General features: G+C 68.9%; 47 protein-coding genes, 1 pseudogene and 1 riboswitch (2 of these 49 running past the window's edge). Of the genes and pseudogenes, 27 read left to right on the top strand and 21 right to left on the bottom strand.

What is annotated here, in order from left to right:
• From ACZ32T_RS25095 to ACZ32T_RS25070, 6 genes are all read left to right on the top strand, one after another.
• Positions 1-408, top strand: partial view of a zinc-dependent alcohol dehydrogenase family protein gene (locus tag ACZ32T_RS25095; RefSeq protein WP_467369153.1) — the end only. It extends 609 nt beyond the left edge of the window; only the last 408 of its 1,017 coding nucleotides appear in the window; the start codon falls outside the window, past its left edge; its stop codon occupies positions 406-408.
• A 24-nt stretch (positions 409-432) separates the two neighbouring features.
• The gene (locus ACZ32T_RS25090) at positions 433-843 is read left to right on the top strand and encodes a (R)-mandelonitrile lyase (RefSeq protein ID WP_467264910.1); all 411 of its coding nucleotides are present in this window, start codon (positions 433-435) and stop codon (positions 841-843) included.
• A gap of 74 nt (positions 844-917) precedes the next feature.
• A complete protein-coding gene (locus ACZ32T_RS25085) occupies positions 918-1,601 on the top strand; it encodes an SDR family NAD(P)-dependent oxidoreductase (protein WP_467264912.1) in 684 nt (227 codons plus the stop codon).
• The gene (locus ACZ32T_RS25080) at positions 1,598-2,140 is read left to right on the top strand and encodes a cyclophilin-like fold protein (RefSeq protein ID WP_467369151.1); all 543 of its coding nucleotides are present in this window, start codon (positions 1,598-1,600) and stop codon (positions 2,138-2,140) included. The genes ACZ32T_RS25085 and ACZ32T_RS25080 overlap by 4 nt, the downstream gene beginning before the upstream one ends.
• Positions 2,141-2,184: 44 nt before the next feature.
• On the top strand, positions 2,185-3,441 hold the full coding sequence (locus ACZ32T_RS25075) for an MFS transporter (RefSeq protein ID WP_467369149.1): 1,257 nt from the start codon (positions 2,185-2,187) through the stop codon (positions 3,439-3,441).
• Positions 3,442-3,478: 37 nt separating this feature from the next.
• On the top strand, positions 3,479-4,249 hold the full coding sequence (locus ACZ32T_RS25070; RefSeq protein WP_467369146.1) for an SDR family NAD(P)-dependent oxidoreductase: 771 nt from the start codon (positions 3,479-3,481) through the stop codon (positions 4,247-4,249).
• A 640-nt stretch (positions 4,250-4,889) separates the two neighbouring features.
• Here the strand turns inward: ACZ32T_RS25070 and ACZ32T_RS25065 are convergent.
• A complete protein-coding gene (locus ACZ32T_RS25065; protein WP_467264920.1) occupies positions 4,890-6,281 on the bottom strand; it encodes a uracil-xanthine permease family protein in 1,392 nt (463 codons plus the stop codon).
• A gap of 141 nt (positions 6,282-6,422) precedes the next feature.
• A complete protein-coding gene (locus ACZ32T_RS25060; protein WP_467264922.1) occupies positions 6,423-7,652 on the bottom strand; it encodes an MFS transporter in 1,230 nt (409 codons plus the stop codon).
• A gap of 142 nt (positions 7,653-7,794) precedes the next feature.
• Between ACZ32T_RS25060 and ACZ32T_RS25055 the strand changes: the two genes are divergently transcribed.
• Entirely contained in the window at positions 7,795-8,994 is a 1,200-nt protein-coding gene (locus ACZ32T_RS25055; RefSeq protein ID WP_467369144.1) for an ROK family transcriptional regulator, read from the top strand.
• Between the two features lie 48 nt (positions 8,995-9,042).
• Here the strand turns inward: ACZ32T_RS25055 and ACZ32T_RS25050 are convergent, their stop codons facing one another.
• The 9 genes from ACZ32T_RS25050 to ACZ32T_RS25010 form a co-directional block, all read right to left on the bottom strand.
• Positions 9,043-11,193 (bottom strand): UvrD-helicase domain-containing protein, encoded by a 2,151-nt coding sequence (locus ACZ32T_RS25050; RefSeq protein WP_467369141.1) that lies wholly within the window; start codon positions 11,191-11,193, stop codon positions 9,043-9,045.
• A 46-nt stretch (positions 11,194-11,239) separates the two neighbouring features.
• Positions 11,240-12,769, bottom strand: a complete 1,530-nt coding sequence (locus ACZ32T_RS25045) for a serine/threonine-protein kinase (protein WP_467369367.1) — start codon at positions 12,767-12,769, stop codon at positions 11,240-11,242.
• Between the two features lie 350 nt (positions 12,770-13,119).
• Positions 13,120-13,524, bottom strand: coding sequence for a hypothetical protein (locus tag ACZ32T_RS25040; RefSeq protein ID WP_467369139.1), 405 nt, complete (start codon positions 13,522-13,524; stop codon positions 13,120-13,122).
• Between the two features lie 20 nt (positions 13,525-13,544).
• On the bottom strand, positions 13,545-18,233 hold the full coding sequence (locus ACZ32T_RS25035) for a putative T7SS-secreted protein (RefSeq protein ID WP_467369137.1): 4,689 nt from the start codon (positions 18,231-18,233) through the stop codon (positions 13,545-13,547).
• Positions 18,233-18,880: a hypothetical protein gene (locus ACZ32T_RS25030; RefSeq protein WP_467369135.1), complete on the bottom strand. Its 648-nt coding sequence runs from the start codon at positions 18,878-18,880 to the stop codon at positions 18,233-18,235. The genes ACZ32T_RS25035 and ACZ32T_RS25030 overlap by 1 nt, the downstream gene beginning before the upstream one ends.
• The gene (locus tag ACZ32T_RS25025) at positions 18,877-19,371 is read right to left on the bottom strand and encodes an SseB family protein (RefSeq protein ID WP_467369133.1); all 495 of its coding nucleotides are present in this window, start codon (positions 19,369-19,371) and stop codon (positions 18,877-18,879) included. Before ACZ32T_RS25025 ends, ACZ32T_RS25030 begins: the two co-directional genes overlap by 4 nt.
• Before the next feature lie 47 nt (positions 19,372-19,418).
• Entirely contained in the window at positions 19,419-19,913 is a 495-nt protein-coding gene (locus ACZ32T_RS25020; protein WP_467369131.1) for an ATP-binding protein, read from the bottom strand.
• Between the two features lie 131 nt (positions 19,914-20,044).
• Entirely contained in the window at positions 20,045-21,814 is a 1,770-nt protein-coding gene (locus ACZ32T_RS25015) for a hypothetical protein (RefSeq protein ID WP_467369130.1), read from the bottom strand.
• 114 nt (positions 21,815-21,928) lie between these two features.
• Positions 21,929-22,927: a MarR family transcriptional regulator gene (locus ACZ32T_RS25010; protein WP_467369128.1), complete on the bottom strand. Its 999-nt coding sequence runs from the start codon at positions 22,925-22,927 to the stop codon at positions 21,929-21,931.
• 549 nt (positions 22,928-23,476) lie between these two features.
• Here ACZ32T_RS25010 and ACZ32T_RS25005 point away from each other — a divergent pair.
• Together ACZ32T_RS25005 and ACZ32T_RS25000 are read left to right on the top strand one after the other, a co-directional pair.
• Entirely contained in the window at positions 23,477-24,343 is an 867-nt protein-coding gene (locus ACZ32T_RS25005; protein WP_467369126.1) for a helix-turn-helix domain-containing protein, read from the top strand.
• Positions 24,340-24,597 (top strand): DUF397 domain-containing protein, encoded by a 258-nt coding sequence (locus tag ACZ32T_RS25000; protein WP_467369124.1) that lies wholly within the window; start codon positions 24,340-24,342, stop codon positions 24,595-24,597. Before ACZ32T_RS25005 ends, ACZ32T_RS25000 begins: the two co-directional genes overlap by 4 nt.
• A 73-nt stretch (positions 24,598-24,670) precedes the next feature.
• On the opposite strand, the gene ACZ32T_RS24995 is transcribed toward ACZ32T_RS25000, so the two are convergent.
• From ACZ32T_RS24995 to ACZ32T_RS24980, 4 genes are all read right to left on the bottom strand, one after another.
• On the bottom strand, positions 24,671-27,853 hold the full coding sequence (locus tag ACZ32T_RS24995) for a type I restriction endonuclease subunit R (RefSeq protein WP_467369122.1): 3,183 nt from the start codon (positions 27,851-27,853) through the stop codon (positions 24,671-24,673).
• Positions 27,850-29,079 carry a restriction endonuclease subunit S gene (locus tag ACZ32T_RS24990; RefSeq protein WP_467369365.1) on the bottom strand — a complete coding sequence of 410 codons (1,230 nt, stop codon included), beginning with the start codon at positions 29,077-29,079 and terminating at the stop codon, positions 27,850-27,852. Before ACZ32T_RS24990 ends, ACZ32T_RS24995 begins: the two co-directional genes overlap by 4 nt.
• 65 nt (positions 29,080-29,144) lie before the next feature.
• Positions 29,145-31,262 carry a type I restriction-modification system subunit M gene (locus ACZ32T_RS24985; RefSeq protein WP_467369120.1) on the bottom strand — a complete coding sequence of 706 codons (2,118 nt, stop codon included), beginning with the start codon at positions 31,260-31,262 and terminating at the stop codon, positions 29,145-29,147.
• Positions 31,263-31,358: 96 nt separating this feature from the next.
• Positions 31,359-33,515, bottom strand: coding sequence for an N-6 DNA methylase (locus tag ACZ32T_RS24980; protein WP_467369117.1), 2,157 nt, complete (start codon positions 33,513-33,515; stop codon positions 31,359-31,361).
• Positions 33,516-33,695: 180 nt separating this feature from the next.
• On the opposite strand from ACZ32T_RS24980, the gene ACZ32T_RS24975 reads away from it, so the two are divergent.
• The 6 genes from ACZ32T_RS24975 (at position 33,696) to ACZ32T_RS24950 (ending at position 40,601) form a co-directional block, all read left to right on the top strand.
• Positions 33,696-34,922, top strand: a complete 1,227-nt coding sequence (locus ACZ32T_RS24975; RefSeq protein WP_467369115.1) for a DNA sulfur modification protein DndB — start codon at positions 33,696-33,698, stop codon at positions 34,920-34,922.
• Between the two features lie 86 nt (positions 34,923-35,008).
• Positions 35,009-35,635: a hypothetical protein gene (locus ACZ32T_RS24970; RefSeq protein WP_467369111.1), complete on the top strand. Its 627-nt coding sequence runs from the start codon at positions 35,009-35,011 to the stop codon at positions 35,633-35,635.
• Complete coding sequence (locus ACZ32T_RS24965) at positions 35,625-35,960, top strand: hypothetical protein (RefSeq protein WP_467369109.1); 336 nt, start codon at positions 35,625-35,627, stop codon at positions 35,958-35,960. The genes ACZ32T_RS24970 and ACZ32T_RS24965 overlap by 11 nt, the downstream gene beginning before the upstream one ends.
• A gap of 190 nt (positions 35,961-36,150) precedes the next feature.
• Positions 36,151-37,830, top strand: coding sequence for a hypothetical protein (locus ACZ32T_RS24960; protein WP_467369107.1), 1,680 nt, complete (start codon positions 36,151-36,153; stop codon positions 37,828-37,830).
• Between the two features lie 60 nt (positions 37,831-37,890).
• A complete protein-coding gene (locus tag ACZ32T_RS24955; protein WP_467369105.1) occupies positions 37,891-38,538 on the top strand; it encodes a hypothetical protein in 648 nt (215 codons plus the stop codon).
• Positions 38,535-40,601: an Hsp70 family protein gene (locus tag ACZ32T_RS24950; RefSeq protein ID WP_467369102.1), complete on the top strand. Its 2,067-nt coding sequence runs from the start codon at positions 38,535-38,537 to the stop codon at positions 40,599-40,601. The genes ACZ32T_RS24955 and ACZ32T_RS24950 overlap by 4 nt, the downstream gene beginning before the upstream one ends.
• A gap of 132 nt (positions 40,602-40,733) precedes the next feature.
• Here the strand turns inward: ACZ32T_RS24950 and ACZ32T_RS24945 are convergent, their stop codons facing one another.
• Positions 40,734-41,285 (bottom strand): HNH endonuclease family protein, encoded by a 552-nt coding sequence (locus ACZ32T_RS24945; RefSeq protein WP_467369363.1) that lies wholly within the window; start codon positions 41,283-41,285, stop codon positions 40,734-40,736.
• Between the two features lie 441 nt (positions 41,286-41,726).
• Positions 41,727-42,341: pseudogene (locus ACZ32T_RS24940) on the bottom strand (DUF262 domain-containing protein); the annotation flags it as partial.
• A 310-nt stretch (positions 42,342-42,651) separates the two neighbouring features.
• A riboswitch (FMN riboswitch) is annotated at positions 42,652-42,782 on the top strand.
• 160 nt (positions 42,783-42,942) lie between these two features.
• Between ACZ32T_RS24940 and ribD the strand changes: the two are divergent.
• From ribD to ACZ32T_RS24890, 10 genes are all read left to right on the top strand, one after another.
• Complete coding sequence (gene ribD / locus ACZ32T_RS24935; RefSeq protein ID WP_467369100.1) at positions 42,943-44,043, top strand: bifunctional diaminohydroxyphosphoribosylaminopyrimidine deaminase/5-amino-6-(5-phosphoribosylamino)uracil reductase RibD; 1,101 nt, start codon at positions 42,943-42,945, stop codon at positions 44,041-44,043.
• Positions 44,044-44,664 (top strand): riboflavin synthase, encoded by a 621-nt coding sequence (locus ACZ32T_RS24930; protein ID WP_467264944.1) that lies wholly within the window; start codon positions 44,044-44,046, stop codon positions 44,662-44,664.
• On the top strand, positions 44,661-45,305 hold the full coding sequence (locus ACZ32T_RS24925) for a nicotinamide mononucleotide transporter family protein (protein WP_467369098.1): 645 nt from the start codon (positions 44,661-44,663) through the stop codon (positions 45,303-45,305). The genes ACZ32T_RS24930 and ACZ32T_RS24925 overlap by 4 nt, the downstream gene beginning before the upstream one ends.
• Positions 45,302-46,588, top strand: coding sequence for a bifunctional 3,4-dihydroxy-2-butanone-4-phosphate synthase/GTP cyclohydrolase II (locus ACZ32T_RS24920; RefSeq protein ID WP_467264947.1), 1,287 nt, complete (start codon positions 45,302-45,304; stop codon positions 46,586-46,588). The genes ACZ32T_RS24925 and ACZ32T_RS24920 overlap by 4 nt, the downstream gene beginning before the upstream one ends.
• Before the next feature lie 25 nt (positions 46,589-46,613).
• Positions 46,614-47,099 (top strand): 6,7-dimethyl-8-ribityllumazine synthase, encoded by a 486-nt coding sequence (gene ribH / locus ACZ32T_RS24915; protein ID WP_356712634.1) that lies wholly within the window; start codon positions 46,614-46,616, stop codon positions 47,097-47,099.
• Between the two features lie 35 nt (positions 47,100-47,134).
• Positions 47,135-47,407 carry a phosphoribosyl-ATP diphosphatase gene (locus ACZ32T_RS24910; RefSeq protein WP_031097852.1) on the top strand — a complete coding sequence of 91 codons (273 nt, stop codon included), beginning with the start codon at positions 47,135-47,137 and terminating at the stop codon, positions 47,405-47,407.
• Positions 47,408-47,461: 54 nt separating this feature from the next.
• Positions 47,462-48,310 (top strand): ATP phosphoribosyltransferase, encoded by an 849-nt coding sequence (gene hisG, locus ACZ32T_RS24905; RefSeq protein ID WP_104790454.1) that lies wholly within the window; start codon positions 47,462-47,464, stop codon positions 48,308-48,310.
• Between the two features lie 40 nt (positions 48,311-48,350).
• Positions 48,351-48,830 (top strand): PH domain-containing protein, encoded by a 480-nt coding sequence (locus ACZ32T_RS24900; protein WP_467264950.1) that lies wholly within the window; start codon positions 48,351-48,353, stop codon positions 48,828-48,830.
• Positions 48,831-49,017: 187 nt separating this feature from the next.
• The gene (locus tag ACZ32T_RS24895; protein ID WP_467264952.1) at positions 49,018-50,385 is read left to right on the top strand and encodes a hemolysin family protein; all 1,368 of its coding nucleotides are present in this window, start codon (positions 49,018-49,020) and stop codon (positions 50,383-50,385) included.
• Positions 50,382-51,467, top strand: a complete 1,086-nt coding sequence (locus tag ACZ32T_RS24890) for a hemolysin family protein (RefSeq protein WP_467264954.1) — start codon at positions 50,382-50,384, stop codon at positions 51,465-51,467. The genes ACZ32T_RS24895 and ACZ32T_RS24890 overlap by 4 nt, the downstream gene beginning before the upstream one ends.
• Before the next feature lie 45 nt (positions 51,468-51,512).
• Here the strand turns inward: ACZ32T_RS24890 and ACZ32T_RS24885 are convergent, their stop codons facing one another.
• Together ACZ32T_RS24885 and ACZ32T_RS24880 are read right to left on the bottom strand one after the other, a co-directional pair.
• The gene (locus tag ACZ32T_RS24885; RefSeq protein ID WP_467369096.1) at positions 51,513-53,420 is read right to left on the bottom strand and encodes an AAA family ATPase; all 1,908 of its coding nucleotides are present in this window, start codon (positions 53,418-53,420) and stop codon (positions 51,513-51,515) included.
• A gap of 367 nt (positions 53,421-53,787) precedes the next feature.
• Positions 53,788-54,402 carry a uridine kinase family protein gene (locus ACZ32T_RS24880; protein WP_467369094.1) on the bottom strand — a complete coding sequence of 205 codons (615 nt, stop codon included), beginning with the start codon at positions 54,400-54,402 and terminating at the stop codon, positions 53,788-53,790.
• 185 nt (positions 54,403-54,587) lie between these two features.
• Between ACZ32T_RS24880 and ACZ32T_RS24875 the strand changes: the two genes are divergently transcribed.
• Positions 54,588-55,949, top strand: coding sequence for a peptidase C39 family protein (locus ACZ32T_RS24875; protein WP_467369092.1), 1,362 nt, complete (start codon positions 54,588-54,590; stop codon positions 55,947-55,949).
• A 114-nt stretch (positions 55,950-56,063) separates the two neighbouring features.
• Here the strand turns inward: ACZ32T_RS24875 and ACZ32T_RS24870 are convergent, their stop codons facing one another.
• A complete protein-coding gene (locus tag ACZ32T_RS24870) occupies positions 56,064-56,474 on the bottom strand; it encodes a hypothetical protein (RefSeq protein WP_467264962.1) in 411 nt (136 codons plus the stop codon).
• 247 nt (positions 56,475-56,721) lie between these two features.
• Between ACZ32T_RS24870 and ACZ32T_RS24865 the strand changes: the two genes are divergently transcribed.
• On the top strand, positions 56,722-57,306 hold the full coding sequence (locus tag ACZ32T_RS24865) for a TerD family protein (protein ID WP_467264964.1): 585 nt from the start codon (positions 56,722-56,724) through the stop codon (positions 57,304-57,306).
• A gap of 100 nt (positions 57,307-57,406) precedes the next feature.
• Here ACZ32T_RS24865 and ACZ32T_RS24860 read toward each other — a convergent pair whose 3' ends face one another.
• Positions 57,407-57,671 carry the final stretch of a cytochrome P450 family protein gene (locus tag ACZ32T_RS24860; protein ID WP_467369361.1) on the bottom strand. 854 nt of this gene lie beyond the right edge of the window, so the window shows 265 of its 1,119 coding nt (coding positions 855-1,119); the start codon falls outside the window, past its right edge; its stop codon occupies positions 57,407-57,409.

The following is a 57,671-nucleotide window of genomic DNA, read 5'->3' as shown; positions in this document are numbered from 1 at the left end:
CGTGAGTTCGGCGCCACCGACATCGTCACCGAGCGCGGTGAGGAAGGTGTCGCCCGGATCAAGGAGCTGACCGGCGGGATCGGTGCCGACGCGGTCCTGGAGTGCGTCGGCACCGCTCAGGCCATGAGCCAGGCCCTGCACTCCGCCCGGCCCGGCGGCAACGTCGGCTTCGTCGGCGTCCCCCACGAGGTCGCCGTCGACGGACAGGAACTGTTCTTCTCCCACGTCGGCCTGCGCGGCGGCCCCGCCCCCGTACGCCGCTACCTCCCCGACCTGATCGACCGCGTCCTTCAGGGCCGGATCGACCCGGGCAAGGTCTTCGACCTCACCCTGCCCCTGGAGCAGGTAGCCGAGGGCTACAAGGCCATGGACGAGCGCCGGGCGATCAAAACCCTCCTCAAGCCCTGACCCCCTACCGCACAAGGAGCAACCGTGCAGATCACCCGCAGCTCGATCGACACCGTCAAGGGCCCGGCAGACTGGTTCACCGGCGACGTCTACATCGACCCCGTCGCCGCCGCGCCCGCCCCGTCCCGGGTCACCGCGTCCATGGTTCACTTCATGCCCGGCGCCCGCACCCACTGGCACCGCCACCCCTTGGGCCAGACCGTCTTCGTCACCGAAGGCGTCGGCCTGTGCCAGCGCCGCGGCGGCCCGGTGGAAGTCATCCGGCCCGGTGACCGCGTCCTGTTCGAAGCCGACGAGGAGCACTGGCACGGCGCCGCCCCGAACCGGCTCATGGTCCACCTGGCCATCAACGAGGGCGACGACACCCACGACATCGTGCACTGGCTGAACCCCGTCACCGACGAGGAATACACCGCAACCCCGGCCACCGGCTGAACCCCGGCGCACACCGCTCTTTCCCCCGGCCTTCATGCGGCCCACCCCCACCCACGTCGTTGAGGAGAACTCCCGTGACCACCTTCGCTCTCGTCGGTGCCGGCCCCGGTCTGGGGCTGGCTGCCGCCCGTCGCTTCGGCCAAGCGGGCCACCGCGTCGCCCTCCTCTCGCGCAGCGCCCAGCACCAGGACACTCTGGTAGCTGAACTGGCCAGGGACAACATCCACGCCCGCGGCTTCGCCGCCGACGTCCTGGACCCCGCCTCCCTCACCGCAGCCCTGCAAGAGGCCGCGGACACGCTGGGGCCCGTCGAGATCCTCCAGTTCAGCCCGGTACCCCGCAGCGACTTCATGAAGCCGGTCCTGGACACCACCGCGGCCGACCTGGACGACCCGCTGGCCTTCTCCGTCAAGGGACCGCTCACCTGCGTGAACACCGTTCTGCCCGGTATGCGGGAGCTCGGGCGGGGCACGCTGCTGTTCGTCAACGGCGGCAGCGCGGTACGCCCGAAGGCCGGCGTGGCCGGGACCTCGATCGCGTTCGCCGCCGAGAGCGCGTACGCGCAGATGCTCCACACCACACTCGCCGACGAGAACATCCACGTCGCGCAGCTCATCGTCCCCGGCGCGATCAGCCCCGACTCCGCGACCTCCAGCCCCGAGAAGCTGGCGGAGTCGCTGTACGGCCTGCACACCGACCGCAAGGGCTTCCGCCACTACGCCGAGCCCATGCCCGACCCGCTGTACGGCACCCCATGACCTTCACCCTCCGCCGCGCCCTGACAACCACCGCCACCGTTGGCGCGCTGCTGCCGGCCGCGACCGCCTGCTCCGACGACTCGTCCGCCGAGCAGGCCCCCACCGCCTCCGTCTCGTCGTCCGCCCCGGCGTCCGGAGAACCGCCGACCACGGCGCCCGCGAGCCCGTCCGGATCAGACAGGAGTACTCCGGTGGACATCCGCGTCACCATCGACGGCCAGGAGGTCGAGGCGACCTTGAACGACAGCCCCGCCGCCCGTGACCTGGCCTCCCTCCTTCCGCTCACCCTGGATCTGGAGGACTTCCACGGGACCGAGCGGATCGCGGACCCGCCGAGGAAGCTGACCACCGAGAACGCCCCGGAACCGCAGGCGCCGAAGACCGGGGACCTCACCTACTACGCCCCCTGGGGCAACCTCGCCATCTTCTACAAGGACGGCCCCTCCGCCTCCGAGGACCTGCTGGTCCTCGGCCACATCGACGCCGACTCCGATCTGCTGTCCGGGGCCGACCGGATCACCATCGAGGCCGCCTCCTGACCTCCCCCAGCACCACCCCTCCTCGTACGGGAAGAAGTTTTCGCATGCCCTCCGCCACCGGGTCCGCCCCCGGCAAGCTGCCCTTCGTCGTCCGGGTGCTCGCCACCGGCACGTTCCTGATGGGCACCACCGAGTTCGTCATCGCCGGACTGCTACCCGAGATGGCCGCAGACCTGAACGTCAGCGTGTCCCGCGCCGGTCTGCTGATCACCGCGTTCGCCGTCGGGATGATCGTCGGCGGGCCCACGATGGCCATGGCCACCCTGCGCCTGCCCCGGCGCCACACCCTCATCGGCGCCCTCGCCGTCTTCGCCCTCGGGCACGCGGTCGCCGCGCTAAGCACCTCCTTCACCGTCGTGCTCACCGCCCGGGTCGTGACCGCGCTGGCCACCGGCGCGTTCTGGGCCGTCGGCTTCGTCATCGCCACCACCACGGCGGGCCCGGCCCGGTCCACGCGGGCGGTCGGCGTCATGATGGGCGGCCTCACCCTGGCCAACGTCATCGGTGTGCCGATCGGCTCGTTCGTCGGCCACTACACCGGCTGGCGCGGCCCGTTCTGGGCGCTGGCCGTCCTCGCCGCCCTGGCCGCCGCGTTCGTCGGCCGGTCCATTCCCCGTACCGAGCAGCGGGCCGAGGTGTCGGTGCGCGCCGAGGTCCGGGCCCTTCGCCAGGGGAGGCTGTGGCTCGCGCTCGGCGCCGCGGTGCTGATCATGGGCGGGGTCCTGGCGACGTACACGTACATCACGCCGCTGCTGACCGACCGGGCGGGCATCCCGGCCGGTGCCGTGCCGCTGGTGCTGATCGCCTTCGGGATCGGTGCGCTGGGCGGCACCGCGATCGGTGGCCGTCTCGGGGACCACCGCCCGATGGTCACGACGATCACCGCGTCGGCGGCGACCTCCCTCATCCTGCTGGCCCTGATTCCCGCCTCCGACAGCCCGGTGGCCGCTGTGGTCCTGGTGTTCGGTATGGCGCTGGCCGGGTTCACCGTCAACCCGGTCGTCACCTCTCTCGCCGTCCGCTTCGCAGGCGACGCCCCCACCCTCACCTCGGCACTGACCACCTCCGGCTACAACACCGGCATCGCCGCCGGCTCCCTCGCAGCGGGCCACGCGCTGGACTCCTCGCTCGGCCTGACCGGCCCGGCCCTGGTCGGCGCGGTCTTCGCCGCGCTCACCCTGCTGCCCCTCATCGCCCTTGCACTGCGCGGCACCACCGGCCCCTCCCGGATCGTCGCCCACCACACCACCGACACCGGACACCCGCCAACCGTGGACGCCACCGCGACGTCCGCGCGCTGAGCTTCACGCCCGTACACCTTCGTTGGGAGCCACCGTCATGAACCCCGCGTACGACTTCACCGGTCAGGTCGCCTTCGTCACCGGCGCCTCATCCGGCATGGGCCTGGCCACCGCCCGCGCCTTCGCCGAAGCCGGGGCCGCCGTCGCCCTCGCCGACATCGACGAGGACGCCGTCAACGCCGCCCTCGAGCAGCTCACCGACGACGGGCACCAGGTCCTCGCCCTGGTCTGCGATGTCACCGACGAGGATCAGGTCGCCGCCGCCGCCGTCGACCGCACCGTGGAGACGTTCGGGCGGCTCGACATGGCCTACAACAACGCCGGGATCATGCCCCCGCCCACCGACGCCGCCGACGAGAGCGCCGAGCAGTTCGACCGCGTCCAGGGCATCAACCTCCGGGGCATCTGGGCAAGCGTGAAGCACGAACTGCGCCACATGCGCACCCAGGGCAGCGGCACGATCGTCAACTGCTCCTCCCTCGGCGGCCTGGTCGGCAATCCCGGCCGCGCCGCCTACCACGCGTCCAAGCACGGCGTCATCGGCCTCACCAAGAGCGTCGCCCTCGAATACGGCTCCCGAGGCGTCCGGATCAACGCCGTCTGCCCCGGCACCATCAGCACCCCCATGGTCGACGCCATGGTCGAAGGCGGAGAACTCGACCGCTCCCAGGCCGAAGGGGGCCAGGCCATCGACCGGCTCGGCACCGCCGACGAGATCGCCCAGGCCGTCCTCTGGCTCTGCAGCGACGGCGCCAGCTACGTCACCGGCATCGCCCTGCCCGTCGACGGCGGCTACGTCGCCCAATAGCCACCCCGCCATCCCGCCGCATGCCCCGCAGCCGACTACCTCGTCGAACAGGGCAGGGCGACAACCTCAACCCCGACAAGTGGCTCGGCTAATGGGGGAGCTGGAAATCGTCGTGGGTCTCCACCCACTCCGGCGGCGCCAGAGTCTCCGCCTGCCGGACAAGGTCGCGGACGAACTCGGCATCTCCCGGCTTCAGGTACGGTCCCGCCGCGGCCAGGTGCCGTTCGGCCTTGTCGACAGTCGGGCCACTGTCGGCGGGGGCGGGGCCCTGCGTGGCTCAGCCGGACCGTTTGGGATCAAGATTCGCGAAGCCCTCGGTCGTACCCCGGGTCGCCGGATTCGGCGAGCGGCGGCCACGGTCCTGGGCCTGGTTGCTGTCATCGCCACCGGCGTGGACGGGGGACACCCCCCGGAGGACCCCCCTCTTGCCCCGTGGCCGGACACATCGGTGCTCTGGGCCGGACTGGCACTGTTCACCCTGATCGTGACCGCCACGGTCATCAGGGTCAGGCGCCGGACCACCGGCGCGACCCGGCCCAATAACTCTGAGGAGCCCTTGCCCGGCAGCGTTCCCCACCTCCGGGACCCGTGAAGTCCGCCGGGGACCGCGATCCCCGGCGGTACCACCGGCACCGACCCGTCAGTCCTTCCCGACCGGCGGGTCCTCGTCGTACTGGGACGTGCCCGAGTCCAGCAGGGGTTCCTGGGTCTTGAGGTGCGCGGGGGCGAACGCCCGGAGCGCGTGGTAGCCGGTGATCACGACGAGCGTGCCGAGCGCGATGCCGCTCAGCTCGAAGTTGTCGGTGATCTTCAGACTGACACCGCCGACGCCGATGATGATGCCCGCCGCGGCCGGTACGAGGTTGAGGGGGTTGCGCAGGTCGACCTTGGCGTTCAGCCAGATCTGGGCGCCCAGCAGGCCGATCATGCCGTACAGGATCACGGTGATGCCACCGAGCACCCCGCCGGGGATCGCGGCGACGACCGCGCCGAACTTGGGGCAGAGCCCGAACAGCAGCGCGAAGAACGCCGCCGCCCAGTAGGCCGCGGTGGAGTAGACCCGGGTCGCCGCCATCACACCGATGTTCTCGGAGTACGTGGTGTTGGGCGGACCGCCGACGGCCGTGGACAGCATCGAGGCGGCACCGTCCGCGGCGATCGCGGTGCCCAGCTTGTCGTCGAGCGAGTCGCCGGTCATCTCGCCGACGGCCTTCACATGCCCGGCGTTCTCGGCGATCAGGGCGATGACGACCGGCAGCGCGACCAGGATCGCGGACCACTCGAAGCTCGGCGCGTGGAAGGACGGCAGCCCGATCCAGTCCGCGTCCGCCACGGCCGACAGGTCCAGCCGCCAGTGGTCGACGGCCTCCGCGCCGCCGGCCGGGGAGTGGATCTTCCCGAAGACCAGGTCGAGCACCCAGGACAGCACATAGCCGAAGACGAGCCCGAGGAAGATGGCGATACGCGAGAAGAACCCCCGCAGACAGACCACGGCCAGCCCGGTGAACAGCATCACCAGCAGGGCCGTCCACTGGTCCTGCGGCCAGTACGTCGACGCGGTGACGGGTGCCAAATTGAAGCCGATGAGCATCACGACGGCGCCGGTCACCACCGGAGGCATCGCCGCGTGGATGATCCGCGCGCCGAACCGCTGCACCACGAGCCCCACCAGGAACAGCACGGCACCGACCACCAGGACCGCACCGGTGACGGTGGCACTGCTGCCGCCGCTGGCCCGGATGGTGGCCGCCACGCCCACGAAGGAGAGCGAGCACCCCAGATAGCTGGGCACCCTGCCCTTCGTCGCCAGCAGGAAGATGGCCGTGGCGACACCGGACATCATGATGGCGAGGTTCGGGTCGAGGCCCATCAGAACGGGCGCGACGAAGGACGCGCCGAACATGGCCACCACGTGCTGGGCGCCGAGCCCGAACGTACGGGGCCAGGAGAGCCGCTCGTCGGGGCGCACCACCGCGCCCGGTGCGGGCGTCTTTCCGTCGCCGTGCAAGGTCCAGCGCACGCCGAGGCCCATGGTCGCTCCCTGATTGGTGTGTGCGGTGCGCCCTGGGGGTCCACCCGCGGAAAAGATCAGGGCCATGGTAGTGCCGAGCCGGCGCGGCCTCGCGCTCGGCCCCGCCGCAGGTGGAGGCTGTCGCTCCGCGCCGCCCGGCTGTCAGCCGCCCGCCGGGCTCCTGTCCGGCGCCGGCCGCGTAACGCCGCCCTCCGCGACCTTGCGGTCACCGGCCCGCAGCACCCCGGCCCCCAAAACCAGGCCGAACGCCAGCACCGTGACCAGGCCGAACGACACGAGCAGCGAGGTCGCCTCCGCCAGTGAGCCGATCGCGGACGGGGCGATGAGGCCGGAGGTGTACGTGATGGTGGCGACGCCGGCGATGGCCCGGCTCGGGTTCGTGCCGCTGCGCCCGGCCGCGGCGAACGCCAGCGGTACGACGACCGCCACGCCGAGGCCCAGCAGCCCGAAGCCGGTGAGCGCCAGGGCGGCGCCGGGCGACAGGACCACGAGCAGCCCGCCGACTGTGGCCAGCGCGCCTCCGACCCGTACGGTTCTTACCGCACCGAAACGGTCGACGACCCTGTCGCCGGCGATCCGGGCGATGGCCATCATGAGGGCGAAGGCGGTGGTCGACGCCGCGGCGAGTCCGGCGGAGCTGCCCATGACGTCCCGGAGGTAGACCGCCGACCAGTCCATGCTGGCCCCCTCGGCGAACACCGCGCAGAAGCCCACCGCCCCGATGACCAGCGCCGACTTCGGCGGCAGGGTGAAGCGCGGCGGCGGCTCCTCGTCGGGAGAACTGCGCAGGTCCAGAACCCCCTGGCAGGCGGCCAGACCGAGCGCCGTCAGCACCAGCGCGGCCAGGGTGTGGTGCAGCCGGGCGTCGGCCCCGATGTGCGCCGCGACCGTGCCCGCCGCCGAACCGATCAGGGCGCCCACGCTCCACATGCCGTGCAGCCCGGACATGATCGACTTGTCGAGCCGGTTCTCCACCTCGACGCCCAGCGCGTTCATCGCGACGTCCGACATCCCGGCCGTGGCGCCGTACACGAACAGCGCGAGGCAGAGCGTCAGCAGGTTCGGGGCGAGCGCGGGCAGGATGAGCGCCAGCGTCCACAGCGCCAGCAGCCCCCGCAGAGCCGTCCGTGCTCCGAACCGGTGGCTGACGCTGCCGGCCAGCGGCATGGCCAGCGAGGCTCCGATGGCCGGGAAGGCGAGTGCCAAACCGAGCTGACCCGCACTCACCGAGGCGTGGTCCTGGATCCACGGGACCCGGGTCGCGAAGCTGCCGGTCACCGCCCCGTGCACGGCGAAGACGGCGCCGACCGCGTATCTGGCCCGCCTTATCTGCTCCATGCCGAAGACCGGGACCGCTTGATCCTTTGTCATACGCCGTGCCCTCCCCTGGAAATAGCGGCCCGCCGGTGCCCCCGGCGGCGCGTCTCGCGGTGCGCAGCGTAAACTATCAGGAACCCTGCCTGATAAATAACCCCACGGCGTCGGCCGCTCAGTGATCTGGAAGGATCCCGGCATGCCCGCATCCCCGAGCACCGCCCGGGCCATCAACGACCGGCTCGCCCTGCGACTTCTCCAGCAGGACGGCCCGCTGACGGCTACTCAGCTGAAGACCCTGACCGGCCTGTCCCGCCCCACCGTCGCCGATCTGGTGGACCGGCTCCAGGACGCCGGCCTGGTCAGGGTCGTCGGGGAGAGCGGCTCCGACCGCCGTGGCCCCAACGCCCGGCTGTACGGGATCGTCGCCGACCGCGCGCACCTGGCCGCCCTCGACGTACGCACGGACAGCGTCGCCGTGGCCGTCGCGGACCTGCTCGGCGTCACGCTCGCCGAGGCCACGCTGCCGATCGGCGGCGACACGGGGACGCGGCCCGCCGTCGAGCGTGCCGTGGCGATGCTGGAGCGCACCGCACGTACCGCGGGCACGGCCCCGCTGCACAGCGTCGGCATCGGCGCCCCCGGCCTGATCGACCCGGTCACCGGCGAGCTGAGGAACACCGCCGGACTCCCCGCCTGGCACGGCGGTCTGGTCAGGGAGCTCCAGCAGCGGCTCTCCGCCACCGTCCTCGTGGAGAACGAGACCAACCTCGCCGCCGTCGCGGAACACCGCGACGGAGCCGCCCGGGACCGCGACACCTTCGTGCTGCTCTGGCTGGGCAACGGCATCGGCGCCGCCGTGATGCTGGACGGGAAGCTGCGCCGCGGTGCCTCGGGCGGAGCGGGGGAGATCGGTTTCCTCCCGGTGCCCGGCACATCGGGGGTCCCCTCGGCGGTCAACTGCGACGGAGGCTTTCACTCCCTGGTGGGCTCCGCCGCCGTCTGCCGGCTGGCCGCGGAGCACGGCATCACGACGTGGGGCCCTGTGGAGGACGGCGCGCAGGAGCAGGATCCCGCCGCCGCGTCCGCCGTCCGGGCCGCGCTGCGCGCGGGCGACGGGAAGGCCGAGGCCTTCCTGGCGGCGCTCGCCGACCGCCTCGCACTGGGAGCCGCCGCCGTCGTCTCCGTCCTCGACCCCGGCTGCATCGTCCTGGCCGGCGAGGTCGGCCGCGCCGGCGGCGACGCGCTCGCCGCGCGGGTGGAGGAACGGCTGGCCCGGATGTCACCGCTGCGTACGGAGGTCAGGGCGGGGACGCTCGGCGGCGGCGCGGTCCTGCGCGGAGCACTGTTCGCGGCGCGCGACGCGGCGCAGGACGCGCTGTTCGGCGTGGGGGGATGAACGCCGGGCGGGTGGGGGACACGTCCGGGTCAGACCCGCAACGGGTCCTCAGCTCGGGTGCCCGACGGCCCCCGTCTCCACCAGGAACTCGCTCGGCTCACCCCACCACGACACGTACAGACTGTCCCGCGCGCGGGTGCAGGCGACGAAGAGCAGACAGCGCTCAGCCAGAACGTCGGCCTCGTGCTGAAGCCGGTCCACGTCCGCCGGAGTCACGGCCCTCGGATACGGCAGAGCGCCGCTGCCCACGCCTATGACGGCGACGCACCGGAACTCCAGACCCTTGAACGCGTGCATGGTGCCGACCTGGACGGCGGCCGGGTCGGAGGCGGCATCGCCCCGCAGACGCGCGGCGCGGATCCCCGCCGCCGTGAGCCGTTCGACCGCCTTGTCGCAACTCTTGTTGAACCGGGAGCCGATCCCGATCTCACCCGGCTCGATCCCACTGTCGAGCCACGCTTGCACCCGCGCGACGAGGGCGTCGAGTTCGGCGGCCTCCGAGCTTCCGCCGTACGTCTCGGGTCCGTTGCCGTGCAGGGCCGACCGATAGCCGAGCAGCGTCTCGTTGCGGGCATCGTCCGCCAGTTGCTCGAAGGGCCGGCCGACGAGGAGGGCGGTCGACCAGCTGAGGATCTCGTGGGTCGACCGGTAGTTCTTGCGCATCTTCGTGGACCGACCGGAGACCCGGACGCCGACCGCCTTCAGCGACACCTTCGTGTCGTAGATGCGCTGGTGGGGGTCGCCCGCGATGAAGAGGTCGTCCGGCCGGGCCGGAGCCGCCGCGCGCAGCAGCCGCCACTGGGCGGGGTGCAGATCCTGTGCCTCGTCGACGACCACGTGCCGGAAGCGGGGGCCGACGCTCTCCAGCAGATCGGCGGCTTCCGCACACGTGCCCAGGTAGGTGCGCAGCCCGTCCGCGGTGAGCCGCTCGCGGAACTCCACGATCGTGCGCCAGACGAGCCTGCGGGAGGACGCCGGCAACGCACTGCCGCGCCCCCGCCGCTCACACCCCTCGTACTCCTCCAGGGACCGCAGGTTCTGCGCGAGAACCACGTGCTTGTACTCCTGGGCGAGGAACTGCGCGGTGCCGGTGAAACCGCTCGCCTGTGCTGCCTGCTCCCACCTGGCTTCCTCCTCACCGCCCCGCAACGGCCGCCGTGACGTCGACACGACCCTCCCCGCGAACGCGTCGACGGTCATGATGTCGACGCGGTCACGCAGCACCTCGTCCTCGACCAGTGCGGCCAGCCCGGTTCGCAGCGCGGCCACCAGCGTGTTGGTGTACGTCGTGAGCAGGATCCGGTCCCCGTCGCGCAGATACCCCAGCAGGTGGCGTACCCGGTGCAGGGCGACGACCGTCTTGCCGGTGCCCGGACCGCCGGTGACCTGGGCGGGGCCCGAGTAGGAGGGCCGGTAGGCGACCTTGTGCTGTGACGGGTGGAGGAAGACCCGCCAGGCGGCGAACGGCTTGGCGAGGATCTCGCGGAGCTCCTCGGACGCGGTGACGAGAGCGATACGGGCCCGGGTGCGCCGGATGGCGGTGGCGAAGTCCTCGGTGTCCACGGGCGGGTCGCCGGCGGACACGGCGGACATACTGACGGACACGACGTCGCGCCACACCTCCTCCACGCTGAAGCCCGCCGCCAGGTATTCCAGGACCTCGCGCTGGTCCTGAGGGAAGTACGGGGCGAAGATTTCCAGTTGTTCCGCGTCGGTGAGGGCGCGGGCCTGGCGGAGCGTGGTCCCGTCGATACCGAGTGCCGTCATGTCACCGTCGGACACGTGCGCGAACAGGCGCTGATGGGGAGCCGGGGCGATGCGCTCGTACGCCGGGGTCAGCTCGTCGAGCATCGCGATGTCCCGGATCTCCACGGCCCGGGTCACCGTGTTGATGCTGGCCTTCTGCTTGATCGCCCACGCGATCGCCTTGTCGTGCGGCATCACCCGCAGCAGGACGTAGGTGTCCCCGCTGTCCGGCGCGAGGACGACACCGCGCGTGCCCTGATCGATGCGGATGGTCCTGATGTGCGGGTCGCGGGCCCGCTTGAGCGTTTCCAGCTTCAGCCCCTGGTCCTTGAAGAGCTGGTCCAGGGTGAGACGTTCGAACTTCTCCCAGGCGTCGAACACTCCCTGTTTGACGCTTCCCTGGAGCTTGCTGAGCTGTGCGCAGAAGTCGATGTCGAACGCGAGGTGGGGCATGGGCGGACTCTCCGGGGAAGCGGTTGACGTCGGAGGGGTTGGAGGGTCAGGCGGCCGGTCCGTCGAGATCGAGCTCGATCAGGGCAAGGGCATCGGCGACTTCCTGCGACAGCTCGTCCGCGGGCCCGTAGACCAGACACAGGTCCTCGTGGAGGGGAGCGAGGATCAACTGCGCCTCAGGTGCCTCGCCCTGGGCCAGCAACAGCATGCCGATGTCCCGGCGCAGCTCGACCGCCTCGTCGCTCACGTCTCCGTCTACGGCCCGGACGACGTCCAGGACCGCCCGCAGCGCCACCAGCGCGTCGGTCGCCTGGCCCAGCTCGGCGCGGCACCGAGCAGCCTGGGCCCGGCACGCACGGGCCTGCGCACTGCTGGGGCCACCGGTACGCGCGTACGCGTCGGCCAGGGCGTCGAACTCGGGCAGGGCCGCCCGGTAGTCGCCGCCGAGCAGCTGGATCGCGGCGCGTTGGGTACGGAGCTCCAGTACCTTCCCGCTCTCAGCACCGAGCGCACGCGCGGCCGGCTCGATGACCTCGCTCAGAACCTCGGCGGCCTGGGCGAACCGCTCCTCGTCCAGCAGCGCGTCGGAGTGCGCGTACGCCTCCGCGATCTCCTCGCGCAACTGCGCGGGCACGGCGACGGCGGCCGGCTGTGTGGCCGCCGGATCGACCGTGGTGGGCACGGGCCGCCCTGCACCGGCGCGGGCACGTGGCGCGTACGGCTGACGGAAGATCGCGGTCGGATCCGGCGCTCCCTGCGGTCCTGCCTCACCGGGAGCGGGCCCCGTGCCGGGCGCGGGCAGGAAGTACCGAAGCCGCTCGTACACCTCCTGCACATCGGCGGGTCGCGCCTCCGGAGCCTTGAGTAGCAGGTGCAGGACCAGCGCCTCCAGAGACTCCGGCACATCCGGTCGCAACAGGCGCAACGGGGTCGGAGCGGCGTTCACATGCTGGTACATCACCAGGTACTCGCTGTCGGCGGTGAACAGGGCCCGTCCGCTGAGCAGTTCGTACAACACGCAGCCCAGCGCGTACAGATCGGTCTGAGGACTGATGCGCCCGCCGCGGACCTGCTCCGGTGCCATGTACTGGTAGGTGCCGATGGGGCTGCCGGTCGCGGTGAGCTTGGTGACGTCCGTGCGCAGGATCGCCGCGATTCCGAAGTCGAGGACCTTCACCGTCCCGTCCCGGGCGACCAGGATGTTGGACGGCTTGAGGTCGCGGTGGATCACCGGCACGTCGTGGGCGTGTGACAGCACGGTGGCGACCTGCGCGGCGACGGCGACCGCCCAGCTGACGGGCAGCGGATGATCCGGGTGGATGTACGCGGACAGGGGGATGCCGTCGACGAGCTCCATGACGAGGAAGAGCCGCTCGAAGGTGTCGTCCAGCACCGCGTCGTACACCTGCGGCACGCCGGGGTGCTGGATGCGCGCGGTGATGCGCGCCTCGCGCTTGAACCGCTTGGCGAACTCCTCGGCCAGCTGCGGTGAACCGGCGACGGCCTGCCGCCGGACCACCTTCACGGCGACGGGCCGGTCCAGCACGGCGTCGAAACCACGCCATACGTCTCCCATACCGCCGCTGTTGAGCTCCTCCAGGAGCTCGTACCGTCCGGCGATCGGTTGGTCCGGCACCTTGCCCCCGTGTGTGCGTGTACTGAGGGCCGACGCGTGTTGGCGCGTGGACCCGACGTGGTGGGGCCAAGTCTCTCCGTGCGGCAATCTCCAGTCCAGCGAAGCTGGGGGAGCGAGTGAGGGGGCGTCACTTTCCGGTCACCGGAGGCGGATCGCCGGGCGCGCTCCGTTCCGGTCCGCTGAGGCCGGCACCGCATCTCGCGTTACAGCTGCCTCGTGATCATCCGAACGTGCTTCGTGAGTCTGGGGCCCGCAAGTTCATACGATTCGTAGCCCGATTGTCAAGTTCCCTATTCAGGTTGAATCTCTTTTCGGGTAGTGGGGGCCTCGGAGAGTGTCTGGAAGATTTTTTCAAGGTCTCCAGCGGTTTTTGCACAGAACCCCTGGTCGGACTGTCTGATCAAGTCCATTGCCTGGTTGAAGTTCTGACCATCAGGCCCGGCCTCCTGGATCAATCGCGAGGGGACGATCATCCAGTTCCTGGTCGACTTGAACGTCCACTCGACCTGCTTTGGGGTTTCTCGAACGGCCGATTCGAAGATCTTTTTCAACTGTTCATCAGGTTCGGCATAGCGCCACCCAATAAATGCTACTTGAAGGTATCCATAGACGGGGTGACGCTCTGTCGGCGACCTGAACCACACCACGTCACCGAATCGACTCAGTACCTGTTTTGCCCGCTCGTTGCGCTTCATGTCTGCCTTACCTGCAGTCCTCAACGCCGACCCCACGGGGGCGGCATCTTGTAATCTCCATTATTTCGAATTATTTTCTCCCCGTCGTTTGTCAGTCGCAGCGCTCGTTCGTAATCCCCAAGGGGGATAGGGTTGTTGCTGAGGGTTGGGTCGTAGATATAACGTCCGTCTGTGTATACCTCATGGAAGAGGTAGTCCTCGATATTGGCGCCGCCGCGTTCAGGGATCCTGATGTCGCTGCCTGAGTAAGTTGTGTAGTGCACTATCCTGCCTTCGCCATCTGCTCTTCGAGATATGAAGGAAGCGATATCAGAGCAGTCGATCTCCGGGCCACTGGGTGCCGCTCTCATTGCGTCGGTGAGGTTTCCGCTGGGTGGGTGGGAAGGATTTGGTTCTCGGAAGTCGTAAGGCCCACGAGGGCATGGTGACAGCCCTAGAGGGTCTGTCCACGTATGGGGATTGTGAACGTAGGTGCTGGGGTTTGGTGCAGGCGACAGACCGAGTGGATCAGCGCTGAAGTACCGCGCTGTCTCGGGATCATAATAGCGGTGGAAATTATAGTGCAGCCCTGTTTCCGAGTCGAAGTATTGGCCCGGGAAGCGCAGCGGCATGTATGAGGTGCTGGAGGCTGCCCAGGTGGTCGCTCCCCACAGGGTGGCACGCGTCCGCCATGCGATACACCCTTGCTCGTCGATGAGTTCGCTCGGCGTGCCGACAAGGTCGGTGACGATTGCGAAGAAGCGCTCGTTTATCTCGCTCTGAGGTGTGTCCTTGTTCAGTATGCGTTCCGTCTGGGCAACTGGACGCGTGTCGTGATAGTCCCAGGTCAGCGCGACTGGGTGAGGGAGTGTCGCAGAGTGTGTCACCTGCTCGCACAAAATGGGGCCGTCCCAGGTGAACTCCACCCTTTCCGCTATGCCGTCAGAGGTAAACCGCTGTTTTCCTACACGTCGCCCCAGAGGGTCATAGAGGTAGCGCCAAAGAGTTCCGTCAGGGGTTGCCACGGCGGCGAGGCGGTCTTCGGTGCCCCACTGGAAGCGCCAGATATCCGGTTTGCGGGAAATTCGCTGCTTTCTGCGCAACACAACGCGTCCTTGTGCGTCGTGCTCATAGGTAACATTTCCTGCCCGTGTGATGCGAGTACCGCTGTAGGCGCGAGGCCCTGTGGCTTCCTGCCCGGGATGCGAGGTTGGCCAGACCGCACTGATCTGGTTACCCACATCGTCATACGCGTACCGTTCTGTCCACGTGCCCGCGAGTACCGTGGTCACCCGGCCCGCAATGTCGAGGCCGAAGGTGCGGGTGCCGTTGAGATCGTCGTACACACTCGTAAGATGCCCATCGGTGCGATAGCCGTAAGCGCGGCGCTGGATGAAATTGCCTTCTGGGCCAGTCACGGATTGGCTGGTGACTCGACCTGTAATGTCGAAGGCATTCTGCAGGGATAGTGATGTGCCGACCCGCCGGACGAGTTCCTGACCAGCTGAATCATATTCGAACTGAAACGTGCGTCCTGCAGTAGTCAGTTCACTGCAACGGCTGGATAGGTCATAATTCCACGTACTGATCGCACCGCTCGGTGTGACACGTCCTGTTCTGCGGCCGAGATCGTCGTAAGTAAACTCAAGTGTCCTGCCGTTGACAGTTTCTGACTTTAGTCGGCCATATCGATCACGCAGTCGCATCAATGTCGCATCTGGGCTGGTAGCCAAAGCGAGTTCATCAAATATGTCGTATTCGAATGTGGTGACTGCGTCAGGTGCCGTCTTGCGGAGCACTTGGCCAAGCGCGTTGCGCTCGTACTCCACAGTCTGACCAATACCATCGGTACGTAATTTGAGATGGCCTGCGTGGTCGTACGTGTAACTCAGCGTGCGGTTATCGAAGTCAGTCTCGCCCACGAGCCGGCCGGCCGGGTCGTAGTCGTAAGTCCAGGACTGCCCGTGTGGGTTGGTAACCCGTGTCAGACGAAGCCCGGCGTCGTGACTGAACTCGAATCTGACACCATCCGGACCGGTTCGGGCCACCTGCAGATCGAAGTCCGTGTATTCGAAATGGGTTGTCTCGTCGGTCGACGTGGTGTGAGAAATGCAGTTGTTCTCGCCATCGTATATCCAGGACTGAGTGCTATTGTCCGGGGCGACGTGGCGGGCAAGCTTCCCCTCGACTGTCCATTCAAAGCGGGTGATTGCGCCGAGAGAGTCGGTGACTGCGGACAGGCGGCCGAAGGCGTCTCGGACGTATCGGATCCTGGCGCCTGCCCCATCGGTGAACTCAACGGGAAGCCCAGCGGGGTTGCAGCGGATCCACGAGGTGCAGCCTAGGGCATCCGTTGCAGATATGAGATGACCCGAGTCGTTGTATGAGAACCGGGTCGTCGAGCCTGCAGAATCTGTTGTCGAGACACGATTTCCCCGTGCATCGTAGGCATGACGCAGAACGGTGCCGTCTGTTCGACGTACAAGAACGGGCAGGCTCAGTGCGTTCAACTCCACCGTTGTCCTGCGCCCGTCAGGTCGCTCCAGGGCAACAGGCCGACCTTGCGCGTCGTATGAGTAACGGGTGACGAGTCCGAGTGGGTCGGTGACGGACAGCAGTCGGTGGTATCGGTCGTGTTCGTAGCGGGTGACCGCGCCGAGAGCGTTGACCTTGGCGACGACCTGCGCGCGGTCGTTGATCACATACCGGGTGGTGTGGCCAAAGCTGTCCGTCATGGATGTCATGCGCAGACCGGTGTCGGGGTCGGTGTTGTCCCAGGCAAAGTGGGCCTCGAGGTGACCATTGGTGCCGGTCTGGTAGACGCAGCGGTCGTGTTCGTCGTAGACGTACTCGTACCGGCTGCCGTTGGTGTCCGTCCACGCTGTTATGCGACCCAGTTCGTCGCAGTCGAAGCGTAGGGGCTTGCCCGATGAGTTGGTGACTGCGGTGAGGTGACCGTCGGTGTAGCCGTAGCGGAGGATCTCCTGGTCGGTGCCGTCAGGGGCGGCGCCTGCCAAGTGCAGGGCGGTGACCCTGCCTTCGTGCGTGGTCAGTTTCAGGTGGTAGCCGCCGTGGTGCACGATCGAGGTCGGAGCGCCTGTCTCGTCGTGCTCGAAGGCGATCCAGCGGCCGTTTCGGTCGTCGATCTGGGCCAGGAGCGCCAGATCCCCGGTGGGCTGGTCGACGAAGTGTCGGACCTGGCCGGTTTCCGGGTCGGTGATGGTGTAGCCGTCACTCACCCGGTCCAGAGGCCAGCGTCGGCCGTGCGTGGGCATGACGGGCGCGCCGGGCGCCGGGTGCGGGTAGGCGAGGAGGCTGCCCTCGTTGCAGCTGAAGACCACACCTTCCGCGTCGATCTCCAGGCGCTGGTCGACCGTGCTCGACCAGCCGGTGCCGAACCAGCGGCCGGCGCGGTGCGAGGAGTCGAAGACGCGCTCGAAGACCAGGGGCAGCGATCCCGGCAGCACGATGTCCGTCTGGGGGAGCAGCATGCGCCCGGTGGCGACGTCGATGGGGTCCCCATTGCACTTGACCTTGCTGCATTGCTGCCCATTGGAGTCGGGGTTCCCCTCGTGGCCTTGGCGGTTAGGGCCCCTGGGGGATTCGGGGAGGTCCTTCATCCCGGCCCGCAGGCCGCCCTTGATGAGTCCCCCACCCTTGGTGCCGAGCAGCTCAGGCAGGAGCCGGCCGATGAATTCCGAGGGGTCTCCCTTGGCCGCGTCCCAGGCGTTCTTCAGTGCGCGGTCGGGGTTGGCGGCGGTGGAGACGAGGCCGGCGAGCGTCATGTTGACGCCCTTGTAGTACTCGGCCGGGTGTGTCAGGTTGTACGGGTCGGTCGGGTTGACCGAGCGGACGAAGTTCACCAGTCCCGCGGAGGCCTTTATGGCACCGCCGCCGACATGCGCCAGCTCGATGGACTGGCCGATTCCGTAGTCGATGAGTTCCTGCTTGGCCCGGTCCAGGCCGGTGGGCTCTTTCGGAGCGTGGGCCATCGCTGCCGTGATCGCGCCCTTGGCCGTTTCGGCTGCGTCGTTACGTGCCTGCCGGGCGCGCTGAAGGATCTCCTGAGCGTGCCGGCGCTTGGCCGTGCCCGGGTCGGAGAAGGTGCCGGGGTGCGGGAGGGGGTGGTCGGTGTTGCGGACCGCGTTGTACGCCTCCGCCTTCTCCTTGAAAGCGGCAGCAGCAGTCTCGTAGTCCTGCTTGCCCTCCTTGTAGAGGGCGATCGCCTCACCGGCCTTGGCCTGCGCGCTGGTGACCGTCCCGGCGTACGTCTCCAGAGCCTTGGCCGCGTCCTCGAACGCGTTCGCCGCGCGCAGCCAGTCGGTGGGCAGCGTCTGGAACTTGGCGCGGAAGGCGTCGGCGGCCTCGCCCTTCCAGTGGCCGGAGTCGAGCTTCTTCATCCCGCCGCCGACGAGATCGAACGCCTTCTGGAAGTCGCGGAGGTTCTTCACCGCCGCGCTGATCTTCTCCGGCGTGCCATGGATCAGCTCGTTCGCTTCCTCGGTCTGACCGAGTTGCTGCTCCCCGACATCCGCACCCAGCGAGGACGCCGTCTCATCGCCCCAGTCCTCGACGTTGTCGGCCCACTCATCGGCACCGACCTTCTCCAGCCCCGAGCCGACGATGTCGGTGCCCTTGTCGATGCCCTCGCCGACGACCTCCTTGCCCTTGTCAACGAGATTGCCCGCACCGTCGTAAAGGGCGTCGCCCCACTTCCCCCAGTCGACCATCAGCGACTCTCCCCCCACCGCGGCTGGTCAGCCTGGTCGATCGTCTCCTGCGAAGGATCCAGGTGCTCCTTCAGCCGCTCATCCACCTCCGAACGCAACGACGGGTCCACCATCCCGTTGCGCTCCATGGAGTCGAGCGCGGCGTCCTCCACGTCGTAGGCGGTGTCCTTCCAGGTCTGGTTCACCTCGTCCTGGGCCTGGCTCATCGACTCCAAGCTCCAGTCCGGGTTGTCGTACGCGGACTGGGTGCTGATCGCGTCCCAGCTCATGCCCTTGACCTCGTCCTCGGTCGCATGCGGATTCCCGTTCAGGGAGTTCACACCGATCTTGATCGAGTCCTTGACGTACTGCTCCTGCTCCGCATACGAACCCGCCGACAGCCCCACCCCCAGGGCGAAGCCGTTCCCCTTCTGCGTCAGGGCCCGCACACCCCACTCCCAGCGGTTGCAGAACGTCTCGAACTCCGACGTCAGCCCGCCATGCCCCAACTCCAGGCCCGACAACGCCAGACCCGAGAACCCTCGGCCCGTCGACGCCTCCCCGATCATGCCGAGCTCCTTCAGCTCCGCATGCGCCAGATCGATCCCCTTCGCGATCTCCGCCAACGCCTCCGGCGGCACCTGAAGATTCGCGTTCTCCCCGCTCACTGCATCCCCCCGAGATCCACCGCGACCGCGTCGGGCACGATGCCCGCCACCGGCGGGAACAACATCCCGTCCGCACTACCCGCATCCAGCGCCACCCCCGCCGGCCCCGGCAACAACGGCACCATCACATCCAGCAACCGCGCCCCCAGAACGGCCTGATACGTCCACTCCCGCCCGGCCTCCCCACGAGCCAACGCGAATCGGGCCAACGCCTCCTCGTCCGAGAAGGCACAGATCCAGCGCACACCGTTCTGCTCCGCCGACCACAGATCCCCGGCCTCATCCAGCGGCACCAGCACCGCCGTACGCCGGAATTCACCCAGCAGCACTGCAAACTCGCGGCGGGCCGTACGCAACTGCTCCTGGCCGTCCTCCACCGACGTCGCAGCGGGTGCCCGCTCGGGCGGCGGCGGCCCCGAAAGATCGTCCAAGTCCGCCAGCCGTGATCGTCGGCGCTGCTGCTCCGGTATCCCGTCCCCACCCGTGGTCATGCGTGGGATCATCACACGCACCGATTTTCGAGTGCAACGTAAATCGCCTACTGGCCGGAATTCTGCTGCCTGGGGCACGGGGCGACTTCCAGGACCGCCCATACCGTCTTGCCTGGACCGTCAGCGCAGGGATACCAGCCCCAGCGGTCGGCCAGGGCGGCGACCAACAGGAGGCCACGGCCGCCCTCCTGATCGAGTGAGGCCGGGTTCGCCGGGGTGGGAAGGCGCTCGCCCCGGGTGTCGGTGACCTCGACACGGATGGCCGTGCCCTCGGCGGACAGGCGGAGCCGGAAGTCGCGTCCGGATACGTGACCGTGGCGTACGGCGTTGCTGCTGAGCTCGGCGACGATCAGCAGCAACGCATCGTGTGCGTCGCTCCCGTACGGGACACCCCAGGCGTCGAGGCGCTCGCCGGCCAGGCGCCGGGCGAGCCGGGCTCCCCGCGGCGTGGAGCTGAAACGCATCGTGAAGTGGTGCCAGGGGAATCGGGTGCGCGGGGCGCGCATCGGTCGTAGGGGGAGGAGCGGCTGCTTGTCGGTCATTGCTCCACGGTGACGAACCATGACCGCACGTCACCAGAGGTTACGCGCTGTCATGGTTCGGATGTACGCGGCCCGAACCAGCCCGTACGCAGAAAGGGCAGGCATGATGCCCGAGGCAGCCGCTCTGGGTCCTACCCTGCGCTTGAGGTCTCGGCCTCGGACCCGGTCGGATCCGCCGAGCTGGCATCGGTGCTGCCGCTCTCGCCGTCCGCCTCGATGGCCGTAAGGCGATGCTGTCGCAGTGCGTCGCGTTCCGCGTCCGGGATCGCCATCGACTCGGCGAGCACGCCGGCCAACGCGTCCACCCGCGTGCCGACCGTGTCGGCGTGGAAGAGCCAACGGATGTTCTCGTCGCGCGTGATGAGGTCGACGGCCCGACGCGCGCCCTTGTCCTGGACGGTTCCTGCACGGACGTATCGCACCTGGTCGATCGGGATGTCCGCGCGGATCTCGGCTTGTTCGAGAAACGCGCCGGCCTTGGCCGTGATGATGCGGCGATCCGTGATGGCGACCAGGGTGCTCGCAGCTGCCTTGTCCCGTGCGGCTGCCAACTTCTCCTTCGCCCCGCTGAAGATCGCGGACACGGGGCCGAGAGCGTCGAGCTGATCGGCGAGGCCGAGGACGCGGAGGGCCTCGCCGTCATCGAGGAGCCATCGCAGGATGCGGAGGTACGGATCGAGAACCTGCGACTCGGGTGCGCAGACGACGCCCGGAGCGACGAGGGGCGGGGCCGGCGGGCGGAGAGCATCGGCAAGAGGCACGATCGCCTCCAGCAGGCGGGCAGCGGTCTGACGGGCTGCCTTCGAGTCCTTCCGCTTCCCGGGCAGGGGCAACGTGTCGCGTCCGGGGAGCTCGGCGATGATGCGTAGTTCGCGAGTGAGGGAGGCGATGAGGCTTGTCGACTCGGCGAGGGACGAGTCGAACTCCGCTCGGGTGTCGCGCGCGATGACCTCGGCGTACTGAGCCTCGGCCGCGTCTTCGCGCCCGGCAGCTCGCGACCTCGCGGCGCGCAGCGCGTGATAGCCGGTCCATGCCTTGAGGGCGGACAGGAGGGCATAGGCGTCGAAGGCGATCGCCTCGGCGTTCGTCTGCAGGTACTCGTGGTGGCTGCGTGCGTCGGCCCGGTCGATCTGCTTCACGTGGTCGCCGACATGCCCTCGGTAGAGCTCAAGCTGCTTCTGCAGCAACGCTCCACTGCCCGCGACGTCGTCCCACAGGGACGTCGGCACCGACTCGATCTCTCGCGCCTGGTCGACCGCCCGGTCGATGGCGGCGACGAGCCCGGTCAGTTCGGCCCACTGATCCTTACGGATGGCGGTGAGGACCTGGCTCGTCACCGCGAGGTTGGTCCTGACGAGGCCGGAGACCTCGCTCAGCATCATCTGAAGAGCGATCATGGCCAGCCCCGGCCCGATCGAGGCCGCGCCCTGTGCCTTGCTCACCGCGTTCACGGGGTAGAGACGAGCCTGGCGCAGGATGTGGCCAGGAAGCATCACCGTTCCGATGTTCGCGCCGTCCTTGACGGCGAGCTTCGCACCGCTGTTCAGCAGGGCCTGTGTCGCGTGACCGAGCCTGTAGAGCCCCTGCACGCTCGCGAAGGCGTTTCCGAGGTTGCCGGCCACGGTTGCCGCGTTCCCGAGCGAGGCGAGGACTGCGGAGATCTGCCTGCGGTCGGCAGCCGGCACGATGCCGAAGTCGATCAGATCGGGCTTGAGCTCCGCCGGGATTTCACCACAGACGACTGCCACACCGGGGAGCACCTCCGCGATGACCGTCGACGTGGGTGACGAATCGACGCCCGGGCTCGGTGCCGGACCGTCCGTCCCGGGTGAGTCGGCGGAATCAGCCCGGCCGCCCCCCTCGGGCTCGGGTATCTCCGTCGAGTCCGAAGGGCCCTGCATGCGATCTCCTCCTGCGGGGACGCCCAACGACCAGACGTCGTCGGCGTTCACGGCGGATTCTATGGCCCCATGCCCTACGGTTCGGCGCGAACGCCCCGAGTTGATCGCGGAAGGTCAGGGCAGGCGGGTCAACTCGCGCAGCTGTCCGACCAGCGCGTGGACGTCGCGTTCAGCGGGTGGAGCGGCGGATGCCTCCTGCGGGGTGGTGCGACAGGGGCGGCAGAGGCCGTCGGGGAGGGCCTCGGGTGGGCCGGGGCGCCCGCATTCGGTGCACTCGGCGAGGACGCGGCGCTTCGGGGAGACGGTCGTGGCAGGTGCCGGACTGCTCGCCGTGAGCGGCGGAAGCTTGTCGGTGAGGCGGCGGCGTACGAGACCGACGGGGGAGTCGACCTGGGCCGGGAGACCGGCGGTGAGGGCCTGGATGAGGTATTCGGTGTCCACACCGCGGGCGAACCAGCTGGCGGCCAGCGGCTCCAGGCCGCGGCAGTCCGCTGCGGAGAGTGCCAGGCGTGTGTCCAGACGGCCGAGTTGGGCCAGGGCGAGGTAGGCGGGGGAGGTGACGGTCGCAGGTGCCTCGGCGGTGCGCTGCACGAGTACGGCGGGGGATGCGGGCGCGGGAGCAGGCGGAGCCGGGGGCGTGGTGGCGAGCGGCGCGGTCGGGGTGGTGTCGCTGGGCGGCGGAGGAGCGGGTGTCGCCTCCGGGGCGGAGCTGCTCTCCGCGGCCAGGAACGCGCCCCACCACTCGTTGTCGCGGGCTGTACGGGACCAGTAGGTCCGGGAGACCCAGCGGACCTGGTCCCCCTCGCCGGCCAGGCAGCGTACGCGCCGCAGATGCCCTGCCACTCCGAGGGCCTTCAGCGCGCTGGAAACGGCCATCTGACCGTACAGCGGGAGGCTCTTGGCCAGCGACTTGATGTCCATGGCCGCGCCGTCGGGGAGCCGGTCGACGTATCCGGCGATGTATCGCTCGCGCTCCGGCATCAGCGCGAAGTCATCGGTACGGGGCGGGCGTTGCCCTGGTGCGGTTCGCTTGCCGTAGCCGGGGCGGGCTTTGGCGTACGGGCGCGAGGATGCGGGTGCGCGAAGGGCAGGGCTAAGGTGCTCGGTAGCCACGAGATCGTCCGTTCGATCTTGGGGTGAGACCCCGGCCTGGTGTTTGCGCACCTCGTCGGGGTCGATTCGTTGGGGGCACCGTAAGCAGCCGTGACGGTAAGCCGCAAGCTGATCACCGTTAGTCATACCGGCTGGCCGTGACGGGGTAGGGAGGGTGGGGAGGTTTTCCCAAAGCCCTTCTTTTACCCACCGGGTGAACAACATCGCTCGGATCTCGACGCTCGTATCCCGGCCCTCGAATCCCAAAGCTCAAGCGTCGGGCCCGCACCCGTGATCGCGTCCCTCCAACGAGTGAACGAGCCCATCCCGGCGCTCGAAGCTCGGCTCTCGGGCGCCGAGCGTCGGGCCACTCCTTCGATGGAACGCGGGCGGAATGAGGTGCGTGCGGGCGGGCGGGTCGTTACGGTGCCCGAGTGGGACGAGCCGGAGCGGGCGCTGCCTTCCGGGGCCGGTGCCGTCGGTGTGGCAGAACCTCGAAGAGCCCTCCCCCAGAGGCTGGTTGTACGTGATGGGCCGAGGCGTGTACGTACGTGGGACAGGCGGGTGGCGATGACGCAGGGCGAGGCGGCCATGGGCGCGGGGGCGGTGGCCTCGTCGGGGGCGCAGCCGGAGGGCAAGCCGGAGAACGGGGTGGCGGTCGCGTTCGGGCGGCAGTTGAAGCTGCTGCGGGTGCGGGCGGGGCTCACACGGGAGGAGTTCGGGAAGCGGGTGGGGTACGCGGCTCAGTCGGTGGCCTCGTTCGAGCAGGGGCGGCGCATCCCGCAGCCGGATTTCGTGGACAAGGCGGACCGGTTGCTGGACGCCGGTGGACTGCTCGTGGCGTTGAAGGAGGAGCTGGCCCGGTCGCAGTATCCGGCGTTCTTCCGGGATATGGCGGGGCTGGAGGCAAGAGCGGTGGCCCTCTGTGTGTACGGCCTCTACGCAGTGCCGGGCTTGTTGCAAACGGCAGACTATGCGCGCGCGGGATTCCAGCAGGAACGCCCGCTGCTTGACGACGAGGTCATTGAGCAGGGGGTCACTGCTCGGCTGGCCAGGCAGGAGATCTACGACCGACGTCCTGCGCCGCTTCTGAGCTTCATCGTGGATGAGGCCGTACTCCGCAGGCCGATCGGTGGTCGTTCAACGCTACTTGGCCAGTTGGAACGCATGCTGCGCGTTGCTGAGAAGCGCAACGTTGAAGTGCAGGTGATGCCCCTGGACCGAGAGGATCATGCAGCACTCGGAGGGCCGTTCACGTTGATCGACACCGAACAGGGGCAGCGCATTGCCTATGCCGAAGTGCAAGGTGACAGCCGTCTCTACACAGGCCGTGCAGCGGTCCGCGAGCTTGAAGCCCGCTATGGCATCATCCGGTCACAGGCTCTCACTCCTCGTGAGTCCTCGAAGTTCATCGAGAAACTTCTGGGAGAGAAATGACCGTTCACCCCACCAGGCTATCGACCCTCGATTTGGCGTGGTTCAAGAGCAGTTACAGCACCGGGAACGGTGGCGAGTGTGTGGAAGTTGCTTGGCGTAAAAGCAGCTACAGCGGAGCTGAAGGCGGCCAATGCGTCGAGTTCGCCGCCGTAGCCACGCACGTGCACATCCGGGACTCGAAGCAGGCCAGCGGCCCCGTGCTGACGGTCGGCCCCGGAGCCTGGGCCGGGTTCCTCGGGCTCGTCGTCGACTGAGCAACGTACGAGGGAGGGCCCCACCGCACGCCGAACCGGCGTGCGGTGGGGCCCTCCCTCGTACGTACTGGACCTACTCGTCCACGTTCTCCTCGCGGCGGATCATCCGCCACGCGGCCCGGCGTGCGCTGCGGTCCAGGTTGGACCGGAAGCTCTTGTCGGGGCCGAAGTACTGGCGCCCTATGCCGGCGGTTGCCTCGATGTGGTCGGCCATGTTGTCGGCGAAGGCCCGGTCGAAGACCTTGCCGAAGTTGGCCTCGTCGTTGACGACCGCCGCAGCCCGGACCTTGGGGTCTTCCGTGGTCTTGTTGAACGGCTTGCGGACGTCTTCTTCGGTGAAGTCCGTGCCGAACTTGGCGTTGAATGCATCGATCAGCTCCGACAGGAGAGACTTCTCCGCCTCCGCCGCGCCGCCCGTGCCGTCACCGAAGCCGGGGAGCTGGGCGGAACCCTCGGACGACAGGGAGACGTCGTACTCGCCCGTCTTCTCCACCCGCAGGTGACTGAGGTCGATCTCGCCTATGTCCACGCCACCGTCCGCACGGCGGGGGAGCCGGTTGAGGAGGTAGCGGCCGTAGAGGTGGAGCCGCTCCAACTCGTGGTCGCGGTACGGGACGATCTGGGCGAGGAAGCCGTACTTGCGCACGTAGTCGTTCAGGTCCGCGCGGAAGCCCTCCGCGGTCTCCACGTCGTCGTCCTCATCGCTCTCCATGAGGGGCGTGAAGCGGGCGACGGCGGGGGAGAGGAGCCGGTAGAGCTCGGCGTGCAGCTTCTCCCACTTCGCCTGGGACCCGGCCGCCTTCTCCTTCGCCTCGAAGTACGCCGCGGCGAACTCGTCCATCTCCGACTCCGAGATGATCGGCGCCGACATCACCCGGCTCTGCGCGGTGTAGAGCAGGTTCGGGTCGGACGGGAGAGTGTTGGCCTCCTCGAAGTACGGGCGGAACGCGTCCCGGATGTCCTCGGCGTCGTTCACGAAGTCCAGGACCGCGAGGTCTGCCTGCGTCTTGCGGTCGGCGGTGCGGTTGAGTCGGGAGAGTGTCTGGACTGCGGAGATGCCAGTCAGCGTCTTGTTGACGTACATGGTCGTCAGGAGCGGCTGGTCGAAGCCCGTCTGGTACTTCTCCGCCACCACCAGGATCTTGTACTCCTGCTGGCCCCGGCCGCCCGCGCCGACCGCCTTGTCGTCGGCGCGCGTGTACGCGAACGCCTTCGGCAACGCGCTCTCCGGGATGCCGCCGTTTTCCTTCGACTCGGTCGTCTCCTCGTCCTCGCTGATCTTCAGGGCACCCGAGAACGCCACCAGGACACCGAGGTCCGGATACTTGGTGTCGTACTCCCGGTCCGCGATGTAGCTCTTGATCGCCCGCGCCGTCTCCATGGCGGACTGCCGCGAGGACGTGACCACCATCGACTTGGCCCGCCCACCGAGTCGGCCGCGGGAGTGCGCCAGGAAGTGCTCGACGATCACCTGGGCGTGCTGGGAGACGGTGTACTCGTGGGTGAGCGCGAACCGGGCGAGCAGGCCGTTGGCCTTGGAGGGGTCCACCTCGCGCTCGTCGGGGTTCTCGTTCACCAGCTTCCAGTACGTGTTGTACGTGACGTAGTTCCGCAGCGGATCGAGGATGAAGCCTTCCTCGATGGCCTGGCGCATGGAGTACGTGTGGAAGGGGCGGTAAGCCGCCTTGCCGTCCACGGTGTCTTCCGTGCCGAAGAGTTCGAGGGTTTTCGCCTTCGGGGTGGCTGTGAAGGCGAAGTAGGAGAGGTTCGCGGCCCGTGAGCGCTCCGCGGCCTTCTTCTTCAGCTTCTCGTAGACGGTGAGGGCGCTCGCGCCCTGCTCCTCCGAGTCGGCGTCCAGACCGAGGTCACGCAGTGCCGCCTTGACGGCAGTGGAGGCGTCACCGGACTGGGAGGAGTGTGCTTCGTCGATGACGATGGCGAACTTCGTGCCGCTGATCTCCGTCGGGTTGCGCTCGATGTAGTCGATGAGCGCGGGGAACGAGTGGAGAGTGACCGTCACGATCTTGCCGGTGTCCCGGGAGAGCGCACGGGCGAGCTGTTCGCTCTTCGAGCCGTGCCTCTCGTCCACCTTCACGACCAGGCCCTCGGTCTGCGAGAAGCTGCCGACCGTCTCCCGGAGTTGGGCGTCGAGGTTGCGGCGGTCCGTGATGACGATGACCTTGTCGAAGACCGGTGTGCCGGGCTTGATCCGGCCGGCGGACAGCGCATCCGAGTCGAGGGTGCGGGGGTCGGTGTCCGCGTGGAGGTCGCTCAGGCGGTGGGCGAGCCAGCCGATGGTGTTCGACTTGCCGGAGCCGGCGGAGGCCATGACGAGGTAGTTCTGGCCCACGCCGAAGGTCGCGGCGTGGGTGGTGAGCTTCTTGACCACGTCCCACTGGTGGAAGCGCGGGAAGATCGTCGACTTGGTGGTCCCGCCACCGGGGGTCTTGGTCTTCTGCTGGTGCACGTACCGCTGGAGCAGGTCCAGCCAGTTGTCTCGCGCCCAGACCTGCTCCCACAGGTAGGAGGTGGCGTACGTGCCGTACGCGGTCGGGGCCGGGTTTCCGGCGCCACCGGGCAGGCCGGCGCCGTTGGAGCCGGTGTTGAAGGGGAGGAAGCGGGTGTTCTTGCCCCGGAGCTGGGTGGCGACGAAGACGAGGTCCGGGTCGACCGCGAAGTTGGCGATGACGCGGCGGGTGAAGATCAGCTCGGTGGGATCGCGGTCGGTGCGGTACTGCTCCTTGGCGTGCTCGACGCCCTGCCGGGTGAGCGGGTTCTTCAACTCGGCGGTGGCGACGGGGATGCCGTTCAGGAACAGGGTCAGGTCGAGCTTGTTGCCCCAGTCGGCCTGCTTGGTGGCGTAGGCGAGTTCGCGTACGACGGTGAGGCGGTTGGCGCGGTAGCCGTCGAGGACGGAGTCGTCGGCGACGAGGTTCGGCTTGAAGTAGGCCACGCGGAGGCGGACGCCCCGGTCCTTGACGCCGTTGCGGAGGACGTTGAGGAGGCCGTCGTCGCTGATGGCCTTGTCCAGGCGCTGGGCGAAGCCGCGCCGGGCGGCGTTGACGTCGTTGCCGTAGACGGCGACGAGTTCAGCCCACTCGCGGGGCTGGCTCGCGTCGAGGAAGCCGAACAGCTCGTTGGTGTCCAGGCCGAGGTCGGCCTGGTAGTCCTCGGGGCGTGCCTCGCGCCAGCCGCGCTCGGCCATCGCCGCGACGATGGCGTCGCCGAAGGCGGACTCGTTGTGTATGGGGCTCACGATGTCGGGACTCCGTCCGTTACGTTGCGGCCGCTGGCGGTGGAGACGTCGAACTGACCGGTTACGGCGGCGGTGATGAGGGCCTGGCGGCGCTCGGCGATCGCGGAAATTTGACGTCGCAAAGCGTCCTGAAGGCAGCTGATTTTAGCTCGCTCGAAAGAGATAAATTCAACAATCTCATGTTGTTGGTTGATCGGTGGAACCGGGAGGATGATGCGATTCATTTCCTCCTGGGTGATCTTTTCGCGAGTGGCGCCGCTCATGCATAGTTCGCGATCAAAAACATTAAGGATCTCAGATAGGAGCTGACCGTTGATGCCGGTTGGTCTCAACACATGGGTGTGATTGTTTACCCAAATCTTCCCATCAACGAAGAATGAAACTTCGAGTTCCGGGTTTCCTAGTTGCGCCCCATCCTCACCTAGTAGGACGAGCGGCTCGTCGAATAGGTAATCATCGATGTAGTCGACGATTCGGCTCGCTCCATAGTAGGGGTACGGACCTTGGCGGGAAGATCGTTCCTCTGCGCTTAGGGGAACTCTCTTTCCGTCGAGGCATTGCGTAAGATGGCGGAGTGGCACGAGTTCCCAGTCGATGGGCCGCTGCGGCAACCAACCCAGGCCTGTGTCCCGTGTGACGGCACCTCTCAGTCCCCGCGTAAGGATGTCTCGCACCAGGCTGAATCGCCTGGCTCGCAATAGTGCCAGCTGCTTTTTCCGGAGCATGGTTAGCTGATCGATGGGTGCGGTCTCCGCGTCGAGAAAATTTGCGATGTGGCGCTGTTCGGTGAGGGGTGGCAATGGAACTCGAACGGCGGCTACTTGTGTTTCGCTGACCGACGGGACTGGCCCCGGGTTGGTAATTCGCCCCATGTCGAGCAATGTCATCAAGTAACGCCAAAATCGGACGTCTCCTGAATAGGGCTCAAACCCTCGAACGTTATCATCCACGATGCAGGGGCGGGCGGTGATGCGGCGGTGGTTTAGAAGTAGAGCGGCCCCTACCCGCGGGTAAAGAACACAGCCCTGCGGCAGTACATGGGCCCCGAGGTGGCGGGCGGCGTCGGTACTGACCCAGTTTTTAGCGTTAGAAATAAATCCGTCCCTGTCGGCCAAAGGGAAATCGGATACTTTAATAAAAGGGAACTTCCCGATTTCATTTCCCTGGAATTCGTGAGGGAACGTCGTTCCCGTGTGGAATCGTCCGACTCGGCCAAGAGTTGTCACTGGCCACTTGTGGTTTAGCTGCCCCAGCCAATCGATCTCCGGGGCTGGATTGCGAGAGGGAGTGTTCACTTAGTTACCTCGCGCAGCAGTGCCTGGATATCGGCCTCGAGTTCCTTCAGGTCCGCATCGATCTCTGCCAACGGCCTCGGCGGCTGGTACACGTAAAAGTAGCGCGTAAACGGAATCTCGTACCCCACCTTCGTCTTCGTGAGGTCGATCCATGCGTCCGGCACGTGCGGATGCACCTCCCGCTTCAGGTACTCCTCGACATCCTCACCCAGCGGCACGTTCTCGTAGCCCCGCAGCTCGCCGTCGGGCTCCTTCTCCCCGCCCTTGAGGAACTGCTCCTCACCCTCCGGGTCCCGGACCCCAGCCGTGTCCCGCAGTGCCTTCGTGAACGGGGCGCCGGTCAGGCCCTGCACGCCGGCCTCCGCCATGGCGTTTCGAACCGCGACTTGCGCTTCAGACTTGGTGGCCCACTCGCTGCCCAGCAGCTGGCTCAGCGCGTCCCCGAGCACCTGCGCCTCGGCGTCAGCCAGCCTCTGGAACTGTGCCTGCTCCTCGGCCGTCAGCTTCCGGCGGGCCTTCGCCTTCGCTGCCAGCTCCGGCTCACGCGGTAGGAAGCGCTCCTCCGCCCACTTCTGCACTGGCTTTGATGCCAGCAGCGCCGCCAGCGTCTCCTCCGACAGCTCGAACCGCAGCTTCAACGGCTGCTCCACCGTGATCCGCTGGTAGCCGAAGGCCGTGTTGTCGAACACCTTCACCTTGGCGTGCATCGGGTGCTCCGGGTTTGCCGCGGCTGTCACGGCCTCCCCGTACAGGCGGGTGATGTCGCCGATGTGGTTCGGCTTGCCGCCCGTTCCGTCGCCCAACTCCTTGCGCTTGTCGCCCAGCGACTTCCGCATCTTCATCCACTGGTCGCGCGCGTCGAGCAGCACAACCTTGCCCCTGTGCTGGGCGTCCTTGCGGTTCGTCAGGATCCAGAAGTACGTGGAGATTCCTGTGTTGTAGAAGAGCTGGTCCGGCAAGGCGACGATCGCCTCAAGCCAGTCGTTCTCCAGGATCCAGCGGCGGATCTCCGACTCACCCGAGCCAGCCGCTCCCGAGAACAGCGGCGAGCCGTTGAAGACGATCGCGACGCGCGAGCCGCCCCCGCCGTTCACGTCCACTGGCTTCATCTTCGAGATCATGTGCTGGAGGAAGAGGAGCGAGCCGTCATTGATGCGGGGCAGGCCCGCGCCGAAGCGGCCGGAGTCGCCGAGGCTGTTGTGCTCGAACTCGACGGCCTCCTTCACCTTCTTCCACTCCACACCGAACGGCGGGTTGGCCAGCAGGTAGTCGAACTTCTCCCGCGCGTGGCCGTCGTCCGAGAAGGAGTTACCGAAGGCGATGTTCTCCGGGTCCTGCTCCTTGATCATCAGGTCGGACCGGCAGATCGCCCAGGACTCCGGGTTGAGCTCCTGGCCGTAGACCTCCACTGTGGCGTCTTCGTTGTACGCCTTGATGTGGTCCTCGGCCGCGCTGAGCATGCCGCCCGTGCCGCAGGCCGGGTCCATCACCGTACGCACGACACCAGGGATGCTCAGCGCGTCGCCGTCCGGGGCGATCAGCAGGTTGACCATCAGCTTGATGACTTCTCGGGGGGTGAAGTGCTCACCCGCGGTCTCGTTGGACTGCTCGGAGAAGCGCCGGATCAGCTCCTCGAAGATGTAGCCCATGTTGTGGTTGGGCACGACCTCCGGGCGCAGGTCCAGGTCCGTGAACTTGCCGATGACCTGGTAGAGCAGGTTCGCACCGTCCAGCTTGCGGACCTGCTGGGCGAACTCGTACTTCTCCATGACCTCACGCGCGTTGGGGGAGAAACCCCCGATGTACACCTGGAGGTTCGTCGCCGCGTTACTCGCGTCGCCGGCGATCTTCCGCAGGGTCAGACTGCTCGTGTTGTAGAACGAGTGGCCCGACGCCCGGCGAAGGAAGTGGTCCGTGTCGATCTCCTGGCCCTCGAAGCGGGCGGCCGTCTCCGCGACCTTCTCCCGGGTGGGCTCCAGGACGCATTCGAGGCGGCGCAGCACCAGGAACGGAAGGATGACCTTTCCGTAGTCGGACTGCCTGTAATCGCCGCGCAAAAGGTCGGCGACGGACCAGGCGTGGTTCGCCAGCTCCGTGTGCTTGCTGCTGTTCAAGGGATTCCCCGGTTTCCTTTCGGACCCCCCGCTCAACCGGTCTACCGGAGCGGGTCCTGACAAGTGTGGTGGTTACGTGAAGGCTGTACTGCCGTTTCAGGCCGACTCGGTGGGGCCGGCGCCCCTCTCGTCCGCCGCCGGAGCCGACGGAACCAGCCCGCCCCCCGTCAGCCCGCCGACCAGCAGCCGTGCCGTCTCCTCGGCCAGCTCCGTGGCGCGCGCCGCCTCCGCGCGTAGCGCGTGCACGCGGCGGAACGCGTCGCCGTAGCGCCTCTGCTCCTCCAGCGGAAGCAGCGGCACACGCAGCCGCCCCGGGCTGACGTGCAGGACCGTGCTGCCGGTCGATGCTCCCGCGATGTTCTCCTCCGCGCCCAGGAAGCCCGCCAGGAACCACGGGTCGAGGCGCGCGGGGTCGGGCCGGAACAGGTGGACCTGCGGGCCGAGCAGGGCTCCGGCGTCCGCGCCGTCCGCTACCCGGGCCATGGCGCCACTCCCGCCCGCGACCGCACGTACGAGCACGTCGCCCGCAGCGATCACCGGCGCCGCGTCCGCCCGCGCGCTTCCCGGATCGCCCGAAGGGGCCGTGCCGCGCGCGATGTCCATGCCGGTGAGGACCGCCGTCGCCGGCGCCTCACCGGCTGAGCCCCGGGCGTCCGGCGCCGTACGCATCAGCGTGAGCGCGCCACCCCGGGCCAGGTCCGACGCCGTCGCCGTGCGCCACTCGCGCGGGGCCGGGCCGGCCGGGCTCCAGTCGGTGTAACCGGCGGCCTTGCCCAGGGACTTGGCGCCGACGACGAGCCGTCGGCGTACCTCGTCCGCTTCCCGGGCCAGCTCCGCCGGGGCGATGTCCGTGCGCGAGGCGCGTACGTGGCGGGCGGGGGAGAGGTCCACGACGTCGTCCAGGAGGTCGACCACGGGGACCGCGCGGGCGGTGCCCGGCTCATCGGCGTACGTGTCCGGGTCCTTCGCGAAGGCCGACCACTGGGAGAGGGCCGTCTCCGTAAGAGCCGTCCAGTTCAGCGGGGTGCGGCTTCCGCGCGTACCGGAGGCCGTGCCGCCGGTACGGGTGTCCGCGTCGGCCGCCGCCTCGGACGTGTCGACGAACAGCACCGACGTATGAGCGGGGCCGGCCGGTTCAGGACGTCGCAGCACCCAGATCTGGAGCCCCACATGGAACGGCGCCGCCGCGCCCGGAGGCAACGCCACCACCGCGCGCAGCGCCCCGCTGCGCACCAGCTCCATGCGGACGCGGCGGCCCGAGGCGCGGGAGGCGGTGGCCGGGGGCAGGAGCAGGACGGCGTGGCCGCCGGGTACCAGGTGGGACAGCGCGTGCTGGACCCAGGCGAGCTCGGACTCTGCGCGCGGCGGTACGCCGTACGCCCAGCGGGCGTCGTAGGCCAGCTCGTCGTGGCCCCAGTCACGGTCGCCGTACGGCGGGTTGCACAGGACGGCGTCCACGGTCACCCCGCCGAACGCGTCCGAGCGGAGGCTGTCGCCCGTGCGGATCGCGGTGTCCGCGTCCGGGGCGGCCAGCAGCAGGCTCACCGCGCTGCGCTGCGCCTGCACGGGGACGCTGTCCTGGCCGTACAGCGCCGTCGCGCCCCGCCGGGCGGCGACGGAGAGCAGGGAGCCGCTGCCGCACGCCGGGTCCATGACCCGTGCGTGGGGGCCGGGCACCAGTCGGGCGACGAGGTCGGCGAGCTGCGCCGGGGTGCGGTAGGTGCCGCTCGCCGCGCTGTCCTCCAGCTCCCGCTCCGCAAGGACGGCGAGCGCCGCCTCGCCGCTCGTGTCGTCCTGTACGCAGCGCAGCAGCGCCCGCAGGACATCGACGTCAGGCGCCGCGAAGTGGACGGCCTCCGCCCCGGGGACCAGCTCCGCGAGGTCGGCCACCGCGCTGTCGGCGCGGGCGACGAGCTCGGTGTCGGACAGGCCGGCCAGCGCGGTGCGCTCCTCGGGGGTGCGCCGGGCCGTGGCCAGGACCAGGGGGAGCAGGGTGGCGGTCAGTCCGCCGCCCGCGGGGTGCAGGCGCAACGTGGTGCGCAGCTCCTCCGCGGGATCGGCCGTCGAAGCGTGTCCTCGGGCGCCGAGCCACTTCCGCACGTCCACCAGGTCGTACAGCGGGCTGGAGTCGGTGCCCCCGGAGGGCGCCGGAAAGTCGTCGTGCCGACGGCGCCAATTGCTGACGGTGGCGCGCGTGACCCCGGCGATGCGCGAGATCTCGGCGGCGGTCACCTGGGCGGGTGGCTGGGGCATGGCGGGAGTCCTGGGCCTCTCGGTAGCTGACAGCTCACAACCTACACCGTCGGTCAAACGCGTCAAGCTGTTTGACAATGCTTTCACGATGATGCTTCTCTGGTGTTGCTTCCAAGTGAAGCGGCTCGGCCCTGAGGGGGGCCGAGCAGGCAACTCGTCGATCCCGTGGGGGGAATCGCCATGCGCATCACCATGCCGACCGCTGTCGTCGAAGGCACCCAGCTCACCGTCATGCCCTTCCGGGCGGACGCTGTGATCGGGACCATGTCCGTCCCGACACTCGTCCAGCTCGTGCCCTCGCCCCGCCGTGAGGAGGACACGAAGACACTCAAGGCCGCCTCCGGCGCCGTACGCCGCCACGCCGAGCTGCGCTCGCTGGTGCAGCGGGCGCTGAAGTCCACACAGAAGGGGAAGAACGTCGGCTCGTACGCCGAGTACATCGCCGACGGCGTCAAGGGAGAGCTGGGCGCCGGCTGGTCCACGCCGCCGATCACCTTCTGGCACGCCGGACCGCTCGCCGCACTCAGCGACGAACTGCTGCCCGGTACCGGACTGCGGACCCTGACCATCACGCCCGGCACCGCGGTCGTCGCCATCGACGGCGAGACCCAGACGACCGCCTGGCACGAGCTCTACGACGACCCGGAGCACTTCGGGCTCACCTACACCGAACTCGCGGCGATCCGTGTGCCCTTCGAGCTGTACGTGGACCTGACCGTGGCGGACGCACGACAGATCTTCTACGACCGCAACGTCCAGGGCGTGGCCGTCGCGAAGAACCTGGCCATGTCCATGGACCAGCGGGACTTCGCCACCCGCCTCGCCCACCGAGTCGCCGAGGCCGTCAAGGTGGATGTGGACGGCAAGCTCGTACCGTTCACCAAACTCGTCAACGCCAGCAAGCGTCAGGTCGGCAAGTCCGATCCCGAGGTCATCACCCTCTCCGCCCTGCGGGCACTGGTCATCACGGCGGTCTACGGCCGCAACGGGCTCTCCCGGTCCGCGGAGACCGTCCAGGAGGACGAGCTCCCCGCCGGTACCGACACCGCTCAGGTCGAGGGATGCGTCGTCCCGCTGCTCGCCCGGCTCATCTCCGAGCACAGCGCCCACTTCGTCTCGCGCAGCGCCCTCACCGCGCCCGCCGTGCTGGCCGGGCTCGGGATCGCTGTGCATCACACGACGCCGTGGGCCGACCCTGCGAACGCGCTGAGCGCCGAAGCGCTTCAGCGGCTCCTCGCCGAGATCCGGTGGGAGCGCGAAGCGCGTTACTGGGACGGCGTGGCGGCCAAGGCCGGCGCGACCGGGCGCCTCAACTTCAGCGGCGGCGTGAAGGACTCCGGCGGCCGTGTGGCCGACGCGATGCTTTACCCGGGCACGGAGGCGGGACGGCGCATCCGGGGGCAGTGACCGCCCCTCACCGAGACGCACCGGTGCCAGACCCACCGCCGCCTGACCTGCCCACGCCCCATCGCGACGCCCAAGGAGCCCACACCATGCATTCCGACAGCCCGCAGCAGCCCGGCACGCCCCGCCCCACCGGCATTCCCTCCTTCGGCGCGGACCCGGCTCGGTCCGCCCCGCCGCCGCACGGCCCGTACCCGGGCGGGTTCACGCCCCTGCCCGCCCCGCCCGCGAAGCCGTCGCAGGGCAAGAAGTGGCTCACCCACGGAGCCGTCGGTCTCGTCGCCCTGTTTCTCGGAGTCGGGATCGGCGTCTCGGACGACGAGGCCCAGGCCACGGACTCCGCGGGGCCCGGACCGAAGGTGACCGTCACCAAGACGGTCACCAAGGAGGTGGAGGTTCCCGGTCCCACGGTGACCGTGACCAAGACCGCCACGGTCACGGCCCCGCCGCCCAAGCCGCCGAAGCCGAAGGGGCCGCCCACAACCGTCGAGGGAGACGGCGAGTACCTGGTGGGTGAGGACATGAAGGCGGGGACCTACAAGACCGCAGGGCCCGAGGGGAGTTTCGGGTGCTACTGGGAGCGGGCGAGCAACGCCAGCGGCGAGTTCGACGCGATCATCGCCAACGGCAACCTGGACGGCAGCGGCCGGGTCACGGTCAACAAGGGCGAGGTCTTCAAGTCCACCCGTTGTCAGGAGTGGAAGCGTGTCGGCTGAGCGGCCCATCCCGGCTGAGGTGGACGGGTGGGAGACGCCCGTCCATGACCGGCATCAGGCGGAGTTCAGCACAAGGGACGATGTGCTGAACTTCCAGGCCATGGTGGTGCAGGCGCGGCATGTCACCTCGTGTTCGTACGAGACCACTCTCTACGACCACCAGCAGGCGTTCCGTCTGCTGTGGCGGCACCTGGAGCGGACCGGCTACCTGCGCCGTGTCCGGCACGGGGCAGACAATCGCCTTCGTTCGGACGACCTGACCGCGCGGGAACGGGCCGACCTCGACCTGCTCCTCACCATCTACGACGGCGTACACCCCAGCTGAAATGGGTCTGTTGACGACGTGTCGGACGAGCCGTGCGGTATCCCGACCGAGACGGAAAGGACACACCCGCGCCGTACGCAGAACCTCGTCCGGACGCCGTACGACATCCCCCGGCTGATCGAGACATAGGTGAAATGAGCAGGTCAGGACTTTTGTCAGTGCTTACCGTTACGCTGCTCGGGTGTATGACATGACCGACCCTGTGGCGGCTCATCAGGCTGCCGTCGAGGCTGAACTGCGGCGGCTGGCCGAGCAGGAACAGCGGCAGCAATCGCGGGACGCCCGCTCAAGCCACCGGCCCAACGGCTTCGTGCTCCGCAAGTGGCGATGGCTCGGAGTCAACGGTGCGGACGCCGTCATCGCCGTGCGGGACGCCCTCGCGGAAATGCTCCGGTCGCCGGATGTCCGCGAGCACCTCCAGGACGGGTACGAACAGCACATACGCCAAGCGCTGGACGGGACCCCGGACGCCGATGGTCTGCTCCCTGCAGTCAGTGCCGCCCTGCGCAGGTGCGCGCCTGGCGATGTCTTGAACCACCTCCGTACCTTCCACGCGGCTGAGGTCGAGTGGTTCACGCCCGGAGGCATGGCGCGACAGGACATCCTCTGCTCGACCGCGCCCAGCCTGCTGCTGTCCCAGGCCAGGCGGCGACCCACAGGCGGTCCCGCCTACACGCTGTTCACCTCCGTGGCCATGGGGGGAGCGGTGCCCATGCCGAGCAGTCTGCTTCCCGAGGTGCTGAGCTGGGCACCCCGGTCCGTGGTCGACGACCTCATGGACCGGGGTGCCATCACCGCGGAGGACATGCCGTGGAAGCATCGCCCGGAAAATGAACGCCTGTATCTGCGCGCGAGGCTGACGCCCCGGAAGCTGACCCGCGACGAGGCCCAGTCCCTCGGGTGGACCGCCTTCGTCCGACGGGAGGCGTTCGTCGCCGGCGAAGAGCTGGAGAGGGCTGAAGCGCAGCCGGACGTGTACGACCTGCTCACAGAAGTCGCCGACGGTGATCTGAGCAGGATGCACGAACTCGATGCCGTGCTCCCGGTGGAGCAGCGCACACAACTTCGCAACCTCAAGGCCGGTTCCTATGTGGGGAGCTGGCCGCCCTCGTTCCTGGAAGATCGCGGACTCTGGGCGCTGATGAACGCCCTGTGGGACCCCCAGGACGTTGTCAATCCCCGGCTCAGTGACTTCCACGCCTGGGTGGCCATTCGGCGGACGTACGACCTTGTGCTGGAAGGACGAATCGAAGAGGCCGGTAAGCAGGCCGAGGCGTTCGATCGGGCGGCGAAGAGTGCAGGCACGCCCTCCTCCGGGGTCCAGGACGTTCTCGCCGAGGCGCTCAATTTCACCGCGTACGCCGCTCTCGCGGCCGACGACCTCAAGACGGCCGAGGAACTCCTCGCACGCGCCGAGCCGATGGATCCGCTCGTCACGCACAACCTGAGGCTGGTGCGCGCATGGCGGGAGACACCGAAGAACGACCGGGGCCCGTTGACGAATCCGTATCTCGATCTCTGCCTTCCGCACGGTTGCACGGAGTGGGAGGCGCGGTATCGCGACCTTGTCCGCGACGCCCAGGACGACGTCACCGAATACGCACGGCTGAACCGGATACGGGGACGCATCCAGGAAGCGGGCCTGCACGGGGCGGAGGACGACGTCTTCTTCCGGCTTCCCCTCGACATGACGAGGTACGAAACACCGCGCGACGTCCCGCGGTCCATCGTGCCTCCGCTCGTGCCTCTGCAGCGTCGAACAGCGCCCACCGGTGGTGTGGAGATCGAAGCCGTCCGGGCGAGGGCCGCAGTCGAACTGCTCGATGATTTCCGCCTCACGGTCCCGCACCTCGACCGTCACCGCCGATAGCAGACGCACCATCGCGCAGCGCCCGAATCCGCCTCCGTAGACCAGGAAAGCCACCTGACCGTGAACGTCACCCGGAACCAGACCACCATCAAGAAGAAGAACACGAAGAAGCAGAACAAGCCGGACAGGCGACAACGCGGGTCCCATAAAGTCTGCCGACACTGCGGTCAGGTGCGGACGAACGCCACTGCCAAGCGCCCCAAAGCTACCGGCCTGGGCATACGCCGAGCCGCGGAGGGCGCATGGTCGGGCACCACTGAGCCTCTCGATGCCGCTCAGCTGATCAAGGGAATTGCTGCCGCCATACCGGCCGTGCTGGCCGAGCTGGGGCCTGACGCGAGTCCCGCAACAGCGAACAGCGCGCTCACCGGTGCGGTGCGCACCGCAGTCCTCACGGAGTTCCGCACCCGGGCACAGTTCGTGGGGCGACTGTGCGAGATCGACGCGCTGCTCCAGGCGCAGCCAGTGCCACCGACGGTGCGGGACTCGATGACCGAGCACCTGCGCCATCTGCGGCTGAGCCGTATCACCGACAGCACACAGGTGGACCTGTTCGTGGTCACGGAGGGGACGGGCGAGCACTTCGAGGTGCTCCGGCCGGCATACATCGACGAGGCCACCGGCAAACTCGCACTCTCCGGCCAGGTGCGCCGGATGGAACGCCCTGTGACAGAGCTGGACGGCACGACGAACGGGGGCGCTCGATGAGCGCGACAGGCATCGACTTCGGCACCACCAACTCCGTCGCGGCCCAGTGGAACGGCGAGTACGTGGAGGTACTGGAGCTGGGCAGTTTTGGACTCGACGCGGACTGGCGGCGCCCCGGTTTCGAAAAGCTCTTCCCCTCGGTCGTGGGAACGAGCTCCACGCGTCCCGGCACGCTCTTCGGATGGGAGGCGAAGTTGCGCTCGGAGAGCGCTGTCGACGCGTGCAAGCGCATGCTGCGTGACGAACAACTCGTGACGATCGGCAACCGGCGCTTCGCCGCCACGACCGCCGCCGCCGGTGTCTTCCGGTCCATGTCCAGGGCCGCGGAGGAGGAGGCGGCTACCGACATCAGCAGCGCAGTCGTCACCGTACCCGCCAACGCCACCGGCGCCGCGCGGTACCGAACCCGTGAGGCCGCCAGGTTCGCGGGCATTACCGTACAGGCGCTGCTGAACGAGCCGACGGCTGCCGCCATCTCCTACGCACACGCTCTGAAGAAAGATGGCTCGTACCTCGTCTTCGACTGGGGCGGGGGCACGATGGACGCGACTCTGCTGCTCCACCGCGACGGATTCTTCGACGAGAAGGCCTCCCGGGGGGTCAACAAGCTGGGCGGCCTCGAAATCGACGCCCGGCTGCGCCGCATGGTCCTCGACAGGGAGCCGCAGCGGCAGGCTTGGTCGCCTGCCGACGAGCGCTTCTTCATGCTGGAGATCGAGCGTTCCAAGATCGAGTTGTCGCAGGAGGACAGCGTTCTTGTGCGCACACCCGACGGGAAGAGCGTGCAGATCACGCAGCAGGAGTTCTCGACGGAGATCCAGGACCTCATCAACCGCGCCCTGGACCCGGTGGAGGCGTGCCTGGACGACCTTCGCATGGACTCCGGCGAGCTGACCGCCGTACTCATGATCGGTGGCAGCAGCCAGATCCCGGCCGTGCGCGCGGCAGTTGCCGAAGCCCTGGACATCGTGCCCGTGGGCGCGGACCTTTGTGACCCGATGACCGCGGTCGCCAAGGGAGCCGCGATCGCGTCCGCCGCCCTCAACCGTGAGCTGGACAGCATTGTGCAGGTGGTCAACTCCCACGCTCTTGGCACGGTGACGACACAGCCCGGCGGCCTGCGCACCTTCAGCACAGTCATCCCCCGGAACCAGACCCTTCCGCAGATCCGGCAGAGGACGTACACCCCCACGAAGGACAACCTCGCCTCGCTCGAGGTCGAGGTGTGGGAAGGGGACCCGGACAAGGCTGTAGATCATCCGGACAACGTATGTCTCACCGTTCTGACCCTGAACTACAAGAAGCGCTGCTCGGCCGAGAACGGCACCTTCGAACTGCACTACACCTATACCCAGGACGGCCTGCTGGAGGTCAAGGCCACCCTGGTCAAGACAGGGGAGATCGTTCTGGACGAGCTGGTGTCGAACTTCGGCACCGCCGGTGCGTCACCGGAGGTGGAGAAGGAACTCAACGAGCTCCTTACCCTGCGCACGACGCCCAAGAGTGCGGCCCCTCGTCCCACTCACCCTCCGCGTCCGGGACCCGTGACGAAGCCGCAGCCCGCGTTCGTGGCTCCACAGACAGGAAAGGAGTCGTCCGGACAGGCCGATACACGGCCCCTGGTCGTGGACGGATCGAACCTTGCCTGGGTCTCCAGCCCCAGTCGGGCCGCCGGAGGCAAGCCCAGTTTCGCGAGGCTCGAAGCCGGAGTGGCAGCCCTGCTCAGTCGGTACCCGGAGCGAGACATGCACGTGGTGGTCGACGCGACACTCCGTCACGACGTAGAGGAATCCGAGCGAGAGGCCGTTGAGGCGGCCATCGACGCCGGGAAGGTGGTGCAACCGCCTGCCGGTACGGAAGGCCGTGGCGACGGGCTCGTCGTCGACATCGCCGATGCCGTCGGGGGAGTCATCGTCTCCAACGACAACTTCGCACCGTTGCAGGAGACCAATCCGTGGCTGCGGACGTCCGGGCGCATGCTGGGGGCGACCGTCTCCCAAGGAGTGTGGGTCTTCAGCCAGCGGATTCCGCCCGCGGCTTCGCGCGGCCGTCCTCGGCGCTGAGCCGAGCACACCCGGTCGTTGTGAGGAGAAGGACAGAGGCGAGGGCCATTCCGGACGGGATTCTGTCCTTGACCTCACAACGACAGGGTGCGACGGCGGGCGTGGTCTGGGGGGCGTCCCGCTTGGTTCGACTTACAGCCGCCACTCCTCGGCCAGCAGCCCCAGCAGTTCGACCTGCCGCTTCTCCAAGTGTTCCGGCGTCCAGGCGCCCTGCCCCAGTACCTGCGTGGTCAGAGGGAACGTGACGACGCCCCGCCTGAGGTACCGCTCCTTCTTCTCCGCGAAGTCGAGGTTCTGGACCTGGGAGTTCTTCGTGCGGCTGAGCAGCACCAGGTTGGCGAGCCTGTGCGTCCACTCCTTGCGCTGGTCCACGGTGAAGTCCGCGCGCCACTGTGACTGGGGTCCCGGGTTCTGAGGGAGCACGTGCTCGACGGTGATGCGCGGGGCGTCGTACGTGGCCACGATGTCGTCCTCGGCCACCAACTCATCCAGCCGGAGCAGGATGAAGCGGCGCGTCCTCAGCTCGTAGTACACATCGCCGTCGAGACGGGCCAGAGTCTCGGTCCGCTCGGCCTCCGTGAGCTGGAAGGCAGGGGCCTCCAGGCCGAGGCCGGCGTTGAGCTCGGTCAGCAGCTCGGCGAAACGGAGCACTCGCGGAGTGGTGTAGATGCGCCGGACGAACATGCTGGCCGCGAGGCGTTCCAGCAACCGGAAGAACGAACCCAGCCATACGGGATCGTCCCCGTGGGACCGAAGCGCCCACAGCGCGGCCGGCCACCAGTCGTTGTTGTCGAGCTGCAGCAGCCGGCGGAACCACGCATTGACCTGTGGCGATCCGTCTCCGGCCGCGTACGTCTTGTCGCGAATCATCGCGGACGCGTCGGCGTAGGGGACGAGTACCTCGTCGACGAATTCCTTGGCCCGTCCTCCCTTGTAGTCGACGAGGACCTGCGTCTGGAACTCCTTGAGCAGCTCCTGCCGTGCTCGCTCGCCGGAGAAGATCATGCGGATGTGCATGAAGAGGTCGGAGAATTCCTCGCGGCCGAGGCTTTCCTCTGCATCCTCCCACCGCCTGGCGTAGGTCTCCGAGACCTGTTCGTCGATCTCGCCGATGATCTGCGCCTTGAAGATGTCGGCAGGCGAAAGATCAAGGCCTCGGGAGTTCATGACGCTGAAAATCCGGTGGGCACTGTCCAGATCCGGGGTGCTGACGGCGACGAGGAAGGTCTGGACGCCCATCAACGTGCACAGGGCGAGACGCTGATCGTCGGTCCAGGCGGACAAGGCAGTGTGGAGAGCCCGGGCGTTGGCCTGTACGGCCCTCTGTGCGTCGGTTCTCAGGTTATGGGGGTTCAGTTCCAGGAGGGTCTTGATGGAACCGGAAGTCTGGATGTGCTGGTGGAAGAAGCCGGCGTCCCGAGGGCGCAGGGTGAGTCGGGGTTTGGCCTTCAGGCCGAGAACGGTGTTCCCGGGCTCCGAGATCATTGCCACCAGGTTGGTCACAACATCGGGCTGCTGTGCCAGGTCGCGCATGACGGCCAGCAGGATGGTCAGGGTCGTCAGCCTCTGCTGACCGTCGATGACGTCGGCCTCGGCGGCGCGACTGTCCTTGACGAGCACCAAGGAGCCGAGGAAGTAGGGCTCCCCGTCGCCCCGTAGAAGCGCTTCCTCGAGGTCGGCGAGGAGTTGCTGGGCCTGTGCGGTCTGCCATGCATAAGGGCGTTGATAGTCCGGAATCCGGAAATCGTAGTCACTGCAGAAGACCTAGTGCAGGGGTAATTCCCGCGCTTCGAGCTGAGCCATGATGACGATCATTGCTCACCGGCGGCCGACTTCGCAGCCAAGTCGCGAACGCGCGGCTCATGGGACGCCCGGTCCATGGGGGCGGGCATCTGGCTCCCCGGGTCGGAGCCGGGCTGGAACGTTCGCCTGGCCGTCAGCCCCGGCTACTGCCCCGCCCCCGCAGCCGCATCGGGAGCTGTGAGCCGCCCCACAAAAGTCACCCGTTCGGATCGCTCCCCTCCGTGGCACAATGACCGTGTACCAGTAGCAGCGCACTCCGGGGTCGGTGTAATTCCGAACCGGCGGTTATAGTCCGCGACCCGTCCGCATCCAGCGGCCGGTTGACCAGGTGAGATTCCTGGACCGACGGTGAAAGTCCGGATGGGAGGCAGTGCGCGGCGGGCCGTCACAGGTACGCCGCCGTCGGCGGATGTGTTCCGGGAGGTTCCGGGACGCCCACATCCGTGTCTTCGGTTTCGGCGTTCCCCTGTTGCGTTCCGCTTCATCTGTCGTCATCGACAGGCCCCGGAGTCCGTGCCCGAAGAGGCAGGAGGACCCGGTGGCCACCGCAGCCGAAAGAACCGCCATGCGGCGGGCGATCATGCTCGCAGCCCGCGGAATCGGCTCCACCAGCCCTAATCCGGTCGTCGGATGCGTCATCCTCGACGCCGCCGGGGAACAGGCCGGTGAAGGCTTCCACCAGCGCGCCGGAGGGCCGCACGCCGAGATCCACGCCCTGCGCGAGGCCGGCGAGCGGGCCCGGGGCGGCACCGCCCTGGTCACCCTCGAACCCTGTAACCACACCGGGCGCACCGGACCCTGTGCCCAGGCGCTCGTCGAGGCCGGCGTCAGTCGTGTCGTGTACGCGGTGAGTGACCCGAACCCGCAGGCCACCGGGGGTGCGGACACCCTGCGTGCCGCCGGCGTCCAGGTGGAACAGGGTCTCCTCGCCGACGAGGCGGAGGCCGGCAACGCCGCCTGGCTCACCTCGGTCCGCCTCGGCCGCCCGTACGTCCTGTGGAAGTACGCGGCGACCCTCGACGGCCGGATCGCCGCCGCCGACGCCACCAGCCGCTGGATCACCTCCGCCGAGGCCCGCGCGGACGTCCACCGGCTGCGCGCCGAGGCCGACGCCGTGGTCGTCGGCTCCGGCACCGCCCGGGCCGACGACCCGCAGCTGGCTGTACGCGGCATCGAGGGCGCCGTCCAGCCGCTCCGGGTGGTCGTCGACACCGGCGCCACCGCCGTCCGCCCCGGGGCCCGGGTCCTCGACGGGTCCGCGCCCACCCTGATCGCGGTCGCCGACGACGCCGAGGCCGGCCACCTCCCCGAGGACGCCGTGCTGCGCCTGCCGCGCGCCGCCGAGGGGCCCGGCCTGGACGTCGACGCGATGCTCGCAGCCCTCCACGGCCGCGGTGTCCGCTCCGTACTCCTCGAAGGCGGGCCGGTCCTGGCCGGCTCCTTCGTCGCCGCGGGCGCGGTCGACACCGTCGTCGGCTACCTCGCTCCGGTTCTCCTCGGCGCCGGCCCGGCAGCCCTCGCGGACGCCGGAATCTCCACCATCTCCCAGGCGTTGCGCCTCGACGTGACCGAGACCGTCCGTATCGGTCCCGACCTGCGCATCACCGCCGTCCCCGTTCCTGCTCGGAAGGGAAACTGAGTGTTCACCGGAATTGTCGAAGAACTGGGTGAGGTCACCGCCGTCGAGAAGCTAGACGACGCCTCCCGCTTCCGACTGCGCGGCCCCGTCGTGACCGAGGGCGCCAAACACGGCGACTCCATCGCCGTCAACGGCGTCTGCCTCACCGTCGTGGACCTCGGGGAGAACGAGTTCACCGCCGACGTCATGGCCGAGACGCTGAACCGCTCCAGCCTCGGCGCGCTCGCCGTCGGCTCCCGGGTCAACCTGGAGCGCCCCATGGCCCTCGGCGGCCGCCTCGGCGGCCACATCGTCCAGGGGCACGTGGACGGCACCGGTCACATCGTCGAGCGCCGGGTCTCCGAGAACTGGGAGATCGTGAAGATCTCCCTGCCCGCCGGTCTGACCCGCTACGTGGTGGAGAAGGGCTCGATCACCGTCGACGGCGTGAGCCTGACCGTCGTCGACGCCGGCTCCGACCACTTCACCATCAGCCTCATCCCCACCACCCTCGCGCTGACCACGCTCGGCATCAAGGAGCCCGGCGACCCGGTCAACCTCGAGGTGGACGTCCTCGCGAAGTACGTCGAACGGCTGCTCGGCCACACCACGGCGCCCGAGACCGTGGAGCCGGTCGCATGAACGCCCTGGACTGGCTGAACTCCGAGGCGTTCACCGCCTTCGGGCAGCACATCATCTGGTCGGACATGCTCGGCAACACGATCGGCCTGATAGCTCTGGCCCTCGGCTGGCTCCGCTCCGTCTGGACGTGGCCGGCCCAGCTCCTGTCCGGCGTCGTCCTCGTCGCCGCCAACGTCTCCGTGCAGCAGGCGGGCAGCGTCGGCAAGCAGCTGATCGTCATCGCCGTCGCCGTGTGGGGCTGGCAGCAGTGGACCCGCGGCCGGCAGAAGGCGCAGGACGGGTCCATCGCCGTGCGCTTCGCCACCTGGCGCGAGCGCGCCTACCTGCTGGGCGGCGCCGTCATCGGCACCCTCGCGGTCGGCGGCCTCTTCACCGCCTTCCCCTCCCTCTCCTGGAGCCCGTGGGCCGACGCGTACATCTTCGCGGGGACGCTCGTCGCGATGCTGGCGCAGGCCCGCGGCATGGTCGAGTTCTGGTTCGCCTGGCTGCTCGTCGACCTCGTCGGCGTACCGCTCAACTTCCACAGCGGACTCGCCTTCTCCGGTCTCATCTACGTCGTCTACGGCGCCCTCGTCCTGTGGGGCATGCGCGACTGGTGGCTGCGTACGCGGACACCCGCTCTGGAAGGAGCCACGGCATGACTGCCCAGCCCACCTGGTTGCACGACCGCACCCTCGATGACCTCTCGCTCGACCCCGTCGAACAGGCGGTCCGTGACATCGCCGCCGGACGGCCCGTCGTGGTCGTCGACGACGAGGACCGGGAGAACGAGGGCGACCTCGTCATCGCCGCCGAGAAGGCGACCCCCGAGATCATCGCGTTCATGATGAGCGAGTGCCGCGGTCTGATCTGCGCTCCCATGGAGAGCGACGAGCTGGACCGCCTCGGACTCCCGCAGATGGTCACGCACAACACCGAGTCGATGCAGACGGCCTTCACCGTCTCCGTGGACGCCTCCGCCGCGCACGGCGTGACCACCGGGATCTCCGCCGCCGACCGCGCCACCACGCTCCGGATGCTGGCGGGCGGCAGGGCCGGCCCCGGCGACTTCGTGCGCCCGGGCCACGTCTTCCCGCTCCGCGCCCGCTCCGGCGGTGTCCTCGTGCGCAACGGCCACACCGAGGCCGCCGTCGACCTGGCCAGGCTCGCCGGGCTGCGCCCCGCGGGCGCCATCGTCGAGATCGCGGGCGAGGACGGCGTCATGCTGAGGCTCCCCGAGCTCGTCCCCTTCGCCCGCAAGCACGGCCTCACGATCATCTCCATCGAGGACCTGATCGCCTACCGCCGCAGCTCCGAGCCCACCGTGCGCCGCGAGGCCGAGGTCCGGCTGCCCACCACCTTCGGCGCCTTCACCGCGTACGGGTACCGCTCCATCGTCGACGGCGTCGAGCACGTCGCACTCGTCCACGGCGACATCGGCGACGGCGAGGACGTCCTCGTCCGGGTCCACTCCGAGTGCCTGACCGGGGACATCTTCCAGTCCCAGCGGTGCGACTGCGGCCCCCAGCTGCACACCTCCATGGAGCGCGTCACCGCCGAGGGACGGGGGGTCGTCGTCTACCTCCGCGGGCACGAGGGCCGCGGCATCGGACTGCTGTCCAAGCTGCGCGCGTACGAGCTCCAGGAGCGCGGCTCCGACACCCTGGACGCCAACCTCGAACTCGGGCTGCCCGCCGACGCCCGGGACTACGCCGCCGGCGCCCAGATCCTGAGCGACCTCGGCGTGCGGACCCTGCGGCTGATGACCAACAACCCGGACAAGACCGCCGCCCTCGTACGGCACGGGCTCAAGATCACCGGGCGCGAACCCATGCCCGTACAGGCCGGGGAGCACAACCTGCGGTACCTGCGCACCAAGCGGGACCGGATGGGGCACGACCTGCCCTGGCTCGACGCCGCGGCGTCGGCCTGCGGCAACCAGTAAGCAGCGACGAACACTCAGGAGAGACATGAGCGGCAAGGGCGCACCCGAACTGTCCGTACGCAACTGCGGAGACCTGCGGGTGGCGGTGATCGCCGCCCAGTGGCACGAGAAGGTCATGGACGGGCTCGTCGACGGGGCCCTGCGCGCACTGCGCGACCTCGGCATCGACGAGCCGACGCTGCTCCGGGTCCCCGGCAGCTTCGAGCTCCCGGTCGTGGCCAAGGTCCTCGCCGGCCGTGGCTACGACGCGATCGTCGCCCTCGGGGTGATCATCCGAGGTGGCACTCCCCACTTCGAATACGTGTCCCAGGGCGTGACCAACGGCCTCACCCAGGTCACGGTCGACACCGGCGTACCCGTCGGATTCGGCGTGCTCACCTGTGACGACGAGGAACAGGCCCTGGACCGGGCCGGGCTCGAAGGCTCCAACGAGGACAAGGGGCACGAAGCGGTCACCGCCGCCGTGGCCACCGCCGCCACACTGCGCACCGTCAGCGAACCCTGGCGCTGAGCAGCGCTCCCGGACCCCGTATTCTAAGGACCATCATGGCCAACAAAACCTTCGAAGAGCTCTTCGCCGAGCTGCAGCTCAAGGCCGCCGACGGCGACCCCTCCACCTCCCGCACCGCCGAGCTGGTGGACAAGGGCGTGCATGCCATCGGCAAGAAGGTCGTCGAGGAGGCCGCCGAGGTCTGGATGGCCGCCGAATACGAGGGCAAGGAAGCCGCCGCCGAGGAGATCTCGCAGCTGCTCTACCACGTCCAGGTGATGATGGTCGCCCGCGGGATCTCCCTCGACGACGTCTACGCCCACCTCTGAGCCACGCCCGCACGTCCCCCCGAACATCCCTCCGCACAAAGGAAACCCGACCTCATGCTGCGCATCGCCGTCCCCAACAAGGGTTCACTCTCCGGGCCTGCGATGGCGATGCTCCATGAGGCCGGCTACCAGCAGCGCAAGGAGTCGAAGGAACTCGTCCTGGTCGACCCGACCAACGAGGTCGAGTTCTTCTACCTGCGCCCGCGGGACATCGCGATCTACGTCAGCTCCGGCCGTCTCGACATCGGCATCACCGGCCGCGACCTGCTGCTGGACTCCGGTGCCGAGGCCGAGGAGATCCTCCAGCTCGGCTTCGCGCGCTCGACGTTCCGCTACGCCACCAAGCCCGGCACGGCGACCGGCCCCAAGGACTTCGGCGGGATGACGATCGCCACGTCCTACGAGGGCATCGTCGCCGCGCACCTCGCCGACGCCGGCGTGGAGGCCTCCGTCGTGCACCTCGACGGCGCGGTCGAGACCGCCATCGAACTCGGTGTCGCCCAGGTCATCGCCGATGTCGTCGAGACCGGCACCAGCCTGCGCAACGCCGGACTCGAGGTCATCGGCGAGCCCATCATGACGTCGGAAGCGGTGGTCATCCGCCGCAAGGGCGCCGACGCCGAGGACCCCAAGGTGCAGCAGTTCCTGCGCCGCCTCCAGGGAGTCCTGGTCGCCCGCACCTACGTGATGATGGACTACGACTGCCGGGTCGAGCACCTGGAGCGCGCTGTCGCCCTCACCCCGGGCCTGGAGTCGCCGACCATCTCCCCGCTGCACCACGAGGGCTGGGTCGCCGTCCGCTCCATGGTCGCCTCCAAGGAGGCCCAGCGGATCATGGACGACCTCTACGAACTGGGCGCCCGCGCCATCCTCACGACGGCCATCCACGCCTGCCGCCTCTGACGGCAGGACCACCAGCACACCGAAGGACGACAGCGCCGCCATGTCCGCCCCCGCGCCCCGGCCGACCGAACTCCCCGCTCTCCCGGCCACCTTCAGGCCCACCCTCACCCGAGTGGTCCTGCTGGCCGTGGGGGCGGCGATGTTCGTCGTCATCACCGCGGTCGCGCTGATACTGGAGAACCTCAGCGCGGGGGAGCGGACCAGCTTCGTCTTCGTCGCCCTGCTCTTCTTCGGCGTCCTCGCCATGCTGAGCAGGCCCCGCGTCACCGCCGACGAGACGGGGATCACGGTGGTCAACATCACCCGCACCCGCAGACTCGCCTGGGCCGAGATCCTCCGCGTCAATCTGCGCGCCGGAGACCCGTGGGTCTTCCTCGACCTCAGCGACGGCACCAGCATGCCCGCCCTCGGCATCCAGCCCGGAATCGCCCGGGAGCGGGCCATCAGCGACGCCCGTACCCTCCGCGCTCTCGCCGAATTCCACGGCAGCGGAGTGAACGACGCCACGGAGAACGGCTGAGCCCCCTGCCCCGTACGCCCCGAACCCGATTATTCTGGATCCGGTGGCGCACCGGGTGCGCCCCGCCCCGCACCAGAAGGCCCTCGCGGCCGCGGGGCACATTCCTGCGACCCAAGGAGTGACTCCCTCCAGCAATGGACGGATCGTCCGGTAGTACCTGCGCCGCCCTCTCCCCGGAGGCGGCGGCATGACCACCCCCCTGTTGCTGCTTCTCGCGGCATTCCTTCTCATCCTCGCCAACGGGTTCTTCGTGGCAGCCGAATTCGGGCTCGTCACGGTGGAACGGCCGGACGCCGAACGCGCCGCCGCCGAAGGCGACCGCCGGGCCCGCACCGTCGTCGCCGCCCTGCGTGAACTCTCCTTCCAGCTCTCCGGCACCCAGCTCGGCATCACGATCACCTCGCTGGTCGTCGGCATGCTCGCCGAACCGGCGCTCGCCCAGCTGCTCGCCGGACCGCTCACCGCCACCGGACTGCCCGAAGGGGCCGTACCCGGGGTGAGCGTCGTGATCGGCATGCTGTTCGCCTCCGCCGTCCAGATGGTGATCGGCGAGCTCGTGCCCAAGAACTGGGCGGTCTCCCGGCCGCTCCAGGTCGCCCGGTTCGTCGCCGGGCCCCAGCACCGCTTCTCGACCGTCCTGCGCCCGGTGATCACCGCGCTGAACACCGTCGCGAACCGGCTGGTCAGGCTGCTGGGCGTCGAACCCACCGACGAGCTCGCCTCCGCCAGGACCCCGGGCGAACTCGTCTCGCTGGCCCGGCACTCCGCCGAGGCCGGCACCCTGGAGCAGGACACCGCCGATCTCTTCGTGCGGACCCTGTCCCTCGCCGGGCTCACCGCGCAGCACGTCATGACGCCGCGCGTGAAGGTCAGCGCGCTCCAGACGTCGGCCACCGCGGCGGACGTCCTCAACCTCACCCGGGCCACCGGCCTGTCCCGCTTCCCCGTCTACCAGGACCGCATCGACGAGGTCGTCGGCATGGTCCACCTAAAGAACGCCCTGGCCGTCCCCTCCCATGACCGGCTGCGCACCCCGGTGAGCCGGATCGCCGTGGCACCGCTCCTGGTGCCGGAGACCCTGCCCGTCGAGCAGCTGCTCCAGCGGCTGCGCAGCGAGCAGCCGATCGCCGTCGTCGTCGACGAGTACGGCGGCACAGCCGGCGTCGTCACCCTCGAGGACATCATCGAGGAGCTCGTCGGCGAGGTCAGGGACGAGCACGACGTGGAGGGCTCCGACCGTCCCGAGCTGACACCCGTCGTCGCCGACGACGGCCGGGCCGGCTGGGACGTGGAGGGCAGCACCCGGGTGCTGACCCTGCGGGGCATAGGCCTCGACGTGCCCGAAGGGCCGTACGAGACCGTGGCGGGGCTGGTCGCCGACCTGCTGGGTCGTATCCCCGCACCCGGTGACCGGGCCGAACTCCCCGGCTGGCGGATCTCCGTCCGTCAGGTCGGCCACTACCGCGCCGAGCAGGTCCGCTTCGTCCGGCTGACGGACATACCGCAGGCTCCGGCCGGTCGGCTCACCCAGGACCTGCTGGAGGCCGTGCGATGAGCCTCGTACAACTGGTCTTCGCCGGTCTCCTGGTGCTGGCGAACGGGTTCTTCGTCGGCGCCGAGTTCGCGCTCGTCTCCGTACGCCGCAGTCAGGTCGAACCCCTCGCGGCAGGCGGGTCGAGCCGCGCCAGGCAGGTCCTGTACGGCCTGGAGAACCTGCCGCAGATGATGGCCGCCGCGCAGTTCGGCATCACCATCTGCTCCCTCACGCTCGGCGCCGTCGCGGAGCCGACCGTGGCCCACCTCCTGGAGCCGGTCTTCCACGCGGCACACGTGCCCGAAGGGCTCGTCCACCCGCTCGGCTTCGCGGTGGCCCTCGTCTCCGTCGTCTTCCTCCACCTCGTCATCGGCGAGATGGTCCCGAAGAACCTGGCGATGGCCGCACCCGAGAAGACCGCGATGTGGCTCAGCCCCGGCCTGGTCGGCTTCGCCCGGCTCTGCAGGCCGGTCACCTCCGCGCTCGGAGCCTGCGCCAACCTCGTCCTGCGGCTCTTCAAGGTCGAGCCGAAGGACGAGGTCGAGGCCGTCTTCACCAGTGAGCAGCTCAACCGGCTGGTGGAGGACGCCGGCATGGCCGGTCTGCTGGAGCCGGAGGCGCGGGACCGCCTCGGGGACGCCCTCGAACTGGGCAGCAGGCCCGTCACCGATGTGCTGCTCGACCGGGCCTCCCTGGTGACGGTGGACCCCTCCGTCACCCCGCGCCGCGTGGAGGAGCTCACCGTGCGGACCGGCTACTCGCGCTTTCCCGTCTGCGCCGAGGGCGGCGGCCCGTTCATGGGCTATCTGCACGTCAAGGACGTCCTGGAGCTGGAGGACGGCGAGCGGGCCGTGCCGCAGCAGATCTGGCGACCGATGGCCACCGTACGGGCGGAGCTCCCGCTGGACGACGCCCTGACGGTCATGCGCCGTGCGGCCACTCACCTCGCCCAGGTCGCCGACGCGTCCGGCAAGGTGCTCGGCCTCGTCGCCATGGAGGACGTCCTGGAGATGCTCGTGGGCGAGGTCCGCGACCCGGCCCACCACGTCTCGTTGCCCCGCCGCACGGTGGAGGTGCCGAAGGCCATGGCCCCGCTGGGCTGACCCCGCGGCCGGACGGCTCCTGCCCGGGGCCGTCCGGCGGACGGCCTACAGGCTGCCGGGCTCCTGCTTCCCCCGGCCCACCGGGCCCCGGCCCGACAGCACCTCGCCGTACGCCTGCATCAGGTCCGGCAGCCGGAGTGTGGCCAGGTCGTCCCGGGTCGGGACGGCGGCGTAACCGGACAGCCGCAGATCACGGTAGGCGCAGCTCTTCTCGTACAGGGTGCGCAGGAAGCGGCCGTTGCCCAGCTCGTCGATCCAGCCCTGGTCGATCACGTGCCCGCTGATGCTGCGCAGCTCGTCGAGGGACTCCTCGTCCCACACATCGCCGTTCTCGGCGGCCAGCACCCCGCCGATCGCGGTGAGTTCCAGGGGGCGGTAGCTCGGGAAGTCGACCCGGGTGGTGAAGCGTGAGGAGAGCCCCGGGTTGGTGGAGAGCAGCCGGTCCATGCCCTCCGGATAGCCGGCGAGGATCACCACCAGGTGGTCCCTGTTGTCCTCGGCCCGCTTGAGGAGGACCTGCAGGGCCTCGTCGCCGTACGCGTCGCCCTTGCTGTAACCGGAGTTGGAGAGGCTGTACGCCTCGTCCACGAAGAGCACCCCGCCGAGCGCCGAATCGATCAGCTCGTTGGCCTTCACCGCTGTCTGCCCGAGGAACTCACCCACCAGATCGGACCGTTGGGCCTCCACCAGATGGTCGCCGCCGAGGAGTCCGAGGGCGTAGAACACCCGGCCCAGGATGCGGGCGACCGTGGTCTTGCCCGTCCCGGACGGCCCGGAGAAGACGAAGTGGCGCTTGGGCGGCTGCACCGGAAGTCCCTGCTCCGCACGGAGACGTGCCATGTTCAGCTGCGCGGACAGCGCCTTGACCTGACGCTTCACGGGTTCGAGGCCGACCATGCGCTCGAGCTCAGCCAGTGCCTGAGCGAGCATCACCGGGTCGCTCGGGCCCGCGGGGAAGGAGGCGGCCCCCGGAGTCCCGGGCTTCTGCCGCGCCCCGGCGGCGTCGGACGCGGGCGGTGGCACGACGGCCCCGGGCAGGACCTGCGGGTCGCCGCCGATCCAGGGCTCACGGCCGTCCACCAGGTCGGTTCCGAGCGCCGGCTCGCCGTCCGCCCGGCCCTCCACGCCCGTGCCGTCGGAACCGAAGCCGGCCAGTGAGACCGCCGCGAGATCGGCGGCCTCGTCGTATCCGTCCCCCTCGGAGATCGCCGCGAGCCTGGCCGAGGTGTCCATGAAGGCCGGGTCCACGCGGTGGACCGCCCGGTACAGCGGCAGGGCCGCCGCGCTGCGGCCGGTGCCCTCGTGGGCCCGCGCCAGCCAGTAACGCAGCTCCTTGCGCTGCGGCTGCTCGCTGCGGCAGCGCATCAGTGCGGCGGACAGCAGGGGCTCCGCCTGCCCGTACATCTCCAGGCGCACGCGTGCCATGCCGCCGAAGAGGCCCGCCTCGATACCGAGCAGCGGATCGTCGATGAGCGGCTCCGTGGTGCGTACGAGCTGGTCCCAGTCCTTGACCAGGTAGGAGCGGCAGGCGTGCAGGAAGCGGACCTGGGGATCGGTGTCGACCGGCGGCAGTCCCGCCAGCGCCCGGTCCAGCTCCGGCACATGGCGGCCGTCCAGCCAGTGCGAGGCGTGCGCGAGGAGCAGGTCGCGTGGGCTCTCCAGCACGGGCTGGACCCACCAGCCCAGCCAGTACCACGAGTTCAGGGTGCGGCGATGACGGGTGCGCTGCTCGCCGAAGCGGTCACGGTGGCGGTACATGCGTAACAGCGCCGTGGTGGTGTCGATCCGCAGCGCGTGCAGACCCAGCCAGCCGTCCGCCATGCCGGGGTCGAGACGCACCGCCGCTCTGAACTCCTCCTCGGCCTGGGGGTACGCGCCCATGGTGTAGGCGTCCACCCCGCGCAGCCAGGCAAGGTCGGCCGGGGCCTGCGTGCCCGGCGTGCCGATGTCCATCAGGTCCCCCACAAACCGTGCCCCCAGAATGTCCCGCCCGCACAGCATGCCCAGCTCGGCGCCCCTAATCACCGTGCCGGGGACGGGAATTGACCACACCAGAGACGCATCGTACCTGTACAGGGAGTGAGCGGTTAAGTGCGTAACCGGCGCTTCGGCGGCAGTGACCGAGGGTGAGAGCGCGGGCCGGTCCGGCGGGGTGTGAGGGCAGAACGAAGCCCCCGGTCACGGGGGAACAACCGGGGGCTTCGCGTCTGCGGGGGCTCCGAAAAGCCGCACATTGAGAACGTAAGACCTGTACGGCCCCTCGGTCAAGCCGGGTTCGGGAGGCTCCGGGGCTTTTTCGTACCGCCCGGTATGGAGCCCCTCACGCTTCACTGTCCGTGACGATGTGACTCGTCACCGCTGTCGGGTGAGGGCCATCCAGCCACATGTATCCCGTGGGCATCCGCCGTATCACCGCATCCGCGAAGGGATATGAGGGGTCGTCGGCGAAATGGCGGTGCTCCGCGACCGTCCAGCCGTCCCAGAACTCCGAGAGTCCGGGTCCGTCGCGCAGCCGGCCCTGCTCCCAGGACGCCTCACTCCCGCCCTCGATCCACAGCAGCCCCGCCAGGAACGGCCGCACCGCGGCCCGGCCCGCCCCCACCCCCTCGATCAGGACCACGGGGGCCGGGTCCAGTGTCCTCGGCGGTCCGAAGCGCCGGGCCGTCCAGTCGTAGGGGGCGTACCGTGCGGGTCGACCCATCGAGAGCGGACCCAGGACCTGCGCCCGGAGCCTGTCCGTCCAGGCGAAGAGCTCCTCATGGGTGGCCAGATCGTCCAGGCGCAGCACGGGGGCGCCGCCGAGCGCCGCGGCCAGCCGGTCGGCGAAGGTGCTCTTGCCGGACCCCGCGTGCCCGTCGACGGCGATCAGCCGCACCGGCCCGCAGGACGGGGGCAGGGAGCGCAGCCGGCGCGCGCGGTCCGCCAGGTCGTTCATGCCTCCACCCTACGAGAGCCCGGGGATCCCCTCGCGGCCCAGCCCAGGTCACGCCAGTGGACCAGACCAATATTGCTGACGCGGCACGGGGCGAATCACTGGCCGGATCCGTCCCCGACCCGCAATAGTTGGCGCACCGATCGGCACCCGCGCCCCAATCCGCTCAACGACCGGGGGTCTCGCCCATGACCAGACCGACTTCACGCAGGACCGTGCTCACCGCCGCGCTCGCGGCAGCGGCGGGGGCAGGAGCCGTGGCCTCCGCCGGCCCCGCGAACGCCGCCTCCTCCCGCACCTCCTCATCACCGGCGGAAGCCTCGCTCGTGGACAACCGCTTCTGGACGACGTACACCGACTGGCGCTGCGGCACGTCCGCCGGGACCCGAGCGGTCGCCGGACGCCGGCCGGGCCTGGAGATCTCCGCCCCCGCCGGGAGCACCGACTACGCCGACCCGCACACCGGCACGACCAGCACCTGGGAGTACGCGACGTGGACCTCTCCGGTCCACCGCTCGTCCGTCCCCGCCACCGAGGTGATCGCCTCCTGGAACGCCCATACCCCGCCGGGCACCTGGATCCAGATCGAGCTGCGCGGCAGCTACTCGGACGGGACGGACACGCCCTGGTACGTGATGGGCCGCTGGGCGGCCGCCGACACCGACATCCGCCGCACCTCCGTGGACGACCAGAGCGACGGCCGGAGCACGGTCTGGACCGACACCTTCTCCGTGGACGACGCGGCTAGCGGGCTGCGGCTGGCCTCCTACCGCCTGCGGCTCACCCTCCACCGCACCCCCGGTACCGGCCTCACGCCGACGGTCCACCGGGTCGGCGCCATGGCCTCGGACATCCCCGACCGCTTCACCGTCCCCGCCGCGGAGCCCGGCACGGCCCGGGAACTGGCGGTGCCCCGCTACTCGCAGAACGTCCATGTGGGGGAGTACCCGGAGTACGACAACGGGGGCGAGGCCTGGTGCAGCCCCACCTCCTCGCAGATGATCATCGAGTACTGGGGCCGCACCCCCACCCCCGAGGACCTTGCCTGGGTCAAGCCCGGCATCCCCGACCCGCAGGTGTGCCACGCGGCGCGGTACACCTTCGACCACCAGTACGACGGATGCGGGAACTGGCCCTTCAACGCCGCCTACGCGGCGACGTACAAGGACATGAACGCCGTGGTCACCCGGCTGGGGTCGCTGACCGACGTGGAGAAGCTGATCGCCGCGGGCATCCCGGTCATCACGTCCCAGTCGTTCCTCAAGGGCGAGCTGACAGGAGCGGGTTACGGGACCTCGGGTCACCTGATGACCGTCATCGGCTTCACCGCCGACGGCGACGTGATCGCCAACGACCCCGCGTCGCCGTCCAACGACGCGGTGCGCCGCGTCTATCAGCGGCGCGAGTGGGAAGACATCTGGCTCCGCACGAAGCGCTACGACGCGAACGGGCAGGTCAGAAGTGGCACGGGAGGGGTCTGCTACGTCTACTGGCCCGTCAGCTCCACACCGGCTCAGCGCCGCGCACTGCGGTCGCTCGGCCTGACCTGAGCATGTAGGAACCGACGGCCGCCTCGACGACCTGACGGCAGCGCTCCTGCCCGTCCCGCGTGAGGCGGCCGTACCGGTCCATGGCGGGGGTTGCCCTCCCGCGACCCGTGCGCCCTACGCCTGGATCCACCGTCGCAGTGCTTCAACCGTGTTCTCCGGCGCCGTGTTGAAGCACAGCCGGATACCGGGCGCCGCCTCTGTGAGGACGTTGACCAGCCGTTCGAACAGCAGGGTGCTCTCCGGCGCCATGCGTATGCCACCGCCGATCATCGCCAAGCCGAAGGCATGCTCCGCAAGGTGCCTCCGGACGGTCGCCTCGGCGCGGTCCAGCGAAGCATCGATCAGGCACGGGACCGCATCGAACCCCGACTCACGCAACGCCGTGGTCCCGGCTTCGATCCGGGCGGTGAGTGTGGCTTCATCGAGATCGCCGGGCATCCGGCTGTAGTCGAGCGCGCGCGGATGCAGACCGATCGACAGGACCTTGGTGTCGCGCGGTAGGAGAGCATCACTTCCATGGACCACGTGCGATTCCTCTCGGATCGTTGCTCGTTCGCCGAGCCAGGGACATCGTGCCCCGCCGGAGCCTCGCCCGTCGACACCCCCGCCACCCTCCCGGTGTGCTCACGGCCGGCCGGCCGGACGGCCGGGGCGCGGTCCCGGGCCGGGGGCGGGGGCACAGCCCGAAGAGGTGAGGCCCGACGTATTGCGCCGCCGGGGCGGCAGGCAGACTCTGCGTGTTGTATTTCCTTCAGCAGAGGACGGCCCACACATGATCACGCTCACCAAGGAAGACGGACCGGCGGACCTGGACGGAGTCACTCACCTGTCCATCGGCGTGTCCTGGGACCCCACGGCCGGCACCAGCGGAGGGGTCATGGGGATGCTGCGCCGCAAGACCGGCACCGACCTCGACCTGATCGCCATCGCCGTGCAGGGCTCCGACCCGGTGCGTCTGGCCGGGCTGGACTCGCTGGACCCCATGGGCAACGGCTCCCTGGTGCACAGCGGCGACAACCAGACAGGGCGCGGCGACGGCGACGACGAGACCGTCACGGTCGAATTCGCGCGCGTCCCCGCCAACATCACGTCGATCGTGTTCGTCGCCGCCGCCTTCAAGAAGGGGAGCTCCTTCCAGAAGGCCCGCAACATCAGCTTCAAGGTCTACGACGCGACAGGCGGCAGCGCCCAGCAGGTGGCCGACATCTGGCCCAGCCTGCTGACCCAGGACAACGGCTGCGCGGTGGCGAAGGCCGTGCGGGTCGGCGGCACCTGGAAGCTGGAAGTGATCAATACGGCGGGGAAGATCAAGCAGGGTGACGAGCACGCGCTGATGCGCTTCGCGATCAGCAAGTAGGGATCTTGTGCGCCGGACACCGGCGGGGTTGTGTGGCCTCGGGCCGAAGGCCCTCTGCGGGCCGGAGCTCCGCAAGGGGAATTCGGCCGGGGGCGGCGCGTCACGTCAGGACCGGGAGAGACTCCAGCCCCCGGACGAGGCGGGTGCGCCGCCATGCCAGCCGCTCAGCCGGCACGGCGAGCCGGATGCCGGGGAAGCGGGTCAGGATCGCGCGTAGGGCGATGTGGGCCTCAGCCTTCGCGAGGGGTGCTCCGACGCAGCGGTGGATGCCGTGGCCGAAGCTGAGATGGCCGGCCGCGTCCCGGTGGAGGTCGAGCCGGTCCGGCGCCGGGAAGCGTCCCGGGTCGCGGTTGGCGGCACCGAGG

The sequence above is a fragment of the Streptomyces sp. NPDC023573 genome (assembly GCF_055559735.1).
This window is presented reverse-complemented; position numbering and strand designations above follow the sequence as displayed.

Coding starts and splice junctions, on each gene's coding strand:
- ACZ32T_RS25065 (WP_467264920.1), bottom strand. CDS start 6,281: ATGGGCCTCGGCGTGCGCTGGACCTTGCACGGCGACGGAAAGACGCCC.
- ACZ32T_RS24865 (WP_467264964.1), top strand. CDS start 56,722: ATGATCACGCTCACCAAGGAAGACGGACCGGCGGACCTGGACGGAGTC.
- ACZ32T_RS25055 (WP_467369144.1), top strand. CDS start 7,795: ATGCCCGCATCCCCGAGCACCGCCCGGGCCATCAACGACCGGCTCGCC.
- ACZ32T_RS25005 (WP_467369126.1), top strand. CDS start 23,477: ATGACGCAGGGCGAGGCGGCCATGGGCGCGGGGGCGGTGGCCTCGTCG.
- ACZ32T_RS24975 (WP_467369115.1), top strand. CDS start 33,696: ATGCGCATCACCATGCCGACCGCTGTCGTCGAAGGCACCCAGCTCACC.
- ACZ32T_RS25060 (WP_467264922.1), bottom strand. CDS start 7,652: ATGACAAAGGATCAAGCGGTCCCGGTCTTCGGCATGGAGCAGATAAGG.
- ACZ32T_RS25040 (WP_467369139.1), bottom strand. CDS start 13,524: ATGAAGCGCAACGAGCGGGCAAAACAGGTACTGAGTCGATTCGGTGAC.
- ACZ32T_RS24885 (WP_467369096.1), bottom strand. CDS start 53,420: ATGGACATCGGCACGCCGGGCACGCAGGCCCCGGCCGACCTTGCCTGG.
- ACZ32T_RS24890 (WP_467264954.1), top strand. CDS start 50,382: ATGAGCCTCGTACAACTGGTCTTCGCCGGTCTCCTGGTGCTGGCGAAC.
- hisG (WP_104790454.1), top strand. CDS start 47,462: ATGCTGCGCATCGCCGTCCCCAACAAGGGTTCACTCTCCGGGCCTGCG.
- ACZ32T_RS24910 (WP_031097852.1), top strand. CDS start 47,135: ATGGCCAACAAAACCTTCGAAGAGCTCTTCGCCGAGCTGCAGCTCAAG.
- ACZ32T_RS24895 (WP_467264952.1), top strand. CDS start 49,018: ATGACCACCCCCCTGTTGCTGCTTCTCGCGGCATTCCTTCTCATCCTC.
- ACZ32T_RS24875 (WP_467369092.1), top strand. CDS start 54,588: ATGACCAGACCGACTTCACGCAGGACCGTGCTCACCGCCGCGCTCGCG.
- ACZ32T_RS24920 (WP_467264947.1), top strand. CDS start 45,302: ATGACTGCCCAGCCCACCTGGTTGCACGACCGCACCCTCGATGACCTC.
- ACZ32T_RS25080 (WP_467369151.1), top strand. CDS start 1,598: ATGACCTTCACCCTCCGCCGCGCCCTGACAACCACCGCCACCGTTGGC.
- ACZ32T_RS25020 (WP_467369131.1), bottom strand. CDS start 19,913: ATGACCGACAAGCAGCCGCTCCTCCCCCTACGACCGATGCGCGCCCCG.
- ACZ32T_RS25015 (WP_467369130.1), bottom strand. CDS start 21,814: ATGCAGGGCCCTTCGGACTCGACGGAGATACCCGAGCCCGAGGGGGGC.
- ACZ32T_RS25000 (WP_467369124.1), top strand. CDS start 24,340: ATGACCGTTCACCCCACCAGGCTATCGACCCTCGATTTGGCGTGGTTC.
- ribH (WP_356712634.1), top strand. CDS start 46,614: ATGAGCGGCAAGGGCGCACCCGAACTGTCCGTACGCAACTGCGGAGAC.
- ACZ32T_RS24980 (WP_467369117.1), bottom strand. CDS start 33,515: ATGCCCCAGCCACCCGCCCAGGTGACCGCCGCCGAGATCTCGCGCATC.
- ACZ32T_RS24925 (WP_467369098.1), top strand. CDS start 44,661: ATGAACGCCCTGGACTGGCTGAACTCCGAGGCGTTCACCGCCTTCGGG.
- ACZ32T_RS24945 (WP_467369363.1), bottom strand. CDS start 41,285: ATGTTCGTCCGGCGCATCTACACCACTCCGCGAGTGCTCCGTTTCGCC.
- ACZ32T_RS24880 (WP_467369094.1), bottom strand. CDS start 54,402: ATGAACGACCTGGCGGACCGCGCGCGCCGGCTGCGCTCCCTGCCCCCG.
- ACZ32T_RS25070 (WP_467369146.1), top strand. CDS start 3,479: ATGAACCCCGCGTACGACTTCACCGGTCAGGTCGCCTTCGTCACCGGC.
- ACZ32T_RS25045 (WP_467369367.1), bottom strand. CDS start 12,769: ATGGGAGACGTATGGCGTGGTTTCGACGCCGTGCTGGACCGGCCCGTC.
- ACZ32T_RS24960 (WP_467369107.1), top strand. CDS start 36,151: ATGACCGACCCTGTGGCGGCTCATCAGGCTGCCGTCGAGGCTGAACTG.
- ACZ32T_RS25035 (WP_467369137.1), bottom strand. CDS start 18,233: ATGGTCGACTGGGGGAAGTGGGGCGACGCCCTTTACGACGGTGCGGGC.
- ACZ32T_RS25050 (WP_467369141.1), bottom strand. CDS start 11,193: ATGCCCCACCTCGCGTTCGACATCGACTTCTGCGCACAGCTCAGCAAG.
- ACZ32T_RS25075 (WP_467369149.1), top strand. CDS start 2,185: ATGCCCTCCGCCACCGGGTCCGCCCCCGGCAAGCTGCCCTTCGTCGTC.
- ACZ32T_RS24900 (WP_467264950.1), top strand. CDS start 48,351: ATGTCCGCCCCCGCGCCCCGGCCGACCGAACTCCCCGCTCTCCCGGCC.
- ACZ32T_RS25025 (WP_467369133.1), bottom strand. CDS start 19,371: ATGACCACGGGTGGGGACGGGATACCGGAGCAGCAGCGCCGACGATCA.
- ACZ32T_RS24970 (WP_467369111.1), top strand. CDS start 35,009: ATGCATTCCGACAGCCCGCAGCAGCCCGGCACGCCCCGCCCCACCGGC.
- ACZ32T_RS24950 (WP_467369102.1), top strand. CDS start 38,535: ATGAGCGCGACAGGCATCGACTTCGGCACCACCAACTCCGTCGCGGCC.